Here is a 45,359-nt window from a genome sequence, read left to right as displayed (position 1 = left end):
TGGTTCTGGAATCATGTCACTCAGAAATTCATATTGAGCACGGGTCAGATTGCTGGGGTATGCTTTACTCATGTTGCTCTCTCAGTGCTGTCTACTATATATTCACAGCGTATACTGAGAGAGCTTTTTTACCATTTCTTTGACTTTTCAAACAGCCTCTTAGTATACTGTCAGCAAAACTTTAGAACCCTAATAGTAAAAATTGAATTTTAAGAAATAATTAATAACTCGTTATGAAAAGATTTTAGATATGAAATTACTGTGTTGCTAGCAAGTAGCAATTAATTAGATTGTTAACTTAATTTTTTTGATTACAATAGCTTGAAAAAAAAGTTAAATATTACAGCAGTTCAGAAAAAAGAGATATTCAATGAATAAAATCAAAAATTTTTTTAAAGAACTACAGAGGACACCGAGAGAAGAAATAAATGCTTAACTGAACTCTATTTAATTATTAACTAGCAAGCTACTGTTATCGGAAACAATGTTTAGGTAAACAATATAGCGATTCTCAGATTAATAAAATACACTGGCAAAAAAAAGAGGAGTCAGAATATTCTGACTCCTCTCTTCCCAAACCAGGGCCTATTGTATCCAATTAAAAACTGCTATAATTTTCTGCTTAACGCTCACCTCGATTCTAAATATCTAATCCAACTACCATTAATTCAGGCGGATGTTCAACATTGAACTGGTAATATATCTCTCTTGTTTCCTGGGGTGGAAGAGTTAACTGCCATTCTAAAATCCCCATTTCACCAAGTTGGATTTGTGGATTGCTACGGCTGAGGCGCACCTTAATTTGTTCATTGCGGCTAACTGGCAATTGTTCAGTTACTTCCAGATTCACTTCTTTATCTATTAAGTTAGTAATCAATAATCGATAACTATAAGTAGTCCGGCGCTGGTTGCTAATCAATCTTTTGTCTACCAGACGTTCAACTAAGTCGCGCTCGATTTTCAAACCTTCATCAATGCCTAAGTTCAGTTTGAACTCTTGCCCTGGTGCAATATTTTCTAACTGAGTTGTCCCAATAAAAACATTGTCCCGAAAAATATTCGCTTTGCCTGGCAACAAAGTCGCGCCGTTGGAACTATTTTTTACATTAGCTTGTAGATAAGCAAAACTTACCAAGCGTGGCATTGCCACATAATCGAAGCTACAAGGATAATTATCGTTGAAAATTGTAGTTTTATGAGGTGCGCCGTCACTGGGAATGTTACCGCCACCAGTCAATTTAAAGGTAACTACATTCCCTTCTTTGGATACTTCTGCTGTAACGGTTTCTACTGGAATGAAAGTATCCTGTGCAACTTCGTCTTCTTCTTGCCAATCTGCTTTGGCAGTAGGAGCAGCTTGTTCTGGTATGGGAGGTAACAGTGGTCGCTGGGCAGGCAATTGTCGTTGTCGTAACATTTGTGGACGTGGTGCATCAATATACCAGGGTTCAAGTTTGGGTGGGAGTGTACCTAATCCTGGTTTAGCGGTAGAAAGGGTAAGATTTGCACCAATCCAATCTTCGCCGCTGCTTTGAGTGATTTCTGCAAGGTAACTCAAATGTACAATATCGCTGGTGGTGCTAAAGCGCAAGTCATATAGCGGAGTCCAACTGGCGCGATTCACCAAATATGATACCTCTAGCTCAAACTCGCCTTCACCTGCAACTTCAACTCCTACAACTAAGCTAAAACTCTCTTTAGGATGAGGTGTTTGGATTATTTGCAATGACGTGTGGAGTGCTTGCAGTTGTTTGTCTAATTCCTGCTGTTGAGTTTTGCACTCTCCAGATGCGATCGCATACTCACTATACTGGCTTCCGAGAAAGTTCAAAAAATCTAAAGTTTCGCTAAGGCTGAGATTTTTCCGAGACAAACTCTGTGCAAAGGGTTCCTCTGTCTTTTCACGTAACCCGGCGATAAAACTAGACTGCAATGCTAAAGCATCTACTTGAGCTTGCAGGTGGCGTTTTTCTGCTTCTAACTGCTCAATTTGCCTTGTCAAATGCGCGACTCGCTCCGCTACAGGTTCAGTGGTGTAGATGCGATCGCTACTTACTCCCAGCAAGCGCACCCCTACCGTCCCTGTACCACTAACCCTGACAGACTCAGTTTCTAGAGTCTCTGGCAGTGAGGTAATTACTAACTCCTGTTCAATTCCTGTTAAATCAACTACACCCCGCCGTGTAACTAATGCTCTGTCAGCGTACACTGTAACAGCTACAATCTCGCTTTGTACTGTTTTGCGCCAAGACGGTATTTCCGGGTTAACCACTGCCAGTTTTCCCCCATTTTTAATTGATTCTGCTGGTTAATTGTCAATGCTTCCTGGTCTAACAGTCAACCCCTTTAGGTAACTTCGTAATTACGAACTATTTTACCCGTGAGTTGCTTCAAGCTTAGTGGAAGCAGGATCAGCGTTTTGCTTGACAAAATCTTTTGCAGCAGCTAGTAGATACTCATAATATGCACGAGCAACGATAGATAGCTGCTTGCCTGCTGGGTAAACCATGTACCAATTTCGCTGAATGGGAAAGTGTTGGACATCTAAAATGCTAAACTCTGAAGCGTCTAATAGTAAGGTATGGCGGGATAAAACCGAAATTCCTAAACCACCTGCGATCGCTTGTTTAATAGCTTCGTTACTTCCCAATTCTAGCTTGACTTTTACTGTCACTCCTTGTTCTTCAAATAGACTTTGGACAGCGCGACGAGTTCCCGAACCAGGTTCTCGCATAATAAAAGGTTCGTTAGATAGGCGTTGGATCGGAATATTTTTTTCTTTAGATAACGGATGATTAATCGGTGCAAAAACTATTAAAGGATTTTCTAAAAATGGTTCGTAAGTCACATCCATATTGTCTGGAATTTGACTCATAATATATAATTCATCCAGATTATTGCTCATCCGTTCCAAAATTTGTTCGTGATTCGTTACTTGCAGCGAGATATCAATTCCTGGATAAAGTTGGCAAAACGGCCCTAACAAACGTGGGATAAAATATTTTGCTGTTGTAATCACTGCCAAGCGTAATTGTCCCTGTTTTAGCCCTTTTAAATCTGCCACCTTCATTTCATACTGGGCTATACTTTCAAAAATCTGCCGACAAGTGGCAAATAATTCCCGTCCTGCCTCGGTGAGATATAACCGCTTTCCCACTTGCTCAAATAATGGCAACCCTACCGATTTAGTGAGTTGCTTGATCTGCATAGAAACGGTAGGTTGCGTGAGAAACAATTCCTCAGCAGCGCGAGTAAAGCTACTGTGCCGTGCCGCAGCCTCGAATACCTTTAACTGGTGCAGCGTCGCTTGCTTCAAATCTGGTTCTCCTGTAAATAGCTATTTATCGATATAAAACTAGTATTACTGAACACTTGCAAATGCTATAGCAATACTCATAGAAATTTATGAGTTTCACTATAGATAAAACTCTATTATTTCTATTAAGACAAAGGTATTTTATTTATGCATTTAAGAAGCTATTATCAGAACAACAAGAAAAGCGTAAGATTCCTTCTACTTCCTGATGAATGCTGAATGATGATTTTCCCAAATTCATCTATCATCATTCATCATTCCATAATTCTTCTGCAATTTTTGTTGGGAGCTTGGTTAAATCGGGTAATCTTAATACCTCAATTTCGGCAACTTGTTCTTTAATATTCACTGGTAAGTTTAAGGGTTCGCGTTCTTCTATCCAGCAGCTTGCTAATGGCAAGGTTTGCTCCATTTCATCTAGTGGACGAGGAATTACCATCACTGCATTTAATTCCCCAATGCGTTCTGCCTCAAACATTCCCGCTTCTACTGCTACTGCTACATTTGCTACGGAACCACGAATAATGGCTGTACATAAACCCCCACCAATTTTTTCATACGCAGCCAAATGAACATCAGCAGCTTTAAGCATGGCATCACACGCGCCCACCATCGCCGGGAATCCCCGCGTTTCTACCAAACCAATTGCTTGATTACTCAGACGGCTGTAATTGCCGTCCTCCATCAATTTAGTAAAACGGGTTGTGATGGGAAGTACTATATCTAGGTTGGGATAAGGTCGGGGAATCACTAAGCTAGAAACCAACTGACCAAACTGTTCAGCCGTTTGGACACCAGATTCTACAGCAAGACGCACGTCAGCAATTCCACCCCGCACTATTGCAGTACAATATCCACCACCTATTTTTTCATACCCAACTAGATGAACTCCTGCTGACTTTAGCATCATATCCGCCGTCCCAACTATTGCTGGAAAGCTGCGGGTAGAAACTAAACCCAAAGCAGTATCTTGGAAGGTGTCTCGATTACTCACTCCCTCGATGGCGTTCAAAGACCGTTGATTAGATGTTTCCATTATGAACTTTCCCAGATAATCACAAAGCTGACAACTTACAATTAACACTTACTTGGACTAATCGTCAGAGTTTGGGTCGTTCAGGGATTGTCTATGGGGAAACAATGTAGTCAGCAGTCTGTTTATGCTCCCTTGCCCATAAATCTGAGTCCCGAAACCGTTAGAGGATTCTGTAGCTAGCTGATTGGGGTCTGAGTCATGTTCTGTAGACTCTTGGGCAGATTGTTGCAAGGTGGAGTCAGTATCATTGGTGGGTTCCTCTACGGGAGGAGGCTGGCTTTCTGGAGTCGCGGGAGATTTAAAGTAAGAAATCGACTTATTTTGTTTGAAATCCACAAAAGCCGAAGCTGAGAATTTAGTTGAGGAAACTTCTTTTTCCTTAGCTCCCCCTAAGCCATTTTCCTCTTCCTTCTGCGGTGGCGCACTTGTAGCCGTAGGGTTATTGGTGGATGATTCTGGTTCCTTTGTTTGAGCAATCTGACGACTGGTGTCTCCTAAAATTGAACCAGGTGCAATTACTTGTCCAGGTTCAACTGAATAATTAAAAACTGTTGTTGCCGAACCAATGCAAGCATTTGCTCCAATTTTGCCCTTGCCAACCATCAAAAAACCTGCTCCCAAGTTTGCGCCTGCTTCTACCTCCAAGGTTCCTTCATGGACTTGGAGAATCGCTCCCATACCAATGCAGACCCCTGGCCCAATGATGATCTTGCTATTTCCAGCTGCTTGGAGTATCACCCCAGGTGCAAGTACTGCGCTTGGATGAATAGTCACCTCACCACTAATGTAAGAATCAAAGTTATTGCTGAGGCGCAGTGACAGCACAGACATGAAAATTTTAACCTCGGAAGCCGGAGTGGGAATGGGGATAAGGGAGCAGGGGGAGCAGGGGAGGCAGGGGAGGCAAAGGAAAAAGAATTATTGATTAATGCACCAATGCCCGATGCTCAATGCCCCATGCCCCATTCCCCAGTGCCTACTATGGTCTTTGAATAATCGTTTCTAATACCCGTCGTTTGGCTTTGGGGTCAATACCAATTAGGCGCACATATTCCCCTTGGTATTCGCCAAGGTGTCCTTCTATAGCTGCGATCGCTTCTCTTTCTGAGGAGGCTTGAATCTGACCGGTACTAGTCCAGGAACCAGTCCGGAACCGCCGTTGATCTACGTGTTCAAGGCTAATTTTAGAGCCGCTAGCCAATAATTGTCGGAGTTGGTCTACAACTTCTGTACTCAAACGATTGCTGGTAGCTGTTGCCGTAGCATTAACAGAGGTTCCACTGCTAGTAAATGATTTCTGACTGCCAGAGGAGGCTACTTGACCATTTGGACGTTGGATAATCGTTTCTAATACCCGTCGTTTGGCTTTGGTATCAATGCCTATTAAACGCACATACTCGCCTTGATGGCTTTCTATACATTCTTCCAAGCCTGAAATTACTTGATTTATGGAAGTTGCTTCAATTGGCTTGCAGCTAGTCCAGGAACCAGTACGGAAACGACGCTCGTCTACGTGTTCCATGCCAATTTTGTAACCACCTGCCAAAAGTTGGCGGATTTGCTCTACAGTTTCGTCATTGACTTTGCCACTGCTAGAGCCGCTACCTGTACCATTACCATTACTGCTGTAGCTGCCATTGCTATGATTACTAGCCGGAGCCTTAAAATTGGTAGCTGGTTTAAAATCACCATCCGGGCGTTGGATGATGTTTTCTAACACACGTCGTCTATCTTTGTCAATACCAAACAGGCGGACATACTCGCCGCTATGCTCACTGACACAGCTTTCTAATGCTGCGATCGCTTCACCGATGGATCTCGGTTCAATTGGTTGGCAACTAGTCCAAGAACCCGTGCGGAACCGTCTCTGATCTACGTGTTCTGTACCAATCTTGTACCCTTGTTCCAATAGATAGCGCACTTGCTCTATTGTTTCTGCACCCAAGCTATTGCTCGACACTTCACTACTCCTTTCTAGCTCTAAAACAGTAACACCATTACCCTTATAAGATTTAGTATTCTCATCCCGAATTGGTGCAATACATTTGCTATCCGCAGCACAAAGATAACCAGCTCGCAGCGCCTGATTAATCCCAACCACATGATGAGCAAAGTCCTTATCCTGATCTTGCACATCAGGCAAGCGATCAGCTTGCTGCTGATTGGTAATGATCGCTCCCGAAGGTACATACTTACCTGCCGGAATTTCTACGTCTTGAATCAAAGTGTGCATCATCACGATGCAACCTGCACCCACCCTGGCATTAAACACCGTAGAGCGAAAGCCAATGAAGGAATTATCCCCTACATAAGCTGGGCCGTGAATTAGAGCCATGTGGGTAATGCAACTGTTTTTGCCTACCCACACCGAGTATTTATTTTGATCATCGCCAATTACTCGACCTTGCTCCAAGCCATGAATCACAACACCATCTTGAATATTAGTATTTTCTCCAATATAAAAAGGTGTGCCTTCATCCGCTCTAATCGTAGTCCCCGGAGCAACGATTACATTTGCACCTATATGTACATCTCCAATCAGATTAGAGAACGGATGCACAAAGGCTGTTTCATGGATTTGCGCTTCAGCTAAATTCCTCGACCACGGGGTTGGAGGTGCCGCCGTGCTGCGGACTGCCATTTCGAGATTCCTCCTCTATTGTCATTTGTCATTTGTCATTTGTCCTTTGTCATTTGCCTTTTGTGGAAAGCTAATGACTAATGACTAATGACTAATGGCTACCGATATTGATCTTTTTTGCTGTAAATTAGGCGATCTTCAACGTGAATAGTATCTATAATCGCTACTACCACTGCATCTAATGGTCGCTGTTCATTGCCAATAACTTGACGAGCGGCACTGCCACGACTGACAAGTACCCACTCATCCACTCCTGCTCCCACACTATCTGCTGCTACCTCATATTGTGGCAGGATGTTTCCGTCTTCATCTACTAATTGTAACAACAGTAGTTTTACACCTCGAAGACTTGGATCTTTTTGGGTGCTAACTACTGTGCCGCGAACTTTGGCGACTTGCATTACAAATTACGGTCTTCTACCGAAAGGACGAATTGCATTCACATTTTCCCGGAACTGTTCTACATCTTCGGTATAACGAATTGGTAGGACGTATTCCAAGTTTTCGTGAGGACGAGCAATGATGTGAGTAGATAACACTTGTCCGCCGTTGACTCGCTTCACTGATTCAACACCAGCGCCCACGGAAGCTTGCACTTCCGACACATCACCCCGAACAATTACGGTAACTCGACCACTGCCGATTTTTTCATAGCCTACTAGAGTAACACGGGCAGCTTTCACCATTGCATCAGCAGCTTCCACGACTGCTGGAAAGCCTAGCGTTTCAACCATTCCTACTGCAATTGACATTAGTTTTAATCCCTTTTTTATTGTTTTTAGCCTTCGACAAAAGTGATGCTCAAAAAGGTTTTGAGCGTTAATTACTTTGTTTAAACAGCTTTTAAGTACGGAATTGTTCCACAGCTTCTGTGTAACGTATCGGCAAGACGTATTCCAGGTTTTCGTGAGGACGAGCAATGATGTGAGTGGATAACACTTCACCACCAAAAACTCTTTTCGCTGCTTCAACCCCAGCTGCTACAGAAGCTTGTACTTCCGATACATCTCCCCTAACTATCACGGTGACGCGAGCGCTACCAATTTTTTCATACCCTACTAAAGTCACACGGGCGGCTTTCACCATCGCATCAGCAGCTTCCACTACTGCTGGAAAGCCCTTTGTTTCAATCATTCCAACTGCAATTGGCATCGCAGAACTCCTACAATATTAATCCAATCTGTACTGTCGCTTAAAATTTTTGACGGGGAGAGCTTGATCTTAATAGCTAAGAAAACACTTCCAAATTAAGCATAGGAAAGGTTGGCCTTCCTGGCAATATAAATTACTATAATAGTTTATGATAAGAAAGTTTTAAAAAACTTAACAAAAATTAATCTGTCCTCCTGAGCAATCAAAGTTCACTGATTCCTAGAGGAGCCACTTATGCTTTATAATTTCTTTATCACATTTACAAAAGGACATTCATAACCAAGGGTAATTTTATCTTGGGAGGGACGACAAGCTGCTATATGTTATGCTGTGTCTAGGTTCTGGCAATTTTTGCTATATATACAAGGACTAGGTGAAAAATATATAAATTTTTCCAATATATCGTATAAAGTAGTTTGCTCAAAGTAGAAATACAAATGTAAAAACGGAGGTTAGGTTAAGGCAAGTAAATGCTTTTACATATGTAAAGTTATATTTTATAAAAATTTAATAGGTAAAGTAAAGTAAAAATACTTTTGGTAAGTTTGTTGAAACAATAGTATAAAAATATTGATATTTTACTAGATTAATTCTTTAACATAAATAATTGTTTGAAAGCTTTTTTAAAATCAAGGCTGAGTTGTCAAGGTGAATTTAAATGAATCAATTTCTATTTTCAACAAGTTGGTTTGTGCCTTTATATAGCTTATTAGGTGCAATTTTGACGTTGCCGTGGGGAATAGGAATAATTCAGCGAACAGGGCCAAGACCTGCGGCATACATAAACTTGTTGACGAGTGTTTTGGCTTTTGCCCATAGCCTGTTTGTATTTAACATTATCTGGGATAGAGAACCAGAAAAGTTACTGGTGCCGTGGTTTAAAGCTGCTGATTTAGACTTATCTTTTGCCTTAGAACTCTCAGCAGTTAGCATTGGAGCAACAGTTTTAATTACAGGGTTAAGCTTACTTGCACAAGTTTACGCTCTGGGTTACATGGAAAAAGACTGGTCGTTAGCGCGTTTTTTTTCGCTGCTGGGATTTTTTGAAGCAGCCCTGAGTGCTTTAGCAATCAGTGATTCTTTGTTTTTCAGCTATGCCCTTTTGGAAGTGCTGACGCTTTCAACTTACTTGCTGGTCGGATTCTGGTATGCTCAACCGCTAGTAGTGACAGCAGCGCGGGATGCGTTTTTAACCAAACGGGTGGGAGACTTGTTACTGCTGATGGGTGTGGTAACACTTTCCACCTTAGCCGGCAGTTTAAACTTTTCAGATTTATATGAGTGGGCGCAAACAGCTAATTTAAGCCCAATGGCATCAACATTGCTAGGGTTGGCGTTAATTGCTGGGCCTGCTGGTAAATGCGCTCAATTTCCACTGCATCTTTGGCTGGATGAGGCAATGGAAGGGCCCAACCCCGCCTCGGTAATGAGAAACTCACTAGTAGTAGCTGGTGGTGCTTATTTGCTTTATAAACTTCAACCATTGTTAGCCTTGTCGCCAGTTGCCTTGAATGTATTAGTAGTAATGGGAACGGTGACAGCGATTGGAGCCACATTAGTATCCATAGCTCAAATTGACATTAAGCGATCGCTATCTCATTCCACCAGTGCATACATGGGCTTAGTGTTTTTAGCGGTGGGGTTGCAGCAAGGGGGTGTAGCCTTGATGTTGCTGTTAACTCATGCGATCGCTAAAGCATTATTATTTATGAGTTCCGGTTCAGTAATTTTGACCACCCAAAGCCAAGACCTAACAGAAATGGGTGGACTGTGGTCAAGAATGCCAGCCACAACTACTGCCTTTATTGTCGGTTCAGCCGGGATGGTAACACTGCTACCATTAGGAAGCTTTTGGGCAATGTTAGCATGGGCTGACGGTTTTGTAAATATTAGCCCTTGGGTAATTGGGGTTTTATTATTGGTTAATGGCTTAACAGCATTAAACTTGACCAGAGTATTCAGATTAGTCTTCTGGGGGAAACCGCAACAAAAGACCCGTCGCACCCCAGAAGTTGGTTGGCAAATGGCCTTACCAATGGTGATTCTTACAGTCTTGACTCTGCTTGTGCCTTTGATGCTACAGCAATGGTACTTGCTACCAGATTGGGAAAGTATTAATTGGTATGTGGCGTTAGCGTTGTTTACTTCTACCGTCGTGGGGGTAGGTGTAGGGTCTACAGTTCATCTACACAAAGCTTGGTCAAGATCCAGAATCTTGGCGTGGAGATTTGTGCAAGACTTGTTAGGTTATGATTTTTATATTGACCGAGTTTATCGCGTAACGGTAGTGGGTGCAGTAGCACTGCTATCTAAAATTTCTGCTTGGAGCGATCGCTATTTAGTCGATGGTTTAGTCAACTTAGTTGGGTTTGCGACAATTTTTGGTGGACAAACTTTAAAATACAGTATTTCTGGGCAATCTCAGGGCTATATGTTGACCATCCTAGCTGTTGTTAGCGTCCTGGGTTTTTTCATCAGCTGGTCATTGGGTTTACTAGATAAATTACCTTTTTAACTAAGTTAGGAGTTAGGAATTAGGAGTTAAGAGTTAAAAGTTTTTACTCTTTCCCTGCTCCCCCTGCTTCCCCTGCTCCCCCTGCTCCTCTAACCTGAATTCCGTCTATGCTTAGTGTTTTAATTCTAGTGCTGTTAATCGGCGCAGCTTTAATTGGTTTCTCGCCCTCTGGCATCAGTGGTAAATTCGCCCGTGGGGTGGCTTTGGTCTTTGCCAGTATCGCTTTTTTGTGGACAATTATACTAGCAATTCAGTTCCATCCAGGAGAAATCACTCAACAGTTTGCCGAGTCTGTCCCTTGGATAGATGTTTTAGGCTTAAACTATAATTTGGGAATAGATGGTTTATCTTTGCCACTGCTGGTTTTAAATGGATTGTTAACTTGCATTGCCATTTACAGCAGCGATGAATCCCTTCAGCGTCCTAAATTTTATTACTCTTTGATACTATTATTAAGTGCTGGAGTGACTGGAGCTTTTCTGGCACAGGATTTACTGCTATTTTTCTTGTTTTACGAATTGGAACTAATCCCGCTATATCTGTTGATAGCCATTTGGGGCGGGGAAAAGCGGGGTTATGCTGCAACAAAATTTCTCATTTATACTGCCGTTTCGGGAATCTTGATTTTGGCAAGTTTTCTCGGCATGGTTTGGCTGAGTGGTTCCTCTAGCTTTGCACTAGCAACCTTGAACCCTACGACTCTACCTCTAGCGACACAGCTTTTACTGCTAGGGGGAATTTTGGTAGGTTTCGGGATTAAAATTCCTTTGGTTCCCTTCCATACTTGGTTACCAGATGCTCACGTTGAAGCTTCCACACCAATTTCTGTGCTATTGGCTGGAGTGTTGTTGAAGTTGGGAACTTATGGCTTACTGCGGTTTGGCATGAACTTGTTACCAGAAGCTTGGGCTTATGTGGCTCCTTGGTTAGCAACTTGGGCAGTAGTCAGTGTACTGTATGGTGCATCCTGCGCGATCGCTCAAACCGATATGAAAAAAATGGTGGCTTACAGTTCCATTGGACACATGGGCTACGTGCTTTTAGCTGCTGCGGCTTCTACACCATTAAGTGTGTTAGGTGCTGTTATGCAGATGATTAGCCACGGCTTGATTTCCGCCATGCTGTTTTTGCTAGTAGGGGTTGTGTATAAAAAAGCCGGAAGCCGGGATTTAGAAGTTCTCCAAGGACTGCTGAACCCAGAACGCGGTATGCCTGTAATTGGTAGCTTGATTGTTGTGGGAGCGATGGCCAGCGCTGGTATACCGGGAATGGTCGGGTTTATTTCGGAATTCATCGTTTTTCGGGGCAGTTTCCCCGTTTTTCCAGTGCAAACGCTCCTATCAATGATTGGCACAGGCTTAACTGCGGTTTACTTCCTAATACTTCTCAACCGTGCCTTTTTTGGACGCTTGTCTGCACAAGTTACTAACTTACCACGGGTGTATTGGAGCGATCGCGCCCCAGCTGCAATTTTAGCTGTGCTAATTGTGATTTTCGGCGTTCAACCTGGTTGGTTAGCACGTTGGACTGAACCAACAATTACAGCAATGGTGAATAGCCAAAACGTAGTAGTAGCTGTGTCTTTGGATAAAGTGGGGGCTGGGGATTAGGGAATGGGCAATAAGCAGGGGAGACAAGGGGACAAGGGGACAAGAGGTGAGAACTTGAAACAAGTCTTTCCCCTTGTCCCCAATTCTCCTTGTCCCCAAGTCCTCTAGCCAATGCCCAATGCCCAATGCCTCAATCCCTATACTTTTTGGAGAGATGTTAATGGTAACTATTAAAAAGAAAGCGGTTCACAATCCCTTAGCTGAGTATATTGAACGTCTGCAAAAGGGAGAAGCGTTACTCCCCGATAATCCAGAAAATGTGCTGGAAGTTGTTGGTATTCTTAAAAGCTATGGCGTAGTTTTAGATGCCTACTCAAAAAATCTTAATTATATTGCAGAGCATCAGTTTTTAATATTTTTCCCATTTTTTAAATACTTTAATGGAGAGGTTTCTTTTCAGAAATTACTCCGTCACTGGTGGCATAACCGAATTAATTTTGAATATGCTGAGTATTGTATGAAAGCCATGATGTGGCACGGTGGCGGCGGACTAGATACGTATTTAGATACAGAAGAATTTCAAGAAAGAGCGCAAGCTGTTATCAACGCAAAATTTAAAAATAATCCCTTAATTTCGGCTATTAACCAACTGTTTCCAGATTTTTTAACAGAAAACTTGCGCGTATCTGCTTATTACACTGGTTTAGGTCAATTCTGGCGAGTAATGGCTGATATGTTCCTCAACTTATCAGACCGCTACGATCGAGGCGAAATTAAATCGATTTCCCAAGTTGTAGAACACATTAAAGCCGGGTTAGTGGCAAATGCATCAAACCCAATTACCTACGCCGTCAAAATTCGAGGTGAGGTCTATGAAATTATTCCCAAAAGCGTTGGTTTGACATTTTTAGCAGATACAGCAATACCTTATGTAGAAGCAGTATTCTTCCGGGGAACTCCTTTTCACGGTACAGTTTCATACAACGCCCAAGGATATCAAATTCCCCCAGATCAAACGCGATTTGAATATGGCGCATTGTATGCTGATCCTTTACCCATCGGCGGCGCGGGTATTCCTCCCACCTTGTTGATGCAGGATATGCGTCATTATCTTCCAGAGTATTTGCACGAAATTTATCGTCGCAGTCTCCGAGGTGAAGATGATTTGCGGGTACAAATTTGTATGAGTTTCCAAAAATCGATGTTTTGCGTAACGACAGCAACGATTTTGGGACTAATGCCTTATCCTTTGGATACTAAAGATCCAAATGAGGAGAAAGGTAATCGAATTTATTTAGAAAAATGGATGAGCCGATTAGAAACTTCGCGGTTGTTGGATGTCAATAAATAACTGAATTGAATACAGAGAAACTTCAGATGCTTCTCAATCGCTATAAAAATCTTCATTTAATTCATCAACTTGACCCAGTGCAAGATCATTGCCGCATTTATTACTTGATGAATGGCTACGAGTTTCCTTGGGATATGACGCGATCGCTCGAAGTAGCTTTGATGCGAACTTATTGCGTTCCTAGTATTTCTAAATTGCTGAATCAGACAGGAGAATTTACCCATTGTCCGCAAAAACGCTACGATGATACGGCAATAATTGTTGGAGAGATGATTAAGTGGGGTTATGATAGCGATCGCGGCAAACAAGCCCTGCAACGGATGAATGCACTCCACGGACGCTTCAAGATTGACAACAACGATTTCCTGTATGTACTTTCAACTTTCATTTTCGAGCCTATCCGTTGGAATGCGCGGTTTGGTTGGCGGCTGATGTGCGAACAAGAAAAATTAGCGTCTTTTTACTTCTGGCGAGAAGTAGGTAAGCTAATGCAGATTCAGAATATCCCTGAAACCTACGAAGAATTGGAGCGCTATAACCTTGACTACGAACGCCAAAAATTTTGCTATTCAGATACAAATTGTCGAGTTGGGGAAGCTACACGCGATTTATTTTTGAGTTGGTTTCCTTCGTGGATGCGTTCTTCCATCAAACCAGGTATCTACGCTTTACTGGATGACACCATGTTTGATGCCTTTGGTTTTCCCTATCCTTCGCCATTGCTGCGATCGGCTATGGTAAGTCTACTAAAAATCCGAGCCAAATTAATTCGGTTATTCCCACCTCGGAATCAGCCTAATTTTTATATTGACTCTCCTATCCCCAGCTATCCCACTGGCTATGAAATTGCAAATGTAGGGCCAGCAGAAAACTTTAAGCAGCAAACCTCTGACTAAGTTGTTTAAGCGATTGATTTCATAACCTTCATCCAAAAATCTAGACTTCTGGTTCGATACCTAAAGAGCGCAATTGGGCAGTTAAGCGATCGGCTCTTTCCTCACCAGTGAACAATAAATTACCTTGTAAATCCCACCACCGTAGCCAAGGTAATTCCATATTATAATATTGTCCCTGCCAAATTCCTAACTCAACCCCTAAAGGATGTATGGGATAATGTCCGCGTTCATTTGCTGTTAATAATTGATATTGTCCACCAATTAATTCATAAACTTCTACGCTAGCTTTATTCACTTCATAAATGCCGTAGAAGGGAGGACGAATCACCTGCTCATAAATCCAAAATTTCCCCTTCCACGGAGTTTTGTCTCGCTCCTCACTACCATCACCAGAAACAAATTCTAAGGCAATTAAAGGGGCAATAAATTCTCGCCATAATACATAAGACCTGCGCGTTTGCCCATCCAGAGTAGGCGGTACATTCCCTACATAAAACCAATCTGGTGCTTCTGCGCCTTTTTCTGGGGGGTCAGTCATCCGCCAGTAGATACCGCTATCTTGACCAATACAGTATTGCCCATCAGGATGACGTTTTTGTAATATCGGTTTAATCGAGTCTGTTAGGAGAATGCTTTGGGGATGTTCCTGAAAATTTTTCACAAATGTACCGTCAGACTCTGGTAGCTGCGTATGGTCTGGAAACGGGGTAAGGGCGGTGGATGGATCAGTTGCAGAGGTCATAAGGCTACCTTTGCAGAATGTAAGGGTTGTTTTTTAGTTTAGCAAGCGTAGGCGATCGCTTTTTATAATTAGGCTTTAAAATTATTGGATTTTTGGCCCGATGTACCCAATAATGATTTTATCAGGCCTTAATTCTGTAGAAAAATGAAGCCGCCAAGCCCCTGCACCAGTCATTCTTAGGTGCAAGCTGAATATACGATACACATCATCAGGACACTTAAAGGTTAGTTTATCCTCTAAACTTTGAAGCCTAGAGTCGCTTTCTGGAGTAACTTTACTGGCAACAAGGTCTAAATCAAAATCTCCATCTCTCCAAGTTTTACAACAGTTTTCTAGTTCAAACAACTTTCTGACAATTTGTCGTAACATAGGGCTACCATTGCCAAGACTTTGTATTTGTTGACCGACACTTTCACAAAAGCTGAGAGAGGGAAATAAATCTTTTTTACGTTGCCATAAATTGCAACCATCACGAACCCCTGTTTTCAGCCGTTCCTGTATCCAAGAAAGATTTTCCTTTACGTTCTTTATGGTACTAGCATGAGTAACTGTGACTGTATCTAAATTCAAATTATCATCTTCAAGCCAAGTATATTCCAGCGAAATGCTATTAAATTCCCATTTTTTATCTGAGTTTATGCTTAATGCTAACGATTCAAGTAGATAGGCAATTCCCAAGCCTTCACTTTTTTCTCCTTCATAGAGAAAATCTGAGAGTATATTTTTATTTTCAATATCTGAATCTTGAATATCTTCGAGATAAGGTGTCTTTGCTGCTGTCAGAATAAATCGTATATCGTCTCTATTTACAGTTTTATCTACTAACCAGTTAGATAACGAGTAATTATCTGCTAATACAGTATTGTAAAACTCATGATGAGTGCGAATTATTGGCTTAACACCTAGCTCTGCCGCTTCACGTGCGGTCAAAATTAATTCTGACATTCTTTGTTTAGCCATCTTAATATCATTAGCGGCAGATCGCAAAGATAACTCATTCAATACCATTTCCAAGTCCATCTGCTACGCATTCCTTGGCTTAAGTAAAGTTATTAAATCTTTTTCCCATTCATCAAAAAATCCATCAGGCCAATAATCAATTCTGCCATTACGATCAATTTTTGGTGATATTACCTCTGTCAAAGCTTGTCCTTGTTTTTCTTGTTGCTGAAAGTAATGCAACTGGACGTAATGCGGGGGAATAATACCGCCATGAACAGCAAGACGAATACCGTTTAAAACATGATCGCTATGAGTTTCTATTACCACCTGAACATCACAACTGGCAGCAAGTGCTAATAGTTCTCCCATTTTCGCTTGTCCTTTAGGATGAAGATGAGCCTCTGGATTTTCAACTAGGATTAGTGTGCCAGGAGGAGATGAAAGTATAGCTACAATAATTGATAAAGTGTAGGTAATTCCAAAACCAACGTTGGTTGCACGGTAACGATTACTATCTCCATAAAAATATTTCATATTCACTAAACCCATCGCTGAGTTAGCTTCTATTTTGATACGTATACCAGGACTAACCTCTCTCATCCATGCTTCCACTTGATCTATCAGATTCATTGATTTTGCTTGTGGATAGCTGAGATTAGAGATGGGAATTGGTTCATCTCCATAAATATAAAGAAAATGGACTGTATATTCTCCTTGAGTACCAATTTGTCTAAGTCTTCGGACTTGATAATCAGATATTTCATTAAATGAACGTGGGCCTATTCGTTCCGCTTTAAGGTAGTGAAAATATTTGCTAAAAATATACGATTGACGGATTTCAGATTCATTTGGTTCTGAAATTACATTTAAAACATCTTCTTCTTTCTTATCTAGGTTGTAATTAAAATCCCATATACATTCATACTTTTCCCAGATAATCTCAAAGCTTATATGGTTATCTTTTGCACCCTCATAAAGGGCATCTTGTGCTGTACCAATACTGACTAATTCACCATTTAGTGCCAAGCCAGTTTTTGGCAATAAATCCTGTTGATAAGATTGGCGTAGTAGTAGTAATGATTGAAGTACAGAAGATTTCCCAGTGCTGTTAAGTCCAGATATTAGTGTTAAAGGTCTAAATTCAAGCAACTGATTATCAAAACGTTTGAAGTTGATCAGGCGGAGAGAAGTAATCATGAAAGCACTTCCTGAATGATTTTTTCTATAGTACTAAATCTATACTGTACTTTCTCGGTCGCCTGAGATATAGATTCTAAAAAAGATTTATCGTTGTCTATATATGTCTTGAATAAATTGATTAATTTTTCTTTTCTATCTATCAAAACTTGGATTCGCTCATTACTCAATTTATTCAGAAGTACTGACCAAGATTCAAATAGAGCTTTATTTACAGGAAACTGTTTTTTCTGATAATTAGATATTTTACGAAACGCATCTTTACCAAAGATATTCCTGCTAGCTATCATTGTTCTTTTAAAATCATTTTCAATTTCATTTAACTCTATCTCCGAAAGTTTATTTGCTTTAGATAATGCTTTGGATAAAAAAGTATCTCGTTTGTCTATATATTCTTGGTAAGAAGTTAAAGTAAAAGCTATAAACCCTAGTATAAATTCCCGATCATCCATACGCATTTTGCGATTATTACCAAGTTCAACCACTTGCTGAAATTCTGGAGATGCTGCAAGTTTAGTCAAAAACTTCGTTCCCTTACCAGGATTAAGAGCATGGCGTAATTCTTGAGGATATAAAGGAAGTCCTCCTGTATTAATGCGTTTAAAAATATTATATTTAATTTCTAGAGGTGTCCCTTTTTCGATCAAATACACTGTTAGTTGAGTTTCTTCTAGGCGACGTTGGTATCTGCGATCGATTTCATCGTAGGTTTTACCTTCTAGATTTGTAAGATATTCTAATCCAGATAGTTTGAGTTCTTTGTCGAGAATAAAGCGCCTTAGTGCAAATAGGCGCTGTAATCCATCGACTACTACCCATTTATCTTCATTAGTGGCATCTATATAAAGTGCTGGTATGGGGATACGGATAATAATAGATTCTATTAGCCTACTTTGAGCATCTTCTTTCCATATATTCGCATGACGTTGGAAATCAGGTGCTAAATCAAGTCCTTCTTCATTGATTCTTTTAAGCAATAACTCTATTGTAGGTTCTCTAGTTATAATATTAATTTTATCAGGATCATACAGGAAAGTAACTTCTTCCTCTTGATATTCCTCTTCTAAAGTTTCTTCATCAGCTAATTCTGCATTGTAGTTACTCAAATCCGTCACAGCGCTTACTCCTTAGTATTAACATTTGTTTGTTCACTCAGTTATTAGTGATACTTAGTGTTACTACATCAGCAAATGGGGCTTTTTAACTGGCGTACTTTAATCCTACTATCTCTCCAAATAATAAAGACGCGAAATTTCGCGCCTCTACGTACCTAGTCTATTACTTGTTTATCTTCCCCAGCTAAATCTAAAATAGGCGCGATCGCCTCCGGTAACATTAGAGTGATCGTATCCTTAAACCAAATACTTAAACTTCTGGTTCAATGCCGATCGATCGCTAAAACATTAATCTCAAAGTACACGTAGTAAGCTGGGAATGCTTTCGATTGCTGACAAATTCTGAATTTCTGCCAAAGCTTGCCTAAAATTGCCTTCCCGTACATCATGGGTAACAACCACAATCTCTGCGAGTTCCCCTTGAAAGCCAGTTTGGACAATTGACTCTAAGCTAACGCCATAGTTACCAAAGCAAGTCCCCAATTTACCGATAACTCCAGGTTGGTCATTGGTGAGGAAACGCGCGTAAAACCGAGTTATCAATTCTGCCATTGGCGCAATTTGGCAATATTCCTGATGTCCACAAGTTAATAAGGGATTTGCAACTGCTGTATTGGTTTTGAGGACAGCAACTAAATTCAAAATATCTGATGTCACAGCACTGGCGGTTGCACCAGCACCAGCACCGGGGCCAAAAAACATTACTTGCCCAATTGGTTCTCCTTCCACAAGAATGGCATTGTAAACGCCATTGATGCTAGCTAAAGGGTGCGCTTGAGGCACTAATGTGGGATGAACTCTCACAGAGAGAGGAGATGAGGGAGTATCACGTTTAGCGATCGCTAACAATTTAATCACAAATCCTAATTTTTCGGCGTAGGCAATATCTGTCTTGCTCACTTGCCGAATGCCCTCAGTATAAACATCTTGTAAGTTGATGCGTCCACCAAAGCCTAATGATGCCAGGATGGCAATTTTATCTGCTGCGTCTAAGCCATCAACATCGGCTGTTGGGTCAGCCTCAGCATAACCCAATCGCTGGGCATCAGCTAAAACATCATTGAAGTTGCTGCCTTCTGTCTGCATCCGTGTCAGGATGTAGTTAGTTGTACCGTTTACGATACCAGTTACAGTATGAATACGGTTAACACTTAAAGACTGCTTTAGGGGTTGAATCACCGGAATCCCACCACCCACAGCAGCTTCTAACATGACGTATACGCCAGTTTGATTGGCAGTTGTGAAAATTTCCGCCCCAAAGCGAGCGATCGCTGCTTTATTGGCGGTGACTACGTGCTTACCATTACTTAAAGCTTTGAGGATTAGCGATCGCGCCGGCTCCAGCCCACCCATCACCTCAACAACTATATCTACCGCCGGATCGTTGACAATAGCTTCTAAATCTGTAGTTAAGACTTCCGTAGATAATTCTACTGCACGGGGTTTATCGAGCGATCGCACTCCCACCCGATAGATTTCTATCTCTTGCAACAATGGGTGACGCCCAGCGCTATCTTGCAACAACTGCACTGTTCCCGTTCCCACGGTGCCTAATCCCAGTATTCCTAGTTTCACACCCATTTTGCACCCAATTTCACCAATAACAATTGTAGGTAGAGCGTTTGCCCTACCTACTGATTATCCTGCTTCCTTTGTCATTTGTCCTTTGTCATTTGTCCTTTGCTAATGACTAATGACTAAATTTAGTAAGTTTCTACGTGCCAGCGACCGCCTTTCTTGAGTTGCTTCTGATAATCACTCCAGGTTACGCCTTCCTTAGCAGCAGCAGCAGTTAAGGCTGCATCGATACCTTCTTCCATACCGCGCAAACCGCAGATGTAGGTGTGGGTTTTTTCATTTTTAATCAACTGCCACAATTCATCAGCATGTTCTGCTACGCGGTCTTGAATATACATTCTACCGCCTTGGGGATTTTTCTGTTCGCGGCTGATGGCAGCAGTAAGGCGGAAGTTATCAGGATATTTTTGTTGAATTTCTTCCAGTTCTTCCTTATATAAGAGGTTTGGAGTTGTTGGTACACCAAATATTAACCAAGAAAATCCTTTAAATTGGTATTCCGGGTTAGCCGCTCTTTCTGCATCTTTAAACTGCCGCCACAAGTAAGCCCGCATGGGAGCAATACCTGTTCCGGTTGCCATCATAATTACATTAGCTTCAGGGTCATTGGGTAACAACATTTCCTTACCCACAGGCCCTGTAATTTTTACCTCTTCCCCTGGCTTAAGGAAACACAGGTGCGTAGAGCAAACACCGTAGACTGTTTCGCTAGTTTCTGGGTGCTTGTACTCCAATTGGCGGACGCACAGTGATACTGTTTTATCATCTACGTCATCGCCATGACGAGTTGAGGCGATGGAATATAGCCTGAGTTTTTCCGGCTTACCGTTCTTGTCTACTCCTGGTGGAATAATCCCAATACTTTGACCTTCTATATACTTCAAATTACTGCCAGATAGGTCAAATTTAAGGTGTTGAACAATACCAATACCGCCTTCTTTGACTAGCGGTTCATTAGATATTACCTTACCAATAAACGGAGCATTGGGGCGGTAAGTGTTAACAGGAACGTCACCGTGGTCTTTTTTGGCTTTCGCTTGAGTCATGGTGTTGCCTTTCTTGTCCTTGTTCTCTTCAGCACTATGAGCATTCACAGGTGTGGCTTTACCATTCCCTTCACTATTAGCATTCCCAAATGAGGCTTTACCATTAACTGATTCTAGAGCAGTTACAGGCTGGATGCTAACAATTGTGCCGCCTAGACGAGTGATACGTCGCATTTCTTGATTCATGCGGTTGTAAGGCACTTTGATGAACACACTGCCACTTTTACGAATTGGGTAGTTAGTTTGATCAGTTTCTTCGCTCTGACGCAAACCCACCACTTCATAGAGGAAGATGCGGCTACCTAATTCTGTGTTGGCAGCACCCTCAACAGCACCTTGATTGTACATTCGTTCTACCACTCCGATAATTTACTTAACCGTTTTTCAGAAAAAAACTATTCCCCTACCTTGCCAGCTTTAGTTTACCGGATTTTCGTTTCACAAAACTGACCCTGAAGGAAAAACGGCATCATTAAATTAATGCCTTGCTAAGTACACTCACCAAAGACATGCAGGCATAGCAAAAAACACACCTGTTCACCTTCTAAGGTAAAGGATAAGTCTTGTGGAGAATGTTAATAAAGAGTCAATTTAATCTTTTTTTCGTTAACTACCAACCGCTTCAGGGAGATAGTTTTTACCTTACTACCCAATGAGCAACTTAAAAGGGCAGATATTGTAGGAAGCCTGCTTCGATTAGTGGAAGCTAGTGCTGAGTTGACTTCTAAAAATCGCGGTTGTGCTTACTTACTCCAAAGGTTTAAACCGGAAAATGCCAATCCCGGAAGGTGTTCTTCCGATTGGTTTTACTTTTCCAAATCTAATTCTCTCTCGGAATATTGTTAGCTATATTCATGACCTGTCTAAAGATAATTACATCATTAGAACAACTCTAGCTACAAACATAACAACAGAGATAACCGTAGTTGAAGCAACTATAATTAGTTTCACTTGATGTGAAAAATCTGTCAACCCCTATCAGTAGTTTGTCATAACGTCAACGCTTCTATATGAGCATATCCACAAATTTACAGCCAATATTTTGACTAATGCAAGTTTTTTGCTCATTCGTTGGATAGATTTTTGCTTTGAATATCTTAGGTATTGTCGAGCAGGAATTACAATTTAGGAGCATTATAAAATTCACAGCAATAATAAATTATACCTTATAGTTCTGATTATATAGAGTCACAAGTAGCAGACTGATAATGGTGCAACGCTGATGGGCGGTGCTGATCCCCATTTTTAAATTAACAACTAAATCAACAAAAAAATGATTCATGAACTACGCTAATTCTTCTTGACAGCAATCTTGTATGGGATACCCCCTTCTGTTAAAATCAAATATATCACTAGGATTAAATACTTACCGGCACCAAAATTCAGGCTAGTCCGACGAGTAGCAACTTATAAGAGAAGACAGGAGGTAGAGGGCAGAAGGCAGGAGGAAAGAAGTATGAATGAAAATTTTATTCTGGGTCAAAAGCCCAGTTTAAAAATAAGAACTGTATTGAGCGAAAAGTGGCGCTATATAAAAGGTGTCTACAGCTTAATTCCCATACTTTTAAACATTGGTTACTCCTACCTCCTGCCTCCTGCTTCCTGTCTCCTGTCTCCTTTGTTGTCTACCCGCTTGGTGTCTTATAGATGTGCTAGGTAGCAAGAACGCAGGATAAACCAAAGTGGTAAACTCCTGGCTTCAGAATCTGCTGTGTGAAAAAATATTGACACAATTTTAGTATTTTAGAGGAGATTTATGACAAATAAGCCGGAACGCGTGGTACTGATTGGAGTAGCCGGAGACTCTGGGTGCGGGAAATCTACGTTTTTGCGTCGTTTGATAGATTTGTTTGGTGAAGATTTAATGACAGTCATTTGCTTGGATGACTATCATTCTCTAGATCGCAAACAGCGTAAAGAAACTGGGATAACGGCATTAGACCCTAGAGCAAACAATTTTGACCTGATGTATGAGCAAATTAAAGCGCTCAAAAGTGGTCAAGCGATTGATAAGCCGATTTATAACCACGAAACTGGCATGATTGATCCGCCAGAGCGGATAGAGCCGAATCACATTATAGTTGTTGAAGGGCTGCATCCTTTATATGATGAGCGGGTGCGATCGCTAATTGACTTTAGTGTTTATTTTGATATTAGCGATGAAGTCAAAATTGCCTGGAAAATCCAGCGAGATATGGCTGAACGCGGTCATCGCTACGAAGATGTCTTAGCGCAAATCAATTCCCGCAAACCTGACTTTGAAAAGTTTATCGAACCACAAAGAGAATTTGCCGATGTAGTTCTCCAAGTATTACCTACTAACTTAATTAAAAACGATACAGAGCGTAGAGTCTTAAGAGTACGTATGCTCCAGAGAGAAGGTAAGGAAGGTTTTGATCCAACCTACCTGTTTGATGAAGGGTCAACAATTAATTGGACTCCCTGTGGACGCAAACTGACCTGTTCTTATCCTGGTATGCAACTGTACTACGGTTCAGATGTTTACTATGGCCGCTATGTCTCAGTACTAGAGGTAGATGGTCAATTTGACAATTTGGAAGAAGTAATTTACATCGAAACCCATCTCAGCAATACATCCACTAAATATCAGGGTGAATTGACTCACTTGTTACTCCAGCACCGTGAGTATCCAGGTTCCAATAATGGTACTGGTTTCTTCCAAGTGCTTACAGGTTTGAAAATGCGTGCTGCTTATGAACGGTTAACAGCTGCGGAAGCAAAGTTAGCGGTTCAGGTTTAAAAGCAGCAGTGTTTGTGTCAAAGTTTGTGGGGGGCGCTTCTGGGTGCCTCCTTTTTTTGTGTTATTAAATACATTTGTCTCATAAAATAATTAGCATAGATTTATCTTCTTTACAGATACTTACCTTATGGCTAGTGGTTTTTATTAATATCAAGAAGATACTAACTACTGAAGTATAAATATTGTTATGATTTCATAAATTAACGTGAGTTCGACGGCTTATGTGGTGTTCGCCTAAGGAGCTGAATCAAAAAACCTCTTAAAGATTTTACTACCTAAAACCGTCCCTCTTCGAGTCCTAGAGGCACAAACTTGAAGCAAAGCTCAAGTTTGGGAGAGGTTCATTGAACTCACGTTAAATTAAGTAGTTGAACTAAATACTACATTTAATCAGCTAAAAAACTCAAGTAAGGAGGAATTTCCTTTGTCTCGTCGATATTTATTTACCTCCGAGTCAGTCACCGAAGGTCATCCAGATAAAATCTGTGATCAGATTTCTGATACTATTCTGGATGCCCTACTGACACAAGACCCCAGCAGCCGTGTCGCGGCTGAAGTAGTAGTTAATACTGGTTTGGTGCTAATCACTGGTGAAATAACCACCAAAGCCAATGTGAATTTCGTCAATCTCGCCCGCCAAAAAATTGCCGAAATTGGCTATACCAACGCCGATAATGGCTTTTCTGCTAACAGCACCAGCGTTCTGCTGGCTTTAGACGAACAATCACCCGATATCGCCCAAGGTGTTAACACCGCCCAAGAAACCCGCCAGCAAGATAGTGATGAGCTATTCGACAAAATTGGTGCGGGCGATCAAGGTATAATGTTTGGTTTTGCCAGCAACGAAACACCAGAACTGATGCCCTTACCCATCAGTCTCGCCCACCGCATTGCTCGCCGATTAGCAGCAGTTCGCAAAACAGGTGAACTATCATACCTGCGTCCTGACGGTAAAACCCAGGTAACTGTGGTCTACGAAGATGGGCGACCAGTAGGTATTGATACAATTCTAATTTCTACCCAGCATACGGCTACTATTGGGGAAATCATAGATGAGGCGGCTGTACAAGCCAAAATTAAACAAGACCTTTGGTCAGCAGTGGTCGAACCTGTTTTTGGCGACATTGAAGTTAAGCCTAATAAAGAGACACGTTTTCTAGTCAACCCCACTGGCAAATTTGTCGTTGGTGGCCCTCAAGGAGACTCTGGTCTGACAGGACGGAAAATAATTGTTGATACCTACGGTGGTTATTCACGGCATGGTGGCGGCGCTTTTTCTGGCAAAGACCCCACAAAGGTAGACCGTTCTGCTGCCTATGCGGCTCGTTATGTCGCGAAAAACATTGTCGCCGCCGGTTTAGCAGAAAAAGTTGAAATCCAGTTATCTTATGCTATTGGCGTAGCGCGACCAACAAGCATTCTGGTGGATACCTTTGGCACTGGCAAAGTCGATGAAGAAACCTTACTGGAATTAATCAACAAGCACTTTGAACTGCGTCCAGCAGGGATTATCCATACCTTTAACTTACGCAACTTACCAAGTGAACGAGGCGGACGTTTTTATCAGGACGTCGCGGCTTATGGTCATTTTGGGCGGCCTGATTTAGAGTTACCTTGGGAACAGACCGATAAAGCTGAATTGTTGAAGCAAGCGGTTAATGAGTCACTTTCGGCAGTAGTTGCCCAGGCGCTAACTTAGACTTATACGCTACTACAAAAACTTAGTTTATATTTTTGAGGGTATAGGCAACTTCATAAATTGCCTATACCCTCATTTTTTAGTAAGGGAACTCCAAAAAATAAATTATCCAAATTTCTGGACTCAACACTACTATTTTTCCCCCTGCTCCCTGCCCCCTGCTCCCCTGCCCTAAATGCGATGGGATATTTTTTTAGTTGGAAGTCCCTAACCACAAAAATATTAAAAGGGATTGGGAGGATCTGCAATGCCTAATTGGGCTAACCGAGAAGTATTGAAAAGCAGGGAGCAGATAAGTTTTTTGAAATGCCTTGAAGCTTAGAAGTTACGTTAATGCCATGAGCAAAGATACACCAACTAAAGCAATATTTCAAACAGAAGTAGTGTGCCTGCCCCAAAATATATATGATTTGGACTTTACAACACTTGAATTGTTTTTTTGGGAATCTCAACCCTATCTGGGGTGTTAAGCTGTCGCGCAGAGATTGGTGACAACTATTTTGAGAAGAAATTATGCAAGAGTTTGTGATTTCTCAAGATATCCTTCAAAAAGGAAGACAGCAGGAAGCGCTAGCACTGATAAAATGCGAACAATTGCAGAAATTAACGAAAAAATCAGCCGCCAACTTGCGGTAGTGTTGACAGCTGAAGAATTAAAAGCACGAGTTGTAGAAATCGGTGTTACTAAAGCTGCTAAAGAAGTTGATGTAATCACCACTGGCACATTTGAGCCGATGGAATCAAGTGGTGCAATTATCAATCTTGGACACACTGACCCCCCGATAAAAATTCGTCGCTGCTGGTTAGATGGCGTGCCAGCATACTCTGGTTTTGGGGCGGTAGATTTATATTTGGGTGCGAGTTCTGCTGTGGAGACGACGGACGGGGAAGAAGTCAGAGAACGTGGCGGCGGTCATGTAATTGAAGATTTGATCGCTGGTAAACCCATACACGTAAAAGCGCAAGGACAAGTAACAGATTGTTATCCCAGAGCAACTTTTGAAACTACAATTACCAATGAAACGATTAATCAGTTTTATTTATTCAATCCGCGCAATCTTTATCAAAATTTTATTGTTGGTGTAAATGGTGGCGATCGCCCCCTCTTCACCTATCTTGGCCCTTTACAACCGCGTCTGGGGAATGCGGTTTATTCTAACCCAGGTGCTATTTCCCCCTTACTCAACGACCCCGATTTGCAACTCGTTGGTATAGGGACTCGAATTTTTTTAGGCGGCGGTATTGGCTATATCGCTTGGGAAGGCACTCAACACTTCCCCTTACAAAAGCGTTTAGCTAATCGTACACCAATTGGGCCTTCCGCCACTTTAGCTTTAATCGGTGATGCCAAGCAAATGGATGCTCATTGGGTGCGGGGTTGTTACTTCAAAAGCTATGGCCCCTCATTAATGTTAGGCGTTGGTGTACCACTACCTGTATTAAATGAACAAGTAGTTGAACACTGTGCCGTGCAGGATAAAGACTTAGTAGCCCCAATAGTGGATTTCTCCATTCCTCGGCGCGTCCGTCCCACCTTTGGTTTGGTGAGTTATGCTCAACTCAAATCTGGGCGGATAACTATTGAGGGCAAAGCTATACGCTCTGCCCCCTTAGCGAGTTTGTTTTTTTCTAGGCAAGTCGCCCTAGAGTTGAAAAAGTGGATCGAAGCAGGAACGTTTACCCTCACAGAACCAGTTTCCCCAATTCCGATGGAGCGATCTTTTTTACCCCAAGACCGTCGGACGGATTTTTGATATTGGGGACTGGGAAGTGGGGGCTGGGGAGCACAGGGAGCAGGGAATAGGGAGAAAATTCCTCTCCTCTGCACCCTTCCCCATGCCCAATGCCCCATACCCAATTCCCTACTCTTGAATTGGTTTCGGTCGCTTGATAGGTTTAGGAGCGGGCGTTTTTGGTATAGGCTTTGATACTACCGAGGGGTCCCTGCTTACGCCTGTTTTCTTAATAGGACGTGGGGTTTCGCCACTGCGTCTGGGAGGGAATGGTTTTCTGCCACCAGCAGCGCCACCGCCAGCACGAGGGCCACCTTTGAAGGGTGGTTTGCGTTTTTTGGGCAAGTCAGCGATCGCTTCAGCTTTTTCTACTATCAAAACGTCAGCTTCTCGCTTGGCTTGGAAATCCCAGAACTTTCCTACAGCTTTGGTGGTCAGCACACCCCTCAATTTCAACTTAAAATACTTGGGTTTTTCAGTTGGTTTACGTGCAGCCTGCCTAATTTTGACTACTAAGCTCTTAGCATCAAAAGACTGGTATACTACCTCACCACGAACAGAAAAACCACCATCTGCTACTTCTGATGAGGGGATCGTTGCAATTGTACTTAATTCAGAGTTTTCTGATAAGCCATCATCGGTTGTCTGTAACTCTTGCAAGTCCAAGTCCGACTCATCCTCATTTGTTGAGTTTTTAGCCAGATTTTCTGGCTCCCAAACTCCGACAATTTGGATATGCAAGGTATCATTCTCTTGTCTTGTCCGTGGATATACTACCCACAAGTGTTCTTTTTCTAAATCTAGGTGATTCTTGACTAAGCTCATAATCCGGCCTAGGAGGACGGCATTAAGTTCTACACCATCTGTGGTCAGCAGCGTACCTTGAGTAAATTGTTCGCTGCTGGCATGATAGCGACCCCGGACTAAGCCGATCGCTCGGTACTGCATCGGTTCACTGGGAGGCGGAATCGGTTGTTGTCGATTGACCAAGTTCCCATTTGAGTCAGTTTCGCTGAGGTTAACAGGCGAATTTTCAGGTTTAGAGGGCTGGGCTGCTACATGAACATTAGCGGCTGCCCCTGTTTTAGTTGGGCCCTGGTTAGAGGCAGAAGAATTAGAGGATTCAGGCAACGGCATCAGGTCGGAATTCATAAAAACTCCTTGCGGCGGAGACACATCCCATTGTGGGATTTTACAAAGGCAGCTGAAAAGAGCATTTGTGCGACTGATGAAAGTATATTTGCTTTTCACAAAGTCACACCAAGTTACTCTATACAATACTAAAGGCGCTAAATTGAGTGTATAAACACTAAACGTGTAATTTAGCGCCTTTATACTAGTTTCGGAAGCATATCATAGGTCTAATTCTGATGGCTCCTCCTAAAGTCATCACTTACTTTAGCAGTGTAAATAGTTAATTGTTATAAAATTCACAGGCAATTGGCGGTATTCCGCAAAGTTTTGGAAATTTTTAACTTTACGATTTGTGTAAATGATAATGTCATTAGAGTTCAGGAGAAAGACAAAACTGTGTCTCAACCGCGCAATCGTTGGATAGTTCAAATCGTCTTGGCGGTGGCAATTCTTGCTTTTGTGGGTGTTTCGGTGATTCCCATAATTGGAGCATTTAATAATACGCCACCCTCAAACCAGAATACCGCTAGCACTAGAGGCACTTTGCCCTCCTCTGACCAAAAATCAAAACTGGAAGACGAAGTACGGGGTTATGAACTGGTTTTGCAAAGGGAACCGGAAAACCAAACTGCACTCAAGGGCTTATTGCAGGCGAGGCTACAACTATTGAGTCAAAAAGAAAAAGCTGAGGTTAAACCAGCTGATATCCAAGTTGTTATTGAACCTTTAGAAAAGCTAGCCAAGCTGAATCCTGAACAGTCAGAATATTCAGTGCTATTGGCTCAAGCCAAACAGCAAATAGGCGATCGCGAAGGAGCCGCTCAAGCATATCGCTCGATTTTGTCCACCAAACCAGGCGACTTGAAGGCTTTACAAGGAATGGTGTCTCTGTTGATAAGTCAGCAACGCCCGGAAGCAGCCATTGGTTTATTACAAGAAACCCTCTCTAAGGCACCTCAAGCAAATACAATTCAGCCTGGAAGTGTAGATACAGTAGCCGTGCAGGTATTGTTAGGTTCTGTTCATGCTTCCCAGAAAAGCTATGCCCAAGCTAGTTCTGTATATGACCAGGCAATTAAAAAAGATCCCAAGGATTTTCGCCCTGTTGTGGCAAAAGCGATGCTCCTGAAACAACAAGGCAAAGATGCAGATGCAAAACTTTTGTTTGATAGTGCCGCAGCTTTAGCGCCTGCTCAGTACAAAGATGAAATTAAGAACGCAGCAACGGCTTCCCCCATCCCTAATCCGCCTGCATCTCCCGCGCCCGCATTAGAAAGTACTCCGAAGTAGGGGCATTGGGCAAAAACAATAGTTTTTCTTCTCCCGCTCCCCCTGCTTATCCCCTCACGCTCCTTCAATGGCAGCAAGGATACCAAAGACCAAAAACAGGCATCCACCAATCAGGGTGAGTTGACGCTCAGAAATGCGCCCGGCAATCATTTTGCCGCCGATAACTGCGATCGCAGCACAAATTGCATGTCCTAAAATTGCACCTATTGTCACTCCAATTGGATTATTACCTGCTGCCAGGGCAATGGTGGCAATTTGGGTGCGATCGCCCCACTCTGCCATAAATGTCAACACAAAGGCTTCTATAATAATTGCTAAGGAAGTATTTTGCTTTGGTAACTCCAAATCTGCTTTTTTCACCGCAGCTTCGGCCTCTTCTATAACTTCTGTATCACAGGCAGCACCAGACATCCTACTAGCGTCATATAACAGCTTGATACCAAAGGCAAGAAACAAAACTATTTCAGCATAATGAATATAAACTTTTGGCAATACGGATGCGGCTTGTCCAAATAGCACTGAAAGGATTGTCATCGCAGCTAAAGCAGCTGTCACACCTATAAATACCAGCCGCCGCGAGTGGTGCATTGCCAAAATTACAGCAATAAAAAATGTTTTATCGCCTAGTTCTGAAACTGTTATTAATAATAAACCTGCGGTAAAAGCTGTTAACACTCTCTCAAGCTCCTGAAAAATCGTTTACCGATGTGAAGCTTGATGAGAACCAAAAGACCTCACCAAGTTTACACTTTTCGGTGTGAACTTAGTGAAGGTCTCGCTTTCAAATATTGATTACTTGCCATCTAAACCAGGCTCATCGCCAGTATGTTGATTCAGATGTACTGGCTTTCATTTTGTTGGCCAGCAGCTACTCCCCTTCAATGCAACGTTAATTATACATCTTTTTCAGGTAGAAATCAATGAGTAGGAAATGGAGAGCTATAACTGTACAGAACATGAATTGACACATACCGCCCGATTTGACTGCTGACTGAGGAAAAAACTCATCATTTGTGGCTTATGGTAGCTGGTATGGACAGATCAAAGGAAATGTATTGCGATTGTAGTATAAAAGAATGTTTAGGTGTAGTTTGTTGTAGACACTCAATTTACGCTACAACCGCGTAACCTAGTAGCTATGTAGGGTAAGGTGAAACCCCGTTCCATCACGCAATTCCAACCAACTTTGCGCTTAGTTCCCACATGCGATCGCCTTTTTCGTCATCGCGGGCTTGAGGGGAAACCTTTTGCACAAAGGACTTACCATCTTTCTTCTGGCGATTTCCCCAGCTCCAATAAGCACCAGATTGATTGTATTCAGGATCGGCAACTACCGCAGCAACCCTTTCTCCTGCCAACTCCTGAGACACATATCCTCCAGTGATGTACTTCTGAAATAATGGGAAGATTTTCTGAAACAGAGGATAGTGGTTTCTAAATAGCGGCGTTTCTGCAACACATCCCGGATAGAGAGAACTGAAAGCGATACCAGTTGACTCATGATAGCGCCGATGCAGTTCCCGCATAGTCAGCACGTTGCAAACCTTGCTGTCTTTATAAGCTTTGACGGGTTCAAACTTCTTGCCATCAATCATCGAGATTGGCTCTTTAAATCCTTCTACAAAGCCTTGCAAATCGCCCAAGTCAGGACGCGGCGGAATCTTGCCACCCAGTTCGTCTGGATTGTGGGTGACAGTTCCCAAAATTACGAGCCTTGGCTCTGAAGATGATTTCTTCAGATCCTCTAACATCAGGTTGCATAAAAGGAAATGTCCAAGGTGATTTGTGGTGACAGTTAACTCGTAGCCTTCTGGGCTTCGCAGTGGATCTTTTAACAAAGGCATATAAATTGCGGCGTTGCACACCAAAGCGTCTAGGGAGTGACCGCTTGCTCGGAAGTTATTTACAAATTGTCGAACGCTATCCAAAGAACCGAGATCGATATGCATGATGGTGTAGCTACCCTGGTGGGGGATTCCCAAAGATTGGGCTGCAAGTTGAGCCTTCGCTATATCCCTACACGCCATGACTACGTACCATCCCCTTTCAGCAAGAGCCTTGGCAGCATATAAACCGACTCCTGAAGAAGCACCTGTAATTATAACCGTTGGCTTGTGATGTTGTTCCATTCTGTTCAGCCTCCATTGACTGTCTCTAGGATCTCACACCAGTGAGCCATCATTGTCACCAGCTTTTTCAATGCCGGATTAGGCTGAACTAACCCGCATTCTAAATAATAACTACTCTTGACTTTTTGCTCTCATTTTGAAAGCATTTAAAAATAATTGATTTTCCATTGAAAATATGTGACAAAAAATTTAGAAACAAATGCATCTAATTGCAATTCGCAACCTTCGTACTGATACCGCCCATTATCCCGATGTTAAGAAGCAGATTGACAACTGGTATGCAACTGTGAAAAAAACGGAATGGCAGAACTTAGAGGACGTTCGTAAGATTTACAAGGATGCTGAAGCAGTTGGAAACTTAACTGTTTTCAATCTCAAGGGTAATGATTATCGCCTAATTGTCGGTATTGATTATGAAGACCAGGTAGTTTACTACAAATACTTTTTTACGCATACTGAATACGATAAAGGCAAATGGAAAAATGACTTTTACTTTTGACGAAACTGCTTATCGCAATCTAGTAGCTGAAGTTGCTCCCAAGGTAATTGAGACAGAAGACGAATACGAACGTTTGTTGACAGTGGTAGAGCGTCTAACCTTTGAGAAAAATCGCACTCCAGAGCAGCGAGTTTTACATAAATTGCTAGTGAAGCTGATTGAAGTATATGAAACACAGAACTACCCGATGGATTTATCTGTGCCTCATGAGATACTTCAACACATCATGGAAGCAAGTGGAACCCGTCAAGCTGACTTGGTAGGCGTTATTGGATCGAGCGGTGTGGTGTCTGAGGTTGTTAATGGTAAACGTTCGATTAGCAAGGCACAAGCCAAAATGCTTGGTGATTACTTCAAGGTTTCACCTAGCCTATTTATCTAAGCCTCAATTTAAAGCGTGTGGGAATACCGTTTTTGGTACACGAAAGTAGTGATGTAGTTTTAGTAAGTTGCCTAGGGGCTTTCTTGCATTGGCTTCAAGGAATTTTTAGATTGCGCTATACCCCTACCCAACACTAGACTAATTTCTATTGTTTAACTAATCAACTTTCAGCTTTGCCAATATCTCTAAGCGTTTAAGATAATTCTTCATATATTCAGGACTCTCTGTTGGAACACAACCATCGTTATACAAGTAAATCCTGTCTGTATTTGAATCACTATTGTAAGAGAGCTTTGCTACTGTTGCTAAACCTATACCTTTCAATTCAACACTAATATAGTCTTGATACTCGATGTGTTCCCTAGTCTTAAAACCAACTGGCTTGTATTCCCTATTAAGGACTACGTATCGTCCATCAGATTGTTTTTCAAGGCAATAAGGAAGAAAGACTGATCTGAAGTCGTTAAGCGCCATATCGTTTTCCTTGGCTACAATATTACACTTTCTGACCTAGTGATATCACTAATACCAGTTTTTTTCCAAGATGATAGCTGCGATTCAAGGACAGTTAGGTTCTTGTCACTAGTTCAATGATTTATAGTCATGTTTTTAATCGAGGTGGACGAGGTGGTTACAGTCCCCTCGATTCATTGTGCAAGGTAGATAAGAAGATTTATTACCTCGAGTTAATATTTCCGCTCTTTTGGCTCAAACATAGTAATCGCCACCGGACGATATTGAATGTCAATTCCCGCAGGTGAATAGTAAGCCATTGTGTGTTTCAGAAAGTTGGTATCATCTCGTTCGGAATAATCTTCGCGGAAATGAGCGCCACGACTCTCTTGGCGATTTAGGGCTGATGCCAAAATAGTCTGTCCCACTACCATCAAACTTCGCAATTCCAAAGCTTCCACAAGTTCCGTATTCCAGCAACTACCTTTGTCATCTAAATAAATTTGTGGATATTTTTGTTGTATTTCTTCTAGTTTGTGCAACCCTTCACTCATTAATGCTTCAGTGCGGAAAACACCGCAGTAATCAGTCATACAATCCTGGAAGGCTTGACGAACTTGGTTAATGCGGTACTGTCCTGGTTGTTCTAACAAGGCTTGGATTTGTTGCTGGGCTTCCGTTACATATCGTTGCTCATCCACAGAAGGCAACTTACGTTTTTGCACAAATTGCGCGATCGCAGCCCCGGTTCTCTTGCCATAAACGACACATTCCAGCAGAGAATTACTCCCCAAACGGTTAGCCCCATGTACGGAAACACAAGATGTTTCGCCAGCAGCAAAGAAGGCATCAACTAAACCATCACCACTACTGCGGACTTGCCCATCAGTATTAACTGGAATACCACCCATACAATAATGAATTGTCGGGCGAACTGGCATAGGTTGAGTTACCGCGTCAACACCTACCAAACGGTGTGCTTCTTCCCAACAGAAGGGGACGCGACTCATAATTTTTTCTTTGCCCATGTGGCGTAGATCGAGATAGACAAAGGGGCCCCCAGCACTACCGTTGAGATGAATACCACGACCAGCGCGAATTTCGTAAGCGATCGCTCGTGAGGTAATATCACGAGGAGCTAGTTCCATGCGACTGGGTGCATAGTTCGCCATAAAGCGATCGCCTTCACTATTAATCAGATACGCCCCTTCACCTCGTACCGCTTCTGAAATCAGCACCCCTACCGGATATAAACCAGTGGGATGAAATTGGACAAATTCCATATCTTCTAGAGGCAAACCTGCGATCACAGTCATTGCCAAACCATCACCCGAAGAAGCGTAATCATTAGAGGTGGTGTTATAAACGCGACCATAGCCCCCTGTAGCAAACATCACTGCCTTGGCCCGCACTACCTCGATATGTCCATCCAAAAGATGGAACATCACCACACCCTTAGCCTCATTTTCTTCCAAAATGAGACGCATTACATACCATTCTTCATAAACTTGCACCCCATAACGCCGCAAATTGTTAACCAATTCGTGCAAAATTGCGTGACCGGTCTTATCAGCTGCGTAACAAGTGCGGTTATGGGAATGTCCCCCAAAAGCTCGTTGGGCAATGCGACCATCAGGTAAGCGAGAGAACAAAACGCCCATGTGTTCCAAGTCGATCACCACATCTGGTGCTTCCTGGGTAAGAATTGCCACAGCGTCCTGGTCTGCCAAGTAATCAGAACCCTTGACAGTATCAAAAGCATGTGCTTTCCAACTATCTTCTGCATCAACATTTTTCAACGATGCAGCCATACCACCTTGAGCCGCCACCGAGTGGGAACGAATTGGGTGGGTTTTGGCAACCACAGCAATATTTAAATTAGGGTCAGTGCGGGCAATTTCCACAGCAGCGCGACATCCCGCCAATCCACCCCCGACAATAATTACATCATGTTCCAGCATAATTAGCCCCTGATTGCAAACCCCTGCTGTTCTATTGTAGAGAGGTGATTAATCAGGTAGTGCGTTGCGACTGTGACATCTCTACAAAAAAATTCCCTGCCTATAGACAGGGATGTTATTACAAATTTTGAAATTAACAGTGAAAAGTTAAAAATGAAGAGTTAGGTCTTCACTTATAACTCCTAACTCCTAACTCTTCAGCTAGTCGCTTGTACAGGTTGTTGCTGAGACACATTACCTGGCATGGGTTCCATTTTGGTTCCAGGCCCTACAGGAGTGACTTCAATATGATTTAACAAGGTAGTGACAAACGCAAACAACAAGAAAGGTAGCGATAGTAGAACGACAAGACCAGCTGTTGCTAAAGCGTACACGGGTCGCTTGGCACCCATTAGCGCCAAGGCTGATGCCAAACTTAGGGTAATTGTAATCAACCAAACAATTATTTGACCGTAGATGTCACCGAAAGTCAGGGTACAGACAAACCGATACTTTTGAATATTATTTCCGCTCATCACATTTGCCTCAAGTCTCTCCTAATAGGTTCTACGTTAGAACCATGTTTGCTTTGTAGACAATTTCTAAATATTTTTGCAAGCTTCGTAATATAACTTTACAATCAGCTTTTTTTGTTGCAAAGCTTAATTTCTAGTAAAGTATGGCGTAAATAGACCAACCATATCCTATGGTAAGCCCTTCTCTTGTAGTCGCCGTTGCCTGGAATTCTCCCTTTCTCTTTTAATATAAAAGGGTGTGTTATACCCTAGGCTAACGCACCATCTAAGATTCTCGCTGTGTTAGAACTAATGTCTATAACGCACTCTACCAGATTCAAGCCAATGTGCTCAACAGTTAGCACAAAGACTAAGAAAGCTAGGTGTTGGTGTAGACTAAGCTTTTTGGTAAAACTTTTAGCAATCCTAATAACTTCTTCAACAAATAGATTCTTTATCTAAAGCCAAGATAATTTTTGTCATCTGTCAAATTTCAGATATTTAGGATGAGTATTTAATTTTTTGCTAGTAAATATTAACTAGTCCCAGCAAAGTCAGAATGGAAAAACCGATTTTTTGGTGTTAAATTTTGAATATTGCCCGAATTTGTTGACTTCAATCAACAAAACTGTTTATTTTTCGTGGCAATATTGTTTTAGGAGTGAACGTGAATACTATTTTTTTTCGTAAAGGTGTTTTTTGGTTGCCAAGTATAGCTGCTCTTGCAGTCTTGAGTAGTGGGTTATCTGCAAATGCCCAGACAGTGGACAAGGTGAGCAGTCAGACATTAACCAACCCTTCCGCAACCGTAGCGTCTCCCAACGAGTTTAGTGCAGAACTAGATACTGCAAGTCAAAATCTCTCTACAGAAACAACTGAAACATTTACAGTAAGAAATTTAACTAAAGGACAGCAGTTATCCAATACTGCAATACAGGAAAACGCCAGTGCTACACTAACACCCATTCCAGGCACAGTGGCAACCTCATCTACGACGCTCATCTCTAAGTCTGTAGAACCAACTTCTCAAAGTATTGCTCAACCATCTGATACCAGAGTGGCGCAATCAGATATAGATTTAGGTAGAACTACTAGTGGCGGCAGCAGCTATATTGGCGTCGCTGCTAACATTGGTTTGAGTGGTGGGGACTCATCTTTGGGCGACGGTAACTTCGCAGTAGTCAGCAAAATCGGACTGACAAATTCTATATCTGTGCGACCCTCAGCTGTATTAGGGGACAACACCACAATTCTACTTCCCATAACCTACGATTTTACCTTTCAGTCAGCAGATGCTTTTAGCGAACCATTAGCAATTGCACCTTACGTTGGAGTAGGTGCAGCTTACAAAACTGGTGATGATTCGCAATTTGCCTTTTTAGTATCTGGTGGCATTGATGTGCCTCTAAGTCCTCAATTCACGGCGACGGCTGCTGTGAATGCCGGATTTTTCAATGAGACTGATATAGGCTTGTTGTTAGGAGTTGGTTACAACTTCAGTGGGTTTTAAGAGTTAGGAGTTATGAATTAGGAGTTAAGAGTTAATAATATTTCATTCATAACTCCTAATTCCTCACTTTCTACTTGGGGGTAACTTTGTCAATCACCTTGATTTTGCCATCGTCTTCTACTGTCCAAACATCGTATACCCCAACGACATCACCATTAGCATCAACATCTACGTTGCCGCTAGCTCCTTGATAGTTGATATCTTGACCCACTTTAAGTAACTTCAGTCCCTCGCAGACATCGGTGACTTCTGTGCCAGGCCCATTAGCAACTTCACGGATTTTGCTGGCTACGCCAACACCTGTATTTTCTTTAGCGGCTTGTGCTGCCAACGTCAACAAGACAGCCGCATCCCAAGCTTGAGGGGCATATTCCCCTGGCGCACCACCCTTTTTATCCTTCCACAAGTTGTTGAAAGCTTCTAGTGCTTTACCATCGGAACCTGGTACTGTACCGATCGCTCCAGTTAAAATATACTTACCATCACTACCTTTGCCAACTTGTTCTGGGAAAGTAGGTGATTTCACGCCATCTGTAAGCAGAATCTGCACTCCCTTAGCTACACCTTGCTGATATGCGGCTTTCAGGAATAAACTGCCAGTTTCAGCGTACAGTACAGCCAGGACTGCATCTGGATTACCAGCAAAAGCAGCAGCAGCTTCTGTATCAAATGTTTGGGCTTTCGGGTCGTAGCGGACAGGTTTGCCTTTATTAACGATGGTTCCACCCAATTTTTCAAAAGTTTGTACAAATGCTTTTTCAAAGCCAACGCCATAGTCATTATTAATCACGACTGTAGAAACTCGCTTGAAACCTTTCTTATTGGCAAGTTGAGCTAATGCCAGTGCTTGGTAGGTATCGGGGGGAGCTGTACGCGCCCAAAAGCCTTGAAAGTCGCCTTTTTGTGCCTTTTCAGTAAACACGGGACTGGTACTACCAGGGGAAACCAGCATAACTTTATTCGGCGTGGCAATGGAGACTGCTGCACTAGAAACACTACTGGCAAAGGAGCCAACTACACCTGCTACTTTATCTAAAGTTGCTAGTTTAGTCATACCGGCAGCACCAGCTTTGGGGTCGGTTTGGTCGTCTACTTGCACCAAGTTCACCGATTCACCATTCACCCCACCGCAAGCATTGACTGTATCGACGAGTAAAGGAACAGAACCTAGCATCTGCTGTCCAACAGAAGCCAAATCGCCGGTTGTCGGTAGCAGGGAACCAATTTTGAGCCCTTTAGCACTGCTTGTGGTAGTTGATGCTGCTGGGGTAGCGGTACTTCCGTTATTAGTTGTGCCATTCGGGGTACTGGTATCACCACAAGCCCCAACTAAGAACCCAATTGCCAGGGTAGCTATACTAAAGGTTAAGGCGGCGCTAATTTTTCTCATAGGTAATTTTACTCCTAAGATATTTAGGAGCCTAAAAGTTAAGACACAAACTAGGTTGGTAAGTTAGCTGGATCTTAGCAAGACTCCAAATGATAAATCATATCATCCATCTTTGGGAGTAGAAATATTTACCTTTGCATTAATATTATTGCTCAACACAGAAAAGACTCTGTGTATAAAAACCTGAAAAACGGAGAGGGAGGGATTCGAACCCTCGGTACGGAGTTGCCTGCCGTACAACAGATTAGCAATCTGCCGCTTTCGACCACTCAGCCACCTCTCCATGACTCACGAATATTAATCTTATCAGACTTCCTTTTAAGAGTCAATAGTTATTTGTCATTGGTCATTTGTCATTTGTCATTAGCCATTGGTTATTTATAAAACACTAAGGACCAAGGACTAGGGACAAATGACTAATTTTTTAAAGGACTTGCGATCGCATCCAAGCTAAGGGCAAGGTGCGTAACTTTTTCCACTGGGGAACGAAAGCTCTCTGACTGAACACATCGTAATCGTTGCGTTCAATCACCTCCAAAATCTGACCGTACAACATTGACGCTGCCCATACGGGCCAACGGGCATCGGATGCTAAATAAGTAATTCCCTCATCTGACGTGGTATAGAATTGGCGAGCCCGTTCGATTTGAAAGCGCATCAGCGCCCGCCAACGATCATCTACCACACCTTTAAAGAAGTCTTGCTCGGTGTAGTTGAATTTTTCCAAGTCCTCAAGGGGAATGTAGATTCGCCCCCGTTTTGCATCTTCTCCCACATCCCGCAGGATGTTGGTGAGTTGATTGGCAATTCCCAGAGCGATCGCTTCTTTTGTGGGAACATAAGGTTGTTTGTTCTGTTGCCACGGAGCGGTGTACATGGTGCTATCCACACCCATAACTGCTGTTGACATTAAGCCAACAGTGCCGGCAACGCGGTAACAGTAGAGGTATAAGTCCTCAAAGGTTTCATAACGACTGCGATATAAATCCATGCGCTGACCGACAATCATATCCCGAAAGGGCTGAATGTCCATCGGAAAGCGCTGGAGGGTATCAGCTAAAGCGACATCGTAATTTTCTAATGGGTGTCCCGCAAAAATCGATTCCAGCTGCTGTTCCCATAGGTCTAGGGTTTCTGGCGTGGTAATAGCAGATGCGGGCCCATCCACCAATTCATCTGTACGGCGACACCAAGCGTAAATTGACCAAATAGATTGACGTTTTACCGGACTCATGAGCAAAGTACCCAGGTAAAAAGTCTTGGCATACTTTGCTGTGAGATGTCGGCAAAGTTTGTATGACTCGTCTACAGAGACCAGCGTTTTCATGCGCGGGGGGGAATCAGGCAGTTGCAGCATTCGTTGCGGGCGGTCGGGTGAGCGTTTGCAGGTTTGAGGAATTTGCTACCGGGAGAGCCTCAGAAATTGCCTGCGCTGTCAGCTTACCAGAAAGTACGGCACCTTCCATACTGCCTAAGTAGCGTTGCATGGTATAACTTCCGGCAAGATAGAAGTTGGCAATGGGCGTAACTTGTGCTGGACGGTACTGTTGACGACCAGGGGTCGCTTTGTAAACTGAACGCGGCGTTTTCACCACATGAGATTTCAGCAATGTTGCTGGATTGTCTCCCCCAAAGTGGTCGGGGAAAAGTTTTTCCAACTCAGCAAGCGTTGCAGCCACAATCTCCTCATCAGATTTGGCAATCCAATCTTTTGCCGGAGCTAAAACTAATTCCAGCATTGAGCGATTGGGGTTGGCGTATTCACGGCAGGTATTGCTCATATCAGCATAAACGCTTAGGAGGGGCGATCGCGAAAAAAGTAAGTGATCAATTTCTGTAAGTTTCCGGTCAAACCACAGATGCAGGTTAATCACTGGTACTCCTTCCAAGCCTTCTAGCTTTTGAAAAAACTCCATAAGCTTCCAAGGTTTAGGCAACATGACCTTCAGAGGATCAACCGACATGGCAGATACATATGAATCTGCTGTGATAACTTCATCTTCTGCCCCATTTAAGCCTCGAATCAAGTATCCTTTTACCGTGCCATCGGCGTTGAGCAAAATCTCTTTCAAGGGGGCATTCAAGCGCACTTCTCCACCGCGTTCTGTGATGTAATCTACGATCGGGCTGCATAGACGTTCTGTGGGAGAACCATCCAAAAATGCAATCTTGGAGCCATACCGTTCTTGCAGAAAGCGATTCAGTGCAGTTAGGAGAATTGTTGACGAAACTTCATCAGGATTGATAAAGGTGAGCGCTTTACATGCGGCGATAAAAACGTCACTAGTTACTCGCTCGTCAACACCTTGCCTTTCCAACCACTCTAAGAAGCTGTACTTGTCCATCTCTTCAACATACTTTTGACCCCGAACCACTGCTGGAAGTAGGCCAACTGCAAATCGAATCTTCTGCTCCCAAGTCAACATATCTTTGTTGCGAAGAATCGATGCAATCACGTTGAAAGGAGATGGAATATCTGGAACATCAAAACGTGAGAGTGTTCCAGGCTTGTCTGGTTGATTGAAAATCAACGTATGCTCTTTCCACTGGAGTCTGTCTTCAATGCCCAACTCCTTGAGCAATTGGAGCATATTCGGATATGCCCCAAAGAAGGCGTGTAACCCGGTTTCATACCAGTCGCCGTCAGAGTCTTTCCACGCCGCAACCAGACCACCCAATACGTCCCGGCTTTCCAAGACAATGGGAGTGTGACCTGCGTCCGTGAGATATTTCGCGCAGGAAAGTCCTGCTAGACCAGCACCCGCGATCGCTACTCGCATTTAACCCTAATGCCCTTCAATATTTCTTAATGGTTTTGTCGATTCTCATTATACGTTGCAAACCGTAACATTTGGCAGTTATTGTGCGATCGCTCTCCCAAAAAACTTTTGCCAAAGGGAATTTTACCTACGCGCACCTACCCAACAAAATTGCCAATACCATTGTTGCTAATAGGTTTTGGCGAACATTTCATCTAGATTTATATGCAGGAAATTTAGGGAAACAAAAGTAATTCCTTTGACTGAAAATAAGTAATCTCAAACTTGGTATAAAACTAGTTGATTTCTTTGGGAATCAGTGTATCTACTCTGAAAAAATATTTAGGGTAGTGCTTAAAGATTACTAGTTGATTCCCTATAAAATTTCCTTCGATGGATACATTGACAATGGAAAAATCAAGGCTAATTTAGGACTTACGCACTTTCCACAAGGAGAATAAAAACCTTTCTTTGAAAGCTTTTCACTCGCCATAAGGATGTAGGATAAAAGTTTATATCCTTTAGGTTGAACAACTCAGTTGTTTACCGCAAAACTTATAGGTAAAAGATTATGAGTGTATCGCAAGAGCTAAAACGCTTTGGACATCACCTGATTCTGGGTATTTCCGGCACTACATTAAGCGATGAAGATAAACGCGCACTCAGTGAATTAAAGCCGATTGGGGCGATCTTTTTTGCTAAAAACTTTTTGGATAGTACCCCGTATCAAGTTTGGCTAGAAAGCTTCAAAGATTTAAATAATCAGATACGAGAATATACTGAACGTGATTCGATGTTTATGACTCTGGATCATGAAGGAGGTCGTGTGATTCGTACACCACTGCCGATTACGCGGTTTCCTCATGCTTTGTTGCTGCGATCGCACGTCCGTGAAGTAGCAAAAGCCACAGCATTAGAACTCAAATCACTGGGGATAAATTTATCTTGGGCACCTGTAGCAGATGTTTTTTCCTATCCCCACAACCCCGTGATTGGGCCTCGTGCCTTCGGTAACACTCCCGAAATTGCTGCAAAAGATGCCCGTGAATACTACCTTGGACTTCAAGAGTCAGGAATTTTGGGATGCGCCAAACACTTCCCCGGACATGGAGATACCAGCAAAGACTCTCACATCGAGCTACCAATACTGAATTTAACTTTAGAAGACCTGCGACTTCGAGAACTCATACCTTTCAAAGCTTTAATCGAAGTACAGATTCCTTTGATTATGACTGCCCATATTTTATTTCCTAAGATAGATGCTGATGTGCCAGCAACGCTTTCCCAGTCTATCCTCAAAACCATACTTAGAGAGGAACTTGGCTTTGAGGGAGTGGTTGTATCTGACGACTTAGATATGAAAGCAATCTCAGATATGTTTATTAAAGCTGGTACTGTGGCGCAGTCATTTCATGCAGGCTGCGACTTGTTTATTGTTTCGCGTAATATTAATTCATCATCTATTGAAAGAACTTATCAGATTGCTGAAGATTTCGTCGATTCCCTCAGCAAGGGTAGCTTGGATGAATCAGTAGTGGAAGCAGCCAAAGAAAGAATCGATAAACTGCTGGCAGTAACACCGCAATATCCCGTAAATGCTCTGGATAAAGATATATTATTGCAACATGCTCAACTAGCGATCGCTAGTTCCTATTCATAATGGGTTCTATAGGGGTCGAACCTCTTTCTGGGAGTTAAGAGCTATCTGCACAGCCGGTATGGCAACCACCCTTTATGATTGGGTGAATCTTTAAAAGCCTGAGATGACAGACAACTATCTCAAGCAACAGAAGATAATTAGTTTTGTCGCGATCGCCTCTATGATTACAGCTTGTAGTATTGCTCCAAGTATCTCCCCACAATTGGGGTTGAACCAGCCAATAAGCAAAATTCATACTCCACAAGACAAGTTCAAAATCCTCTGAAAAACGGCCAAGTTAAGGCCTACAGGAGTGAAAACGACTCGGTTTCGTTCTCCTGGAGGCTTTTTAAATAATGGACTAGCCGCTTATGCTAAGAGCCAGAAAAATTTAGTCAGCCTACGATTTTGTTTATCAACAAAGGCAGTTCAAAAGTGGGCGGAACTGACCTCTTACTCCTTCCTGCCTTCTTTATTCACTCATCACAGAAGCACAAGCTTGAGCTTCCTGCCAAAGTTTGTGCAAAAAGAACTCAGCGCGATCGCTCATAGTGGTAAAAAACACACCTACAGCATCCTTAGAACTATCTAATAGCCAAGAACCCCGCAGGGTGACTTCCATATATTCGGCATCGCAGGCAGAGAGGGCAATAATTTCTCTGTCATCTCTTTTTACCTCAGCTTTAAGAACTTCTACTCCCGGCAAATCAACAGGAAGCAAAAAGGAAGCGGTACTGGGTTCAATGCATAAACTTTGCCCAACTCGCAGGGCTAAAATCACTCGCTGCGCTACCCATTCTTCCAGCGACAGAGTGAGACATTCCAAATAAAAACTGCTTTCAGTGTAAGTTAATTTCAGCATTCTTTATGCTCTCCTGTTATTCCAGGCTTCCTTGCATATCTATCCAAAACTGTTCGGCAAAAGAAATTGCGGGGTGGATTGGTGCTTTTGGCTTGATACGCAGTTGCATACCAGCCTTAAACAGAGTGCGTATTTGAGAAAACACCACCACAGATTGCTCTAACACTTGCATTGCGTTCGCGCCGCGGATGGAATATATCGTCACAGCTTCACTCCTTATAAAAAACCCCCGCTTCAACTTTTGAGTGAGGCGGGGGTTAGAATTGACCGGAAAATTTTCTGGTTTCATATCGGTACAGTATTGCTTTGTCTGTACTCCCCGCTTTCTTCATCTAGTTGTCGTTTTGCAATCAACCCATTAATGCTGAGATGTCTAAAGTCATAATTACCCTCTGTGATTTGCCCATAATCTCGGCTACCATCGCCCATAAATAAATACTCCACTTCCATACCAGCTGATTCCCAACCAGTTCGACAATTAGTAGTGGAAAAAGAAGTAGAGATGGGGTAAATGGATTTCACAGAAAATTTCACCTATTGAATATTGCTTTAAACATACTACACTTGTATTACTATCTTGTCTATACCTTTAAGGAGAAATAGTGATGCATACGATCGCTCGTACCCCAACCACCGATATGGAAGTTACCAGCATCCGCTTAGAGCGGGAACTGAAAGATAAGCTCAAAGAAATAGCCGGGAATCAGGGATATCAAGCTTTGATCCGAGATATCCTTTGGAATTATGTCCAGCAAAAATCAGGTGAATGGAAGCCTCGATTTTCGCGAACCGACATTCGAGCTAGTATCGCTGCCACAGCTCAGCAAGAAGAACGCTGTGTACTCACAGGTCAACTAATTCAGCCCCAAGAACCGATGCTGTTAGGATTAACCAGGAATGGGGATATGGTTCCTTTGAGTGTCGAGAGTTTGGCTGGATAGTCCTATATTCAGTCAATGCAGCTCAGTTATTTTTGCTAAATAATTGGGCTGCATTCAGAATTTAACTTTATTTTTCCAATAAATAAAAATTATTGTTAAGAATTGGAGCTTATATACTTCATTACTGCTATGAGGTAAATTTGTTTTACGCTCTAGCTTGGTTATATTTGATTGAGAGCAACACAAATTAAGGGACTTCCGAATAAAAATATACCATCCCTGCGGGACGCTACGCGTAGCAAGATCCCCAAAGGGGTACCTATAGAGGCAGGGGGCAGGGGGAGGGAAAGTCGTAGTAAAGTCCAGAAATTGGATAATTTATTTTTTGGAGTTCCCTAAAAGGTAGCTGATTAAATGGACTAACATAAAACAAAATTTTACAGAGTTTTTAAAATAGCTTCAGTACTTTTACGGTTAAATTTGGGTTATTTTGCTTAGATTCTAGAGAAATTACGGTTTATGTATCCTTATAGACAGGATATTCTAAGTCAAAGTTAGTTAATTATCTGAATATAAAAAGATAAAGCAGCCAAAAATAATCAGGCTGGAGCATTTTAGAATATTTTAACCCACATTCCGCACTTCAATTTGAAGTATGAATTAATTTCAGTTAATGACAACGCAAAAAATTAGGATAATTAAGAAA

The 45,359-nt window shown here is 42.3% G+C and carries 39 protein-coding genes, 1 tRNA gene and 2 pseudogenes; 15 read left to right on the top strand and 27 right to left on the bottom strand.

Annotated elements, in window-relative coordinates:
- Positions 1-640: 640 nt before the first annotated feature.
- From H6G26_RS24640 to H6G26_RS24605, 8 genes are all read right to left on the bottom strand, one after another.
- Positions 641-2,272: a mucoidy inhibitor MuiA family protein gene (locus tag H6G26_RS24640; RefSeq protein WP_190732093.1), complete on the bottom strand. Its 1,632-nt coding sequence runs from the start codon at positions 2,270-2,272 to the stop codon at positions 641-643.
- Positions 2,273-2,374: 102 nt separating this feature from the next.
- Positions 2,375-3,316: a LysR family transcriptional regulator gene (locus H6G26_RS24635; protein ID WP_190732092.1), complete on the bottom strand. Its 942-nt coding sequence runs from the start codon at positions 3,314-3,316 to the stop codon at positions 2,375-2,377.
- A gap of 247 nt (positions 3,317-3,563) precedes the next feature.
- On the bottom strand, positions 3,564-4,352 hold the full coding sequence (locus H6G26_RS24630) for a BMC domain-containing protein (protein WP_100899924.1): 789 nt from the start codon (positions 4,350-4,352) through the stop codon (positions 3,564-3,566).
- A 57-nt stretch (positions 4,353-4,409) separates the two neighbouring features.
- Positions 4,410-5,183, bottom strand: a complete 774-nt coding sequence (locus H6G26_RS24625) for a transferase (RefSeq protein WP_190732089.1) — start codon at positions 5,181-5,183, stop codon at positions 4,410-4,412.
- A 148-nt stretch (positions 5,184-5,331) separates the two neighbouring features.
- A complete protein-coding gene (locus tag H6G26_RS24620; RefSeq protein ID WP_190732087.1) occupies positions 5,332-6,993 on the bottom strand; it encodes a ribulose bisphosphate carboxylase small subunit in 1,662 nt (553 codons plus the stop codon).
- A 98-nt stretch (positions 6,994-7,091) separates the two neighbouring features.
- Positions 7,092-7,394 (bottom strand): EutN/CcmL family microcompartment protein, encoded by a 303-nt coding sequence (locus H6G26_RS24615; RefSeq protein WP_100899927.1) that lies wholly within the window; start codon positions 7,392-7,394, stop codon positions 7,092-7,094.
- A gap of 6 nt (positions 7,395-7,400) precedes the next feature.
- On the bottom strand, positions 7,401-7,745 hold the full coding sequence (locus H6G26_RS24610) for a BMC domain-containing protein (RefSeq protein WP_039748664.1): 345 nt from the start codon (positions 7,743-7,745) through the stop codon (positions 7,401-7,403).
- Positions 7,746-7,836: 91 nt separating this feature from the next.
- Positions 7,837-8,145: a carbon dioxide-concentrating mechanism protein CcmK gene (locus tag H6G26_RS24605; protein ID WP_012410633.1), complete on the bottom strand. Its 309-nt coding sequence runs from the start codon at positions 8,143-8,145 to the stop codon at positions 7,837-7,839.
- A 658-nt stretch (positions 8,146-8,803) separates the two neighbouring features.
- Here H6G26_RS24605 and H6G26_RS24600 point away from each other — a divergent pair.
- The 4 genes from H6G26_RS24600 to H6G26_RS24585 all read left to right on the top strand — a co-directional run bounded on the left by H6G26_RS24600 (position 8,804) and on the right by H6G26_RS24585 (position 14,457).
- The gene (locus tag H6G26_RS24600; RefSeq protein ID WP_190732085.1) at positions 8,804-10,660 is read left to right on the top strand and encodes an NAD(P)H-quinone oxidoreductase subunit F; all 1,857 of its coding nucleotides are present in this window, start codon (positions 8,804-8,806) and stop codon (positions 10,658-10,660) included.
- Between the two features lie 107 nt (positions 10,661-10,767).
- Positions 10,768-12,270 (top strand): NADH-quinone oxidoreductase subunit M, encoded by a 1,503-nt coding sequence (locus tag H6G26_RS24595; protein WP_190732083.1) that lies wholly within the window; start codon positions 10,768-10,770, stop codon positions 12,268-12,270.
- 160 nt (positions 12,271-12,430) lie between these two features.
- On the top strand, positions 12,431-13,561 hold the full coding sequence (locus tag H6G26_RS24590) for a CO2 hydration protein (RefSeq protein ID WP_190732081.1): 1,131 nt from the start codon (positions 12,431-12,433) through the stop codon (positions 13,559-13,561).
- A gap of 26 nt (positions 13,562-13,587) precedes the next feature.
- A complete protein-coding gene (locus H6G26_RS24585) occupies positions 13,588-14,457 on the top strand; it encodes an oxygenase MpaB family protein (RefSeq protein ID WP_190732079.1) in 870 nt (289 codons plus the stop codon).
- Between the two features lie 40 nt (positions 14,458-14,497).
- Here the strand turns inward: H6G26_RS24585 and H6G26_RS24580 are convergent, their stop codons facing one another.
- From H6G26_RS24580 to petH, 6 genes are all read right to left on the bottom strand, one after another.
- A complete protein-coding gene (locus tag H6G26_RS24580; protein WP_190732077.1) occupies positions 14,498-15,199 on the bottom strand; it encodes a Uma2 family endonuclease in 702 nt (233 codons plus the stop codon).
- A gap of 81 nt (positions 15,200-15,280) precedes the next feature.
- Positions 15,281-16,219 (bottom strand): hypothetical protein, encoded by a 939-nt coding sequence (locus tag H6G26_RS24575; RefSeq protein ID WP_190732075.1) that lies wholly within the window; start codon positions 16,217-16,219, stop codon positions 15,281-15,283.
- Between the two features lie 3 nt (positions 16,220-16,222).
- A complete protein-coding gene (locus H6G26_RS24570; RefSeq protein ID WP_190732073.1) occupies positions 16,223-17,338 on the bottom strand; it encodes a DUF3696 domain-containing protein in 1,116 nt (371 codons plus the stop codon).
- Complete coding sequence (locus H6G26_RS24565; RefSeq protein WP_190732071.1) at positions 17,335-18,453, bottom strand: DUF262 domain-containing protein; 1,119 nt, start codon at positions 18,451-18,453, stop codon at positions 17,335-17,337. Before H6G26_RS24565 ends, H6G26_RS24570 begins: the two co-directional genes overlap by 4 nt.
- Positions 18,454-18,747: 294 nt before the next feature.
- Complete coding sequence (locus H6G26_RS24560) at positions 18,748-20,034, bottom strand: homoserine dehydrogenase (RefSeq protein ID WP_190732069.1); 1,287 nt, start codon at positions 20,032-20,034, stop codon at positions 18,748-18,750.
- 122 nt (positions 20,035-20,156) lie between these two features.
- Positions 20,157-21,425 carry a ferredoxin--NADP reductase gene (gene petH / locus H6G26_RS24555; protein WP_190732066.1) on the bottom strand — a complete coding sequence of 423 codons (1,269 nt, stop codon included), beginning with the start codon at positions 21,423-21,425 and terminating at the stop codon, positions 20,157-20,159.
- A 1,408-nt stretch (positions 21,426-22,833) separates the two neighbouring features.
- On the opposite strand from petH, the gene H6G26_RS24545 reads away from it, so the two are divergent.
- The 3 genes from H6G26_RS24545 (at position 22,834) to H6G26_RS24535 (ending at position 27,291) form a co-directional block, all read left to right on the top strand.
- Positions 22,834-23,838 (top strand): phosphoribulokinase, encoded by a 1,005-nt coding sequence (locus H6G26_RS24545; protein ID WP_190732062.1) that lies wholly within the window; start codon positions 22,834-22,836, stop codon positions 23,836-23,838.
- Between the two features lie 424 nt (positions 23,839-24,262).
- A complete protein-coding gene (metK, locus tag H6G26_RS24540; RefSeq protein WP_190732060.1) occupies positions 24,263-25,537 on the top strand; it encodes a methionine adenosyltransferase in 1,275 nt (424 codons plus the stop codon).
- Positions 25,538-26,121: 584 nt separating this feature from the next.
- Positions 26,122-27,291, top strand: a complete 1,170-nt coding sequence (locus tag H6G26_RS24535; protein ID WP_190732058.1) for a homocysteine biosynthesis protein — start codon at positions 26,122-26,124, stop codon at positions 27,289-27,291.
- 108 nt (positions 27,292-27,399) lie between these two features.
- Here H6G26_RS24535 and H6G26_RS24530 read toward each other — a convergent pair whose 3' ends face one another.
- Positions 27,400-28,422 (bottom strand): hypothetical protein, encoded by a 1,023-nt coding sequence (locus H6G26_RS24530; protein ID WP_190732056.1) that lies wholly within the window; start codon positions 28,420-28,422, stop codon positions 27,400-27,402.
- A 378-nt stretch (positions 28,423-28,800) separates the two neighbouring features.
- Between H6G26_RS24530 and H6G26_RS24525 the strand changes: the two genes are divergently transcribed.
- Positions 28,801-29,694, top strand: a complete 894-nt coding sequence (locus H6G26_RS24525; protein ID WP_190732054.1) for a tetratricopeptide repeat protein — start codon at positions 28,801-28,803, stop codon at positions 29,692-29,694.
- Positions 29,695-29,748: 54 nt separating this feature from the next.
- On the opposite strand, the gene H6G26_RS24520 is transcribed toward H6G26_RS24525, so the two are convergent.
- Positions 29,749-30,369: a TMEM165/GDT1 family protein gene (locus tag H6G26_RS24520; protein WP_190732051.1), complete on the bottom strand. Its 621-nt coding sequence runs from the start codon at positions 30,367-30,369 to the stop codon at positions 29,749-29,751.
- 491 nt (positions 30,370-30,860) lie between these two features.
- Positions 30,861-31,823, bottom strand: coding sequence for a protochlorophyllide reductase (locus H6G26_RS24515; RefSeq protein ID WP_190732049.1), 963 nt, complete (start codon positions 31,821-31,823; stop codon positions 30,861-30,863).
- A 199-nt stretch (positions 31,824-32,022) separates the two neighbouring features.
- On the opposite strand from H6G26_RS24515, the gene H6G26_RS24510 reads away from it, so the two are divergent.
- Both H6G26_RS24510 and H6G26_RS24505 read left to right on the top strand, forming a co-directional pair.
- Entirely contained in the window at positions 32,023-32,322 is a 300-nt protein-coding gene (locus tag H6G26_RS24510) for a type II toxin-antitoxin system HigB family toxin (RefSeq protein WP_190732046.1), read from the top strand.
- Positions 32,306-32,704: a transcriptional regulator gene (locus H6G26_RS24505; protein ID WP_190732044.1), complete on the top strand. Its 399-nt coding sequence runs from the start codon at positions 32,306-32,308 to the stop codon at positions 32,702-32,704. Before H6G26_RS24510 ends, H6G26_RS24505 begins: the two co-directional genes overlap by 17 nt.
- A 156-nt stretch (positions 32,705-32,860) precedes the next feature.
- Here the strand turns inward: H6G26_RS24505 and H6G26_RS24500 are convergent, their stop codons facing one another.
- The 3 genes from H6G26_RS24500 to H6G26_RS24490 form a co-directional block, all read right to left on the bottom strand.
- Positions 32,861-33,178, bottom strand: coding sequence for a hypothetical protein (locus H6G26_RS24500; protein ID WP_190732042.1), 318 nt, complete (start codon positions 33,176-33,178; stop codon positions 32,861-32,863).
- A gap of 212 nt (positions 33,179-33,390) precedes the next feature.
- Positions 33,391-35,118, bottom strand: coding sequence for a succinate dehydrogenase/fumarate reductase flavoprotein subunit (locus H6G26_RS24495; RefSeq protein ID WP_190732040.1), 1,728 nt, complete (start codon positions 35,116-35,118; stop codon positions 33,391-33,393).
- Positions 35,119-35,315: 197 nt separating this feature from the next.
- Positions 35,316-35,633, bottom strand: a complete 318-nt coding sequence (locus tag H6G26_RS24490) for a hypothetical protein (protein ID WP_190732038.1) — start codon at positions 35,631-35,633, stop codon at positions 35,316-35,318.
- Positions 35,634-36,279: 646 nt separating this feature from the next.
- On the opposite strand from H6G26_RS24490, the gene H6G26_RS24485 reads away from it, so the two are divergent.
- The gene (locus tag H6G26_RS24485; protein WP_190732036.1) at positions 36,280-37,122 is read left to right on the top strand and encodes a hypothetical protein; all 843 of its coding nucleotides are present in this window, start codon (positions 36,280-36,282) and stop codon (positions 37,120-37,122) included.
- A gap of 70 nt (positions 37,123-37,192) precedes the next feature.
- On the opposite strand, the gene H6G26_RS24480 is transcribed toward H6G26_RS24485, so the two are convergent.
- The 4 genes from H6G26_RS24480 to pds all read right to left on the bottom strand — a co-directional run bounded on the left by H6G26_RS24480 (position 37,193) and on the right by pds (position 41,292).
- Complete coding sequence (locus H6G26_RS24480; RefSeq protein ID WP_190732034.1) at positions 37,193-38,512, bottom strand: ABC transporter substrate-binding protein; 1,320 nt, start codon at positions 38,510-38,512, stop codon at positions 37,193-37,195.
- 191 nt (positions 38,513-38,703) lie between these two features.
- Positions 38,704-38,795 (bottom strand) — tRNA-Ser (locus H6G26_RS24475).
- A gap of 141 nt (positions 38,796-38,936) precedes the next feature.
- Positions 38,937-39,869: a 15-cis-phytoene synthase CrtB gene (gene crtB, locus H6G26_RS24470; RefSeq protein ID WP_190732032.1), complete on the bottom strand. Its 933-nt coding sequence runs from the start codon at positions 39,867-39,869 to the stop codon at positions 38,937-38,939.
- Positions 39,853-41,292, bottom strand: a complete 1,440-nt coding sequence (gene pds, locus H6G26_RS24465; protein WP_190732030.1) for a 15-cis-phytoene desaturase — start codon at positions 41,290-41,292, stop codon at positions 39,853-39,855. Before pds ends, crtB begins: the two co-directional genes overlap by 17 nt.
- 550 nt (positions 41,293-41,842) lie before the next feature.
- Between pds and H6G26_RS24460 the strand changes: the two genes are divergently transcribed.
- The 3 genes and pseudogenes from H6G26_RS24460 to H6G26_RS42775 all read left to right on the top strand — a co-directional run.
- A complete protein-coding gene (locus H6G26_RS24460; protein WP_190732028.1) occupies positions 41,843-42,931 on the top strand; it encodes a glycoside hydrolase family 3 protein in 1,089 nt (362 codons plus the stop codon).
- A gap of 103 nt (positions 42,932-43,034) precedes the next feature.
- A complete protein-coding gene (locus tag H6G26_RS42780; protein ID WP_229558922.1) occupies positions 43,035-43,196 on the top strand; it encodes a hypothetical protein in 162 nt (53 codons plus the stop codon).
- Between the two features lie 15 nt (positions 43,197-43,211).
- Positions 43,212-43,301, top strand: a pseudogene (locus H6G26_RS42775) (polysaccharide deacetylase family protein); the annotation flags it as partial.
- Between the two features lie 81 nt (positions 43,302-43,382).
- On the opposite strand, the gene H6G26_RS24450 reads toward H6G26_RS42775, so the two are convergent.
- The 3 genes and pseudogenes from H6G26_RS24450 to H6G26_RS24440 form a co-directional block, all read right to left on the bottom strand.
- The gene (locus tag H6G26_RS24450) at positions 43,383-43,772 is read right to left on the bottom strand and encodes an alr0857 family protein (RefSeq protein WP_190732026.1); all 390 of its coding nucleotides are present in this window, start codon (positions 43,770-43,772) and stop codon (positions 43,383-43,385) included.
- Positions 43,773-43,788: 16 nt separating this feature from the next.
- Positions 43,789-43,902: pseudogene (locus tag H6G26_RS42770) on the bottom strand (HNH endonuclease); the annotation flags it as partial.
- Between the two features lie 155 nt (positions 43,903-44,057).
- Entirely contained in the window at positions 44,058-44,306 is a 249-nt protein-coding gene (locus tag H6G26_RS24440; RefSeq protein WP_190732022.1) for a hypothetical protein, read from the bottom strand.
- 71 nt (positions 44,307-44,377) lie between these two features.
- Here H6G26_RS24440 and H6G26_RS24435 point away from each other — a divergent pair, with 71 nt between their 5' ends.
- Positions 44,378-44,713: a hypothetical protein gene (locus tag H6G26_RS24435; protein WP_109011785.1), complete on the top strand. Its 336-nt coding sequence runs from the start codon at positions 44,378-44,380 to the stop codon at positions 44,711-44,713.
- Positions 44,714-45,359: the final 646 nt, after the last annotated feature.

Origin of the sequence: Nostoc sp. FACHB-888, assembly GCF_014696655.1 — a bacterium.
GTDB lineage: Bacteria > Cyanobacteriota > Cyanobacteriia > Cyanobacteriales > Nostocaceae > Nostoc.
This window is presented reverse-complemented; position numbering and strand designations above follow the sequence as displayed.

What these genes read in the sequence shown, in the direction of transcription:
- H6G26_RS24630 (WP_100899924.1), bottom strand. Translation starts at nt 4,352, where the DNA reads ATGGAAACATCTAATCAACGGTCTTTGAACGCCATCGAGGGAGTGAGT.
- H6G26_RS24625 (WP_190732089.1), bottom strand. Translation starts at nt 5,183, where the DNA reads ATGTCTGTGCTGTCACTGCGCCTCAGCAATAACTTTGATTCTTACATT.
- H6G26_RS24620 (WP_190732087.1), bottom strand. Translation starts at nt 6,993, where the DNA reads ATGGCAGTCCGCAGCACGGCGGCACCTCCAACCCCGTGGTCGAGGAAT.
- H6G26_RS24615 (WP_100899927.1), bottom strand. Translation starts at nt 7,394, where the DNA reads ATGCAAGTCGCCAAAGTTCGCGGCACAGTAGTTAGCACCCAAAAAGAT.
- H6G26_RS24610 (WP_039748664.1), bottom strand. Translation starts at nt 7,745, where the DNA reads ATGTCAATTGCAGTAGGAATGGTTGAAACGCTAGGCTTTCCAGCAGTC.
- H6G26_RS24605 (WP_012410633.1), bottom strand. Translation starts at nt 8,145, where the DNA reads ATGCCAATTGCAGTTGGAATGATTGAAACAAAGGGCTTTCCAGCAGTA.
- H6G26_RS24600 (WP_190732085.1), top strand. Translation starts at nt 8,804, where the DNA reads ATGAATCAATTTCTATTTTCAACAAGTTGGTTTGTGCCTTTATATAGC.
- H6G26_RS24595 (WP_190732083.1), top strand. Translation starts at nt 10,768, where the DNA reads ATGCTTAGTGTTTTAATTCTAGTGCTGTTAATCGGCGCAGCTTTAATT.
- H6G26_RS24590 (WP_190732081.1), top strand. Translation starts at nt 12,431, where the DNA reads ATGGTAACTATTAAAAAGAAAGCGGTTCACAATCCCTTAGCTGAGTAT.
- H6G26_RS24585 (WP_190732079.1), top strand. Translation starts at nt 13,588, where the DNA reads ATGCTTCTCAATCGCTATAAAAATCTTCATTTAATTCATCAACTTGAC.
- H6G26_RS24580 (WP_190732077.1), bottom strand. Translation starts at nt 15,199, where the DNA reads ATGACCTCTGCAACTGATCCATCCACCGCCCTTACCCCGTTTCCAGAC.
- H6G26_RS24575 (WP_190732075.1), bottom strand. Translation starts at nt 16,219, where the DNA reads ATGGACTTGGAAATGGTATTGAATGAGTTATCTTTGCGATCTGCCGCT.
- H6G26_RS24570 (WP_190732073.1), bottom strand. Translation starts at nt 17,338, where the DNA reads ATGATTACTTCTCTCCGCCTGATCAACTTCAAACGTTTTGATAATCAG.
- H6G26_RS24560 (WP_190732069.1), bottom strand. Translation starts at nt 20,034, where the DNA reads ATGGGTGTGAAACTAGGAATACTGGGATTAGGCACCGTGGGAACGGGA.
- petH (WP_190732066.1), bottom strand. Translation starts at nt 21,425, where the DNA reads ATGTACAATCAAGGTGCTGTTGAGGGTGCTGCCAACACAGAATTAGGT.
- H6G26_RS24545 (WP_190732062.1), top strand. Translation starts at nt 22,834, where the DNA reads ATGACAAATAAGCCGGAACGCGTGGTACTGATTGGAGTAGCCGGAGAC.
- H6G26_RS24535 (WP_190732058.1), top strand. Translation starts at nt 26,122, where the DNA reads ATGCGAACAATTGCAGAAATTAACGAAAAAATCAGCCGCCAACTTGCG.
- H6G26_RS24530 (WP_190732056.1), bottom strand. Translation starts at nt 28,422, where the DNA reads ATGAATTCCGACCTGATGCCGTTGCCTGAATCCTCTAATTCTTCTGCC.
- H6G26_RS24515 (WP_190732049.1), bottom strand. Translation starts at nt 31,823, where the DNA reads ATGGAACAACATCACAAGCCAACGGTTATAATTACAGGTGCTTCTTCA.
- H6G26_RS24510 (WP_190732046.1), top strand. Translation starts at nt 32,023, where the DNA reads ATGCATCTAATTGCAATTCGCAACCTTCGTACTGATACCGCCCATTAT.
- H6G26_RS24505 (WP_190732044.1), top strand. Translation starts at nt 32,306, where the DNA reads ATGACTTTTACTTTTGACGAAACTGCTTATCGCAATCTAGTAGCTGAA.
- H6G26_RS24500 (WP_190732042.1), bottom strand. Translation starts at nt 33,178, where the DNA reads ATGGCGCTTAACGACTTCAGATCAGTCTTTCTTCCTTATTGCCTTGAA.
- H6G26_RS24495 (WP_190732040.1), bottom strand. Translation starts at nt 35,118, where the DNA reads ATGCTGGAACATGATGTAATTATTGTCGGGGGTGGATTGGCGGGATGT.
- H6G26_RS24490 (WP_190732038.1), bottom strand. Translation starts at nt 35,633, where the DNA reads ATGAGCGGAAATAATATTCAAAAGTATCGGTTTGTCTGTACCCTGACT.
- H6G26_RS24480 (WP_190732034.1), bottom strand. Translation starts at nt 38,512, where the DNA reads ATGAGAAAAATTAGCGCCGCCTTAACCTTTAGTATAGCTACCCTGGCA.
- crtB (WP_190732032.1), bottom strand. Translation starts at nt 39,869, where the DNA reads ATGCTGCAACTGCCTGATTCCCCCCCGCGCATGAAAACGCTGGTCTCT.
- pds (WP_190732030.1), bottom strand. Translation starts at nt 41,292, where the DNA reads ATGCGAGTAGCGATCGCGGGTGCTGGTCTAGCAGGACTTTCCTGCGCG.
- H6G26_RS24460 (WP_190732028.1), top strand. Translation starts at nt 41,843, where the DNA reads ATGAGTGTATCGCAAGAGCTAAAACGCTTTGGACATCACCTGATTCTG.
- H6G26_RS42780 (WP_229558922.1), top strand. Translation starts at nt 43,035, where the DNA reads ATGACAGACAACTATCTCAAGCAACAGAAGATAATTAGTTTTGTCGCG.
- H6G26_RS24450 (WP_190732026.1), bottom strand. Translation starts at nt 43,772, where the DNA reads ATGCTGAAATTAACTTACACTGAAAGCAGTTTTTATTTGGAATGTCTC.
- H6G26_RS24435 (WP_109011785.1), top strand. Translation starts at nt 44,378, where the DNA reads ATGCATACGATCGCTCGTACCCCAACCACCGATATGGAAGTTACCAGC.